General features: G+C 59.5%; 30 protein-coding genes. 18 read left to right on the forward strand and 12 right to left on the reverse strand.

All coding sequences use genetic code 11. The features are described from left to right. Positions 1–64 precede the first annotated feature (64 nt). Together AAEZ03_RS18375 and AAEZ03_RS18380 are read right to left on the reverse strand one after the other, a co-directional pair. Complete coding sequence (locus tag AAEZ03_RS18375; protein ID WP_350580519.1) at positions 65–1,030, reverse strand: FecR domain-containing protein; 966 nt, start codon at positions 1,028–1,030, stop codon at positions 65–67. Further along, a complete protein-coding gene (locus tag AAEZ03_RS18380) occupies positions 1,027–1,515 on the reverse strand; it encodes a sigma-70 family RNA polymerase sigma factor (RefSeq protein ID WP_048368275.1) in 489 nt (162 codons plus the stop codon). Before AAEZ03_RS18380 ends, AAEZ03_RS18375 begins: the two co-directional genes overlap by 4 nt. A 184-nt stretch (positions 1,516–1,699) precedes the next feature. On the opposite strand from AAEZ03_RS18380, the gene AAEZ03_RS18385 reads away from it, so the two are divergent. The 5 genes from AAEZ03_RS18385 (at position 1,700) to AAEZ03_RS18405 (ending at position 6,424) form a co-directional block, all read left to right on the forward strand. Continuing rightward, positions 1,700–2,251, forward strand: coding sequence for an RNA polymerase sigma factor (locus tag AAEZ03_RS18385; RefSeq protein ID WP_350580522.1), 552 nt, complete (start codon positions 1,700–1,702; stop codon positions 2,249–2,251). Further along, positions 2,248–3,237 carry a FecR family protein gene (locus AAEZ03_RS18390; RefSeq protein ID WP_350580525.1) on the forward strand — a complete coding sequence of 330 codons (990 nt, stop codon included), beginning with the start codon at positions 2,248–2,250 and terminating at the stop codon, positions 3,235–3,237. Before AAEZ03_RS18385 ends, AAEZ03_RS18390 begins: the two co-directional genes overlap by 4 nt. 162 nt (positions 3,238–3,399) lie before the next feature. Beyond that, positions 3,400–3,606, forward strand: coding sequence for a type II toxin-antitoxin system RelB family antitoxin (relB, locus tag AAEZ03_RS18395; RefSeq protein WP_350580527.1), 207 nt, complete (start codon positions 3,400–3,402; stop codon positions 3,604–3,606). Continuing rightward, positions 3,596–3,865, forward strand: coding sequence for a type II toxin-antitoxin system RelE/ParE family toxin (locus AAEZ03_RS18400; protein ID WP_350580528.1), 270 nt, complete (start codon positions 3,596–3,598; stop codon positions 3,863–3,865). Before relB ends, AAEZ03_RS18400 begins: the two co-directional genes overlap by 11 nt. A gap of 126 nt (positions 3,866–3,991) precedes the next feature. Beyond that, on the forward strand, positions 3,992–6,424 hold the full coding sequence (locus AAEZ03_RS18405) for a TonB-dependent siderophore receptor (RefSeq protein WP_350580530.1): 2,433 nt from the start codon (positions 3,992–3,994) through the stop codon (positions 6,422–6,424). Positions 6,425–6,526: 102 nt separating this feature from the next. Here the strand turns inward: AAEZ03_RS18405 and AAEZ03_RS18410 are convergent, their stop codons facing one another. Then, on the reverse strand, positions 6,527–7,402 hold the full coding sequence (locus AAEZ03_RS18410) for a helix-turn-helix domain-containing protein (protein ID WP_350580532.1): 876 nt from the start codon (positions 7,400–7,402) through the stop codon (positions 6,527–6,529). A gap of 134 nt (positions 7,403–7,536) precedes the next feature. Between AAEZ03_RS18410 and AAEZ03_RS18415 the strand changes: the two genes are divergently transcribed. Continuing rightward, the gene (locus AAEZ03_RS18415; protein ID WP_350580534.1) at positions 7,537–8,433 is read left to right on the forward strand and encodes a DMT family transporter; all 897 of its coding nucleotides are present in this window, start codon (positions 7,537–7,539) and stop codon (positions 8,431–8,433) included. Positions 8,434–8,547: 114 nt separating this feature from the next. On the opposite strand, the gene AAEZ03_RS18420 is transcribed toward AAEZ03_RS18415, so the two are convergent. Together AAEZ03_RS18420 and AAEZ03_RS18425 are read right to left on the reverse strand one after the other, a co-directional pair. Beyond that, positions 8,548–9,537 (reverse strand): 2-hydroxyacid dehydrogenase, encoded by a 990-nt coding sequence (locus AAEZ03_RS18420; protein ID WP_153390681.1) that lies wholly within the window; start codon positions 9,535–9,537, stop codon positions 8,548–8,550. A gap of 172 nt (positions 9,538–9,709) precedes the next feature. Further along, the gene (locus AAEZ03_RS18425; RefSeq protein WP_048368263.1) at positions 9,710–10,642 is read right to left on the reverse strand and encodes a LysR family transcriptional regulator; all 933 of its coding nucleotides are present in this window, start codon (positions 10,640–10,642) and stop codon (positions 9,710–9,712) included. Positions 10,643–10,860: 218 nt separating this feature from the next. Between AAEZ03_RS18425 and AAEZ03_RS18430 the strand changes: the two genes are divergently transcribed. The 4 genes from AAEZ03_RS18430 (at position 10,861) to AAEZ03_RS18445 (ending at position 15,696) form a co-directional block, all read left to right on the forward strand. Continuing rightward, positions 10,861–12,363, forward strand: coding sequence for an efflux transporter outer membrane subunit (locus tag AAEZ03_RS18430; RefSeq protein WP_350580538.1), 1,503 nt, complete (start codon positions 10,861–10,863; stop codon positions 12,361–12,363). 85 nt (positions 12,364–12,448) lie between these two features. Continuing rightward, positions 12,449–14,635, forward strand: a complete 2,187-nt coding sequence (locus AAEZ03_RS18435; protein WP_350580541.1) for an FUSC family protein — start codon at positions 12,449–12,451, stop codon at positions 14,633–14,635. Continuing rightward, complete coding sequence (locus AAEZ03_RS18440) at positions 14,625–14,825, forward strand: DUF1656 domain-containing protein (RefSeq protein ID WP_048368258.1); 201 nt, start codon at positions 14,625–14,627, stop codon at positions 14,823–14,825. The genes AAEZ03_RS18435 and AAEZ03_RS18440 overlap by 11 nt, the downstream gene beginning before the upstream one ends. Positions 14,826–14,835: 10 nt before the next feature. Beyond that, positions 14,836–15,696: an efflux RND transporter periplasmic adaptor subunit gene (locus AAEZ03_RS18445; protein WP_048368256.1), complete on the forward strand. Its 861-nt coding sequence runs from the start codon at positions 14,836–14,838 to the stop codon at positions 15,694–15,696. Between the two features lie 161 nt (positions 15,697–15,857). Here AAEZ03_RS18445 and AAEZ03_RS18450 read toward each other — a convergent pair whose 3' ends face one another. Together AAEZ03_RS18450 and AAEZ03_RS18455 are read right to left on the reverse strand one after the other, a co-directional pair. Further along, positions 15,858–16,256, reverse strand: coding sequence for a DUF4440 domain-containing protein (locus AAEZ03_RS18450; RefSeq protein WP_350580544.1), 399 nt, complete (start codon positions 16,254–16,256; stop codon positions 15,858–15,860). Between the two features lie 13 nt (positions 16,257–16,269). Beyond that, positions 16,270–17,493 (reverse strand): MFS transporter, encoded by a 1,224-nt coding sequence (locus AAEZ03_RS18455; protein ID WP_350580547.1) that lies wholly within the window; start codon positions 17,491–17,493, stop codon positions 16,270–16,272. A 108-nt stretch (positions 17,494–17,601) separates the two neighbouring features. On the opposite strand from AAEZ03_RS18455, the gene AAEZ03_RS18460 reads away from it, so the two are divergent. The 5 genes from AAEZ03_RS18460 (at position 17,602) to AAEZ03_RS18480 (ending at position 40,689) form a co-directional block, all read left to right on the forward strand. Continuing rightward, the gene (locus AAEZ03_RS18460) at positions 17,602–18,486 is read left to right on the forward strand and encodes a LysR family transcriptional regulator (RefSeq protein WP_350580549.1); all 885 of its coding nucleotides are present in this window, start codon (positions 17,602–17,604) and stop codon (positions 18,484–18,486) included. 727 nt (positions 18,487–19,213) lie between these two features. After that, positions 19,214–35,575 (forward strand): BapA/Bap/LapF family large adhesin, encoded by a 16,362-nt coding sequence (locus tag AAEZ03_RS18465; protein ID WP_350580552.1) that lies wholly within the window; start codon positions 19,214–19,216, stop codon positions 35,573–35,575. 275 nt (positions 35,576–35,850) lie between these two features. Next, complete coding sequence (locus tag AAEZ03_RS18470) at positions 35,851–37,218, forward strand: TolC family outer membrane protein (RefSeq protein WP_278939120.1); 1,368 nt, start codon at positions 35,851–35,853, stop codon at positions 37,216–37,218. Further along, a complete protein-coding gene (locus AAEZ03_RS18475; RefSeq protein WP_350580555.1) occupies positions 37,215–39,410 on the forward strand; it encodes a type I secretion system permease/ATPase in 2,196 nt (731 codons plus the stop codon). Before AAEZ03_RS18470 ends, AAEZ03_RS18475 begins: the two co-directional genes overlap by 4 nt. A 40-nt stretch (positions 39,411–39,450) precedes the next feature. After that, positions 39,451–40,689, forward strand: a complete 1,239-nt coding sequence (locus AAEZ03_RS18480) for a beta-barrel domain-containing protein (RefSeq protein WP_273222276.1) — start codon at positions 39,451–39,453, stop codon at positions 40,687–40,689. A gap of 145 nt (positions 40,690–40,834) precedes the next feature. Here the strand turns inward: AAEZ03_RS18480 and AAEZ03_RS18485 are convergent, their stop codons facing one another. From AAEZ03_RS18485 to yaaA, 4 genes are all read right to left on the reverse strand, one after another. Continuing rightward, positions 40,835–41,035, reverse strand: a complete 201-nt coding sequence (locus AAEZ03_RS18485) for a ribbon-helix-helix protein (RefSeq protein WP_153333476.1) — start codon at positions 41,033–41,035, stop codon at positions 40,835–40,837. 299 nt (positions 41,036–41,334) lie between these two features. Further along, positions 41,335–42,153 carry an SDR family oxidoreductase gene (locus tag AAEZ03_RS18490; RefSeq protein ID WP_350580558.1) on the reverse strand — a complete coding sequence of 273 codons (819 nt, stop codon included), beginning with the start codon at positions 42,151–42,153 and terminating at the stop codon, positions 41,335–41,337. Between the two features lie 10 nt (positions 42,154–42,163). Then, positions 42,164–42,628, reverse strand: coding sequence for a multidrug transporter (locus AAEZ03_RS18495; RefSeq protein WP_262124586.1), 465 nt, complete (start codon positions 42,626–42,628; stop codon positions 42,164–42,166). Between the two features lie 10 nt (positions 42,629–42,638). Next, the gene (gene yaaA / locus AAEZ03_RS18500; RefSeq protein WP_048389799.1) at positions 42,639–43,418 is read right to left on the reverse strand and encodes a peroxide stress protein YaaA; all 780 of its coding nucleotides are present in this window, start codon (positions 43,416–43,418) and stop codon (positions 42,639–42,641) included. A 219-nt stretch (positions 43,419–43,637) separates the two neighbouring features. On the opposite strand from yaaA, the gene AAEZ03_RS18505 reads away from it, so the two are divergent. Further along, the gene (locus AAEZ03_RS18505) at positions 43,638–44,765 is read left to right on the forward strand and encodes a polysaccharide deacetylase family protein (RefSeq protein ID WP_350580561.1); all 1,128 of its coding nucleotides are present in this window, start codon (positions 43,638–43,640) and stop codon (positions 44,763–44,765) included. Between the two features lie 42 nt (positions 44,766–44,807). On the opposite strand, the gene AAEZ03_RS18510 is transcribed toward AAEZ03_RS18505, so the two are convergent. Next, entirely contained in the window at positions 44,808–45,128 is a 321-nt protein-coding gene (locus AAEZ03_RS18510) for a hypothetical protein (protein ID WP_123749661.1), read from the reverse strand. A 478-nt stretch (positions 45,129–45,606) separates the two neighbouring features. On the opposite strand from AAEZ03_RS18510, the gene AAEZ03_RS18515 reads away from it, so the two are divergent. Together AAEZ03_RS18515 and AAEZ03_RS18520 are read left to right on the forward strand one after the other, a co-directional pair. Then, positions 45,607–47,001 carry a PhoH family protein gene (locus AAEZ03_RS18515; RefSeq protein WP_123749662.1) on the forward strand — a complete coding sequence of 465 codons (1,395 nt, stop codon included), beginning with the start codon at positions 45,607–45,609 and terminating at the stop codon, positions 46,999–47,001. A gap of 86 nt (positions 47,002–47,087) precedes the next feature. Next, entirely contained in the window at positions 47,088–47,987 is a 900-nt protein-coding gene (locus AAEZ03_RS18520) for a LysR family transcriptional regulator (RefSeq protein ID WP_350580564.1), read from the forward strand. Positions 47,988–48,199: the final 212 nt, after the last annotated feature.

Below are 48,199 nucleotides of genomic sequence, written 5' to 3' on the forward strand. Positions count from 1 at the left end.
AGCTTGCCTCGCGATCTTTTGATCTTTAAAAAAGATCGCGAGGCAAGCTCGCTCCTACAGGGGGTTACGCACGTGCCTCGACTGTCACCCAGTACCGGGTAAAGCGTCTGACCCGCACCGGCAGGCTGATTTCCAGCAGGCTAAGGATCCGCTCGCTGTCGTCTATCGGGTAAGTGCCGGAGATCAGCAACTCAGCGACTTTGGGGTCGCAATTGAGTTGGCCGCGGCGGTAGCGGCCCAGTTCGGCCAGAAAGTCTTGCAGGCGCATATGTGCGGCCACCAACATGCCGTCAGTCCAGGCGCCGCTGCCAGCGTCCAGCGCCTGCGGAGTGCTCCAGGCCAAGCGGTTAAGGCTCACTTGCTGATGGGCGTTTACCCACAACGGGCTGCCGGTGTGATCGGCCGGTGACAGCGCGACCCGGCCGTCAAACACGGCCAGTTCGGTGCGGTTATTGAATTGACGCAGGTTCAGGCGCGCGGCCTGCGGCTGCAACAGGCCATTGGCGGTGAGCACCTGCATAGGCCGAGGATCTTTAGCGGCAATCAGTTGTATCTCGCCCTCCAGCAGGCGAATCACCCGCTGCTGGGCGTTGAAGTTCACATCTACCGAACTGGCGGTGTTGAGCTGGATCAGGCTGCCGTCTTGTAACTGCACTTTGCGACGCTGGCCGACCGGGCTGCTGTAATCCGCCAGCAGCGGGGTGATCGGCAATTGGTCGCGCAGGCTGTAGGTCAGTGCCGAGCCCGCGCCCAACAACAGCAACAGCTTGAGGGCGTGGCGACGGCTGCTGTTTTTCGGCGCGTTCAACGCGGCGTGGGCCAGGGGCGAGGACAACCCGCGCAAGCGTTGGTTGACCCGCTGAATATGCTCCCAGGCGCGTTGGTGTTCGCTGTGGGCCTTGAGCCAATGCTCCCAGGCTTGCTGGCGCCGGGGGCTGAGCGCGCCGCCCTGCATTTCCACCAGCCAGCTCACCGCTTGCTCGGCGACCCCCGGGGTAATGTCTGGCGGGTTGTTGAAGGCGCCGTTCACAGGGCGAAGTAGCAGCGCAGGGCGGCTTTGTTCAGGTGGCGTTTAACCGTGGCAATTGAAATACCCAGTTGCGCGCCGATCTCGGCATAGCTCAGGCCATCGACCTGTGCCAGCAAAAAGGCACGCTTGACCGGCGAGGGCAGGCCGTCGAGCAATTGATCCAGCTCGGCGAGGGTTTGCAGAATGATGGCTTTGTCTTCTTCAGACGGCACCAGCGTCTCGGGTAGCTCCGCCAGCGCCTGCAAATAGGCGCGCTCCAGCTCCTGGCGACGATAGTGGTTAAACAGCACGCGCTTGGCGACCACGGTCAAAAATGCCCGGGGTTCGGCAATGGTCGGTGTTTCACGGGCGGTCAGCAGCCGCATAAAGGTGTCTTGCGCCAGATCGGCAGCGCCTTGCGGGCAACCCAGCTTGCGCCGCAGCCAGGCGGTGAGCCAGCTGTGGTGGTCCTGATAGAGAACCTCGACGGTGTTTGACGGGGGCAACGACCACTCCAGCTGCGCAGAAGACGCTTTAGAGAACAAGAATTGTTCGCATTGTAGTGGCGAGTGATTGGATTGAGCAATCACCCTGGATAAATGGATTCAGCACAGTCCGTCATCTGCTTTTGCCTATGAGAATATTTATCATTAATATCCGCCTTCTTTTTGACTTCCCGCCTCGACGCCCATGAACCCTCCCGAACTCAAGGATGGACCTGGCAGTGAATCGCGCCATGGACGTGCGCATTTTCTGCAGGTGTTTTTATCCCAGCGACCGCAAATGGAAGCGCTGGTCAGCCGCCGCGTGGGCTGTCGGGCCACGGCCGCCGATCTGGTTCAGGATTTGTTTTTGCGGTTCTGGCGGCGGCCTTTGGTTCAGGTCGAGGAGCTCGGCACTTATTTGCTGCGTTGCGCGGGCAACATCGCCATCGACCATCTGCGCAGCGAAGGCAGCCGCGACCGGCTCAACCAGTATTGGCAGGCCGAGCCTGACGCCCAAGGCTGTGAGCCGCAGGCGGCGCTGGAGGCGGGCAATGATTTGCGCCAGGTCGAGGCGGCGTTGCGCAGCCTGCCGGAGCGCACCCGACATATCTTTTTGCTCAATCGTATCCATGGCCGCACCTATGCCGAGATCGCCAAGGTCACCGGTGTGTCCCAAAGTGCCGTCGAAAAACATATGATGCGCGCCCTAGAGGCCTGCAAGGCCAGCTTGCGAGAGCCGCCAGGGACAGCATCGTGACTCAACATTCGAAGATCCAGGTGACACCCGAGCAGGAGCGCACTGCGCTGCGATGGCTGAGCGTGCTGCATGATCAGCCCGACAGCGGCGACCAGGCCACCTTCAGCCGCTGGCTGCACGCCGATCCGGCCCATGCCGAGGCCTACGCGCAGGCGCAAGTGGTGTGGGAGTTGAGCGAAGTGGCGGGCAACACCTTGGCCAATGAAGAAGCGCTGGTGATGCAACGCTACCTGTCGCAGATGAACGTCAGCCGCCGTCATCGCCTGGCACGCTGGTCCAGTGGCCTGGCCGTAGCAGCCTGCCTGTTGCTGATGGTGGGGGTGTTCGCCGGTTGGCAGCCCATGCGCTGGCTAAATGATCTGGGCGCCGATTACGTCAGCGCGCCGGGGCAAGTGCGAACCCTGACCCTGGCCGATCAATCCGAAGTGACGCTGGGGGCCGACAGCGCAATTGCTGTGAACTTCAGTGGCAACGAGCGGCATGTCGAATTGCGCCGGGGCGTGGCGTTTTTTCACGTCACCCACACCGGCCAGCCCTTTGTGGTGGATGCCGACGGCGGCGAAGCACGGGTGTTGGGCACCGAGTTTGAGGTTCGCTTACAACCCCGCGGCGCGCAGGTCACGGTGTTGTCCGGGCGGGTCGGGGTCAAGGCGGACAAACAGGCGCCGCAGCAGATTCTTACCGCCGATCAACAAGTGGCCTACGCTGCAGGCACGGCAGACACCGTGCACCGCGTCGACAGCCTTGCACAACTGGGCTGGCGCACGGGCTGGCTGACGTACTACAAAACCCCGCTGGCCGATGTCGTGGCCGACCTCAAGCGTTATTACCCCGGGCAAATTGTGCTGCTGAATGCGCAGTTGGGTGAACGGCGTATTAGCGGCAGCTTCCCCAGCCAGGACCCGCAAACAGTGATTAACTCCCTGCAAGGCGTGCTCGGGTTTGAACAGCACAACCTGTTGGGTCGGGTGATTGTTCTGCGCTGATTACCGGACTTTTCTCTCAAGCCAAAGCGGCGTGCCTTGCTTGTGAGCGCCGACAAGCAAGCCTAGCCTGAGTACATCTGGTTCACCCCCTTCATCGGCCCGGCAACGACAGTGAATCAGGTACGGATTAGACTCACGAACATTCACCCGGAGGGCTCCCCCATGAGCGCCAAACATACGCACTGTGTTGCAGAGTCCGATGCTAAAACGTTCGAAACCCAAGAGCAGGCGGCCAGTTATGACCGTTGGTTCCGCGCCAAGGTACAAGCCGCGCTGGATGATCCAGGCCCCGGTGTCCCGCACGATCAAGTAATGGCCGATATGCGGGCGCTTATTGAATTGAAGCGCGACACGCACAGTGTGGATTGAATGGCGGCCCGAGGCTCGGGCTGACCTCATGAAAATTATTGACTACATCGCCGACCATAACTTTGCCGCAGCGGTTGAACTGACCCTGGCCATTGAAGCTGTGACTTCTGCTCTGCCAGAAAACCCTCACCTGTATCGATTTGGCCGGGTGCCCGGCACTCGTGAAATCGTCGTGCGGCCTAATTATCTGGTGATCTACCAAGTAACGGATCAGATCGATATTTTGGCTGTTCTACATGCTCGTCAGAAATACCCTTGAGGGTATGCAGAGGAGATTTAAAATTATTTTTCAACAACAGGTGAGGTAAACCCTGAGCCCATCCGTGTAGTGCTTGAAAATGCGAAAAATTCGTATTCCGTAACAAGTCATACACAGGTCATGAGCATGAAGTCCAGGGCAAGGTCGGCGGCAGGCGGTTCGGTAAAGCAGTGGATGGGCGCGTCTGCGCTGGTAATGGCAGGTCTGGCACTCAGCCCGTTGAGCGTGGCGTTGGCGCAAGACGTTGCGCAGCAGCAACCCGTGGCGCTGTTTGATTTCAATCTGCCGGCCAAGGCGTTGCCCCAGGCATTAAACGATTTCAGCCGCTTGACCGGCCTCAGTGTGGTTTACACCGATGAGGCGCCCTTTGGCCTGCAAGCACCGGCCATTAAAGGTCGCCTGAGTGCAGATCAGGCTTTGCAGCAATTGCTGGCGCATTCGGGCTTCAACGTTCGCCGTATCGACGCCACCACTTACGCCCTTGAGCCGCAGCCGACCGGCGATGCGCTAAATCTGGGGGCGACCAGCATTACCTCACAGATGCAAAACGACACCACCTATCAGCCTCCCGCCACGTCATCGGTGATGCGCGGCACGGGTTCGTCCATGGAAACCCCGCAAACCATCAACGTGGTGCCCGCGCAGGTGATTCGCGATCAGGCGCCGCGCAACCTCGATGACGCCCTGAACAACATCAGCGGCATCACCCAGGGCAATACGCTGGGCAGCACCCAGGACTCGGTGATGAAGCGCGGTTTTGGTGACAACCGCGACGGCTCGATCATGCGCGACGGCATGCCCATCGTGCAGGGGCGGGCGCTGAATGCCACCGCTGAGCGGGTCGAGGTGCTCAAAGGCCCGGCTTCGTTGCTCTACGGGATTCAAGACCCGGGCGGGGTGGTCAACGTGGTCAGCAAAAAACCGTTGCTGGAGCAGTACAACGCCGTGACCGTGCGCGGCTCGAGCTACGGCTCGGGTAAAAACGGCAGCGGTGGCAGCCTGGACAGTACTGGCCCTTTGGGTGATTCGGGGCTGGCTTACCGGATGATCGTCGACCACGAAGACGAAGATTACTGGCGCAACTTTGGCGTGCACCGCGAAACCCTCGTGGCGCCGTCGCTGGCCTGGTATGGCGACAACACTCAAGTGTTGCTGGCCTACGAGCACCGCGAATTCCTCTCGCCGTTTGACCGTGGCACGGCCATCAACCCAAAGACCAACCACCCGCTGGACATCCCGGCCACGCGCCGTCTGGACGAGCCCTTCAACAACATGGAAGGGCGTTCGGACCTGTACCGTCTTGAAGTGGACCATGACCTTAACGACGACTGGAAAGCCCACTTCGGCTACAGCTGGAACCGCGAAACCTACGACGCCAGCCAAGTGCGTGTGACCAAGGTCAACTCGGACGGTACCTTGACCCGCAGCATGGACGGCACCAAAGGCGCCCTCACCACCGACCGCTTTTCTACAGTCAGCCTGCAAGGCAAAGTTCAGGCGGCGGGTATGCAGCATGACCTGGTGTTTGGCCTGGATGACGAATACCGCAAAATCTACCGGGCTGAATTGATCCGCCAAAACAGCAAGTCCACCTTCAGCTACCTCAATCCGGTGTACGGCAATGAAGTGGCGGGTACCACGGTCAGCGCCAAGGACAGTAACCAGACCGACCTGCTGCGCAGCGATTCGTTATTTGCCCAAGACTCCATTCACCTCACCGATCAATGGATTTTGGTGGCCGGTGCGCGTTTCCAGAAGTACGACCAATTGGCGGGTAAAGCCATCCCGTTCAAAGCCAGTACGGATACCAACGGGGTTAAATGGATTCCGCGTGCAGGGCTGGTGTACCGCTACACCGATGAGTTGTCGTTCTACGGCAGCTACACCGAATCGTTCAAGCCCAACTCCAGCATCGCCCCGCTGGATGGCGGCGTGGTACTCGACTCGGCCATTGCTCCTGAGCAGTCCAAGTCGTGGGAGTTGGGCGCCAAGCTGGACATTCCGGGACGCATTACCGGCACAGTGGCGCTGTACGACATTAAAAAACGCAACGTACTGGTGTCGACGACCGTGGGCGCAGACACCGTTTACTCCACGGCGGGCCAGGTTCGCTCACGCGGCCTGGAACTGGACGTCACCGGCCAGTTGAGTGACAACTGGAGCCTGATCGGCAGCTACGCCTACACCGACGCGGAAGTGACCAAAGACAACACCTACCAAGGCATGCGCTTGCAGAACGTGGCCAAAAACAGTGGCTCGGTGTCGGCAGTGTATGACTTCGGCAACATCATTGGCGGTGACAAACTGCGGGTCGGCGCGGGTGCCCGTTATGTGGGCGAACGGGCGGGCGATGCCCTGAACGACTTCGACCTGCCGTCGTACACCGTGGCCGATGCGTTCGCCACCTACGACACCCGTATCGAAGGGCAAAAGGTCAAATTCCAGTTCAACATCAAAAACCTGTTTGACCGCACCTACTACACCTCGGCGGCCAGCCGTACCTTCGTCTCGATCGGAGACTCGCGCCAGTTCACCCTGTCCAGCACCCTGGAGTTTTAAACCTGCAGGCTATGGCTTTGGGTGGGAGCGGGCTTGCTCGCGATGCAGACGACGCGGATATCCGGGCAGAGACCCAATCGCGAGCAAGCCCGCTCCCACAGGTTATGGGATGAAAGCCGCCCGGTACTCCCCCGGCGTGGCGCCCATGCTTTGCTTGAACCGATTGGTGAAATGGCTGGCGCTGGCAAAGCCGCAGGCCAGGGCGATGTCGCCCAGCGCCAGTGAGCTGTTGCGCATTAGCTCACGCGCGCGGGCCATGCGTCGGGCCAGCACGTACTGATGCGGCGGCACACCGAAGCTTTCGCGGAACATGCGCGCAAAGTGGTAGGGCGACAGCGCGCATTGCGCCGCCAGTTGCCCGATGCTGAGCGGCTCGGCCAATGAATGCTCAATGCTCTCAACCAACTGGCGACGCTGATGGGCGGCCAATCCGCCCTTGAGTTGCAGACCGTCGCGCATGCCCACCTGATTGAGCAACGCATGGTCGAGCAGGGTGCTGGCCAGGCTGCTGGTCAGCAGGCGTTCGCCCGGCTCGCTCCAGTTCAGTTTGATCAACTGATGAAAGCGCAGGCTTTGTTGCTCGTCTTCCTGAAAGGTGATTTCGCGCAGTTGCAGGCTGCGCGGTTCGCGGTCGAGCAGGGTGATACAACCCAGGGCAAATTGTTCCTGGCTGATATACACGTGCGCCAGGCGAATTTCGCCATTGATGATCCACGACGATTGATGTTCGGCAGGCAGTACGCAGAGCTTGCCCGGCGAGCCTTTGCTGCCAGGTTTTTCCCGACGAAAAGTGCCCGTGCCGCCCGAGATGTAACACGACAAGGTGTGATGCGTCGGCGCCTCATAGCAGCGCGCGTCGTGATGGTTGCTCCACAACGCCGCCGCCATGCCGTCACCCAATTCGGCGCTGTGCTCCAGCCGCGCATTGGGCGAGCTGCCCATGGCTTGAAAAACGTGCAGGGTGTGCAGTGTGTGCATGGTCAATTCTCCAACGCCTTGCATCCTACTCCGTCACGGGCCGCCTGCCAGCCCCGGGCAAATAAAAGCGCAAGAATCTGCAAGTGCCGCACACCCCGGGGCCACACACTGCAAGCCATTGACGGGAGTGCGCCATGAATCTGTTTTTGTATGTGTTAACGGTTTTGATCTGGGGCACCACGTGGATCGCCCTCAAACTGCAATTGGGCGTTGTCGCCATTCCGGTGTCGATCGTTTATCGCTTTGGGCTGGCGGCGCTGGTGTTGTTTGCCGTGTTGTTGCTCAGTCGCAAGTTGCAAGTGATGAACAAGCGCGGTCACTTGATCTGCCTGGCTCAGGGGTTGTGCCTGTTTTGCGTGAATTTCATGTGTTTTTTGACCGCCAGTCAGTGGGTGCCGACGGGGTTGATTGCGGTGGTGTTCTCCACGGCTACCTTGTGGAACGCCTTGAATGCGCGGGTTTTCTTCAAACAGAAAATCGCCCGTAACGTGATTGCCGGCGGAGCATTGGGTTTGCTCGGTCTGGCGCTGCTGTTCTGGCCTGAATTAAGCGGGCACACCGCGACCCCACAAACCTTGCTGGGGCTGGGCCTGGCGCTGATCGGCACGATGTGTTTTTCGGCGGGCAACATGCTCTCCAGCCTGCAACAAAAAGCCGGGCTCAAACCGCTGACCACCAATGCCTGGGGCATGTTGTATGGCGCGAGCATGCTGGCGGTGTACTGCGCGTTTAACGGCATCCCGTTCGACATGGAATGGAACACGCGCTACATCGGCTCGCTGTTGTACCTGGTGATTCCGGGTTCGGTGATTGGCTTTACCGCGTACCTGACCCTGGTCGGGCGTATGGGCCCGGAGCGCGCGGCGTATTGCACGGTGCTGTTCCCGCTGGTGGCGCTGAACGTGTCGGCATTTGTCGAAGGCTACCAGTGGACAGCCTCCGCGCTGGCCGGGCTGGTTCTGGTGATGCTGGGCAATGTGCTGGTGTTTCGCAAACCCAAGCCCGTGCCTATGACAGCCAAACTGGCCTGAAAAAGCACTGTAGCCGCTGCCGAAGGCTGCGATGGGTTGCGCAGCGACCCTGCTGTTGAAGGTCCTTCGGCCCTTATCGCAGCCTGCGGCAGCGGCTACTGGTTTTGGCTGTGTTTAGCCTTTGAATACCTGCGGGTTGACCAGATCTTGCGGGCGTTCGCCGAGCAAGGCGCTACGCAGGTTGGCCAGCGCACGGTTGGCCATGGCTTCGCGGGTTTCTTCTGTGGCCGAGCCGATGTGCGGCAAGGTCACGGCGTTTTTCAGGGCAAACAACGGTGACTCGGCCAGCGGCTCTTTCTCGTACACGTCCAAGCCGGCACCGCGGATGGTGTTGTTTTGCAGGGCGTGAACCAGCGCCGCTTCGTCCACCACCGGGCCACGCGAGATGTTCACCAGAATCGCGCTTTTCTTCATCAGGTTCAGTTCGCGCTCGCTGATCAAGTGCTTGGTTTTTTCGCTCAGTGGCACCACCAGGCAGACGAAGTCAGCCTCGGCCAGCAACTGATCCAGCGTGCGGAACTGTGCGCCCAACTCTTGCTCAAGTTCAGTCTTGCGGCTGTTGCCGCTGTACAGAATCGGCATGCCGAAACCCAGGCGGCCACGACGGGCAACGGCGGCCCCGATATTGCCCATGCCGACGATACCCAGGGTTTTGCCATGCACATCGGTGCCGAACAAGGCTGGCCCAACGCTGGCTTTCCATTCACCGGCCTTGGTCCAGGCGTCCAGCTCTGCCACGCGGCGCGCGGCGCTCATGATCAAGGCAAAACCCAGGTCGGCGGTGCTTTCGGTCAGCACGTCCGGGGTGTTGGTGAGCATCAGCCCGCGCTCGTTGAAGTAATCGACGTCGTAATTGTCGTAACCCACCGACACGCTGGACACCACTTCAAGGTTCTTGGCGTTTTCCAGCTGCTTGCGACCCAGCTTGCGGCCAACGCCGATCAAACCATGGGCGTGGGGCAAGGCTTCCTCAAACTGAGCATTGATATCGCCCAGTTTGGGATCAGGCACGATGACGTTGAAATCCTCTCGCAGGCGCTCGACCATTGCTGGCGTGACGCGGCTGAAGGCAAGTACGGTTTTCTTGGTATTAGAAAGACTCATCGGTACAAGGCTCGTCGGCTGTCGGGAATGTAAGCACGCTAACATTCCCGCTGAAATTGTGCAGCCCTGATTAGCTTTTGTGGGAGCGGGCTTGCTCGCGATAGGGGCGCTGAGCGTATCCAGAAAGACCGCATTGCTTGCATCGCGAGCAAGCCCGCTCCCACCGTTCGCCTTAGCTGTACGTAGCCAGCTCTACCTGATGCGCGGTGAGTATTTCGGGCAGCGTGCCGCGCAGGAACTCAACCCAGGTTTTGATCTTCGCATCCAGGTATTGGCGCGACGGGTAGATGGCGTACAGGTTGAGCTCTTGCGAACGGTACTGGGGCAATATCCTCACCAGGGTGCCGTTGCGCAGGCCTTCGATGGCGGAGTACAGCGGCAATACGCCAACGCCCATGCCGCTGATGATCGCGTTGCGCATGGCATCGGCCGAGTTGACCAAAAACGGCGACGAATTGATCAACACCATTTCCTGGCCTTCGGGGCCTTCAAACACCCACTTGTCCAGGGCAATCACCGGGCTGACCAGGCGCAGGCAGGCGTGGTTGAGCAAGTCGCTGGGTTTGAGCGCTTTGCCGTTGGCCTTCACGTAGTCGGGAGAGGCGCAGACGATGCTGTAGGTGATGCCCAGGCGCTGGGACACAAACCCCGAGTCCGGCAGTTCGGTGGCCAGCACGATCGAAATGTCGTAGCCCTCGTTGAGCAAATCTGGCACACGGTTGGCCAGGGTCAGGTCGAAGGTGACGTCCGGGTGAGTCTTGCGGTAGCGGGCAATGGCGTCGATCACGAAGTGATGGCCAATGCCGGTCATGGTGTGCACTTTCAGTTGCCCGGCCGGGCGCGAATGCGCATCGCTGGCCTCGGCTTCAGCTTCTTCGACATACGCCAGAATTTGCTCGCAACGCAGCAAGTAACGCTTGCCGGCTTCGGTCAGGGCAATGCGGCGCGTGGTGCGGTTGAGCAAGCGGGTTTGCAGGTGAGCCTCAAGGTTGGAGACCGCGCGCGAGACGTTAGCGGTGGTGGTGTCCAGCATGGCGGCCGCGGCGGTAAAGCTACCGGCTTCGGCCACACAACTGAAGGCGCGCATGTTTTGCAAAGTGTCCATGAAGTGCTCTCAGGGCGGTATAGGGGACAGCAACAAAGGAGACAGCGACAAATTGTGACATGAAGTTTCAGGATTTACTGAGCGGATCTCATGCGACTTACGGATTATTCTGTGAACGGTAATAAAGAATCACAGTTATGCCAGCTTATCGTTGCCCCTGCCAAGCCATAGACTTATCTATCTCGAAAAACCTCCCCTCATGTCAGGAATTTGCAGCAGTGCAGCGTCGCATCAGCAGAGAGCTTAAAGCCCTCAGTGTTCTGGCTTTATCGTTGGCATTAAATGGCTGTATCGGTTTCGGCGGCATTGCCCCCAAGGGCGAAATGCTCAATGCCAATACCCTGGCCACTGACGAGGCGATTAAAAGCGCCGCGCAAGACGCAAACTGGCCCACAGCCCAATGGTGGCGCGCTTATGGCGACCCGCAATTGGACAATTGGATCAGCCTGGCTGTACAGGGTAGCCCGACCTTGGCAATCGCCGCCGCCCGTGTGCGGCAGGCCAAAGCCATGGCCGGTGTGGCCGAGTCTGCCGAGTCCCTGCAAGTCAATGGGACGGCGGCGCTCAAACGACATGGCTGGCCGTCGGACCAGTTCTATGGCCCCGGTGGTCTGGACAGCGCCAATACGTGGGACAACAACGCCCAGTTAGGCTTCAGTTTTGCCCTGGACCTGTGGGGCCGCGAGAGCAATACCACCGAGCAAGCGGTGGACATGGCCCACATGAGCGTGGCCGAGGCGCGCCAGGCGCAACTGGAGTTGCAGAACAATGTGATCCGCACTTACATCCAGTTGTCGCTGCACTACGCGCAACTGGACATTGTTGAATCGACCCTGCACCAGCAAGAGCAGATCCGCGACCTGGCGCAACGACGCCTGGACGGCGGCATCGGCACCCATTTTGAAGTCAGTCAGGCTGAGGCGCCGCTACCGGAAACCCATCGCCAGATCGACGCACTGGAAGAAGAAATCGCCCTGACGCGTAACCAACTGGCTGCGTTGGCCGGTAAAGGCCCGGGCGAGGGCGCACGCCTCAAACGCCCGACCCTGGCGTTGAACACGGTGCTCAAACTGCCATCGACGTTACCTGCGCAGTTGCTGGGCCAGCGCCCGGACGTGGTTGCCAGCCGTTGGGAAGTGGCCGCGCAAGCCCGGGGCATCGACGTTGCCCACGCCAATTTCTACCCGAACGTGGATTTGGTCGGCAGCCTTGGTTTTATGGCCACAGGCGGCACCGCGCTGGGTTTTTTGACGGCGCAAAAAATGAGCTACAACGTCGGCCCGGCAATCTCCTTGCCGATCTTTGATGGCGGCCGCTTGCGTTCAGAGTTGGGCGCGGCATCGGGCGGTTATGACCTGGCGGTGGCCCGGTATAACCAGACCCTGGTCAACGCGCTCAAAGGCATCTCTGACCAATTGATCAAGCGCGAGTCCATGGACAAGCAGCAAGTGTTCGCGGCCGAGTCGGTGGCAGCGGCGCAGAAAACCTATGACATCGCCATGATCGCCTACCAGCGCGGCCTCACTGACTACCTCAATGTGCTCAACGCGCAGACCTTGCTGTTCCATCAGCAAGAAGTCCAGCAGCAAGTCGAGGCGGCGCGCTTGAGTGCCCACGCCGAATTGGTGACAGCATTGGGCGGCGGCCTCGAAGCGGGCAGCGACGTCCCCAAAGACGACCGTTATGCGCCGAACAAACCCAAGTTGACGCTACCTCTGTAGGAGCGAGCTTGCTCGCGATCTTTTGACGTTGAAATTCGCGAGCAAGCTCGCTCCTACAGGTTAAATGCGATTTCTGGAGATGTAGATGAACCACTTGCCCGCCCCGGTACGCTGGCTGTATTCGCTGGAATGGCGCCGAGGCTTTTTTGACTGGGCACGCAGCGATGGCGTGACCTGGGTGCATATTTTTAAAGTGTTGATTGCCGCATTTCTGACCCTGTGGTTGGCCATGCGTCTGGAGTTGCCACAACCGCGCACCGCGATGATCACCGTGTTTATCGTGATGCAGCCGCAAAGCGGCCAAGTGTTCGCCAAAAGCTTTTACCGGTTTCTAGGCACCCTGACCGGTTCGGCAGTGATGGTGGCGTTGATCGCCTTGTTTGCGCAAAACACCGTGCTGTTTCTCGGTTCGCTGGCAATTTGGGTGGGTATCTGCTCGGCCGGTGCGGCGCGTTGCCGTAACTTCCGCGCCTATGGCTTCGTCCTGGCCGGTTACACCGCCGCCATGGTGGGCCTGCCCGCCCTGGCGCACCCGGACGGGGCGTTTATGGCCGCCGTATGGCGGGTGCTGGAAATCTCGCTGGGCATTTTGTGCTCAACCGTGGTCAGTGCCGCGATCCTGCCGAAAACCGCCGGGGCAGCGATGCATGACGCGCTGTACAAGCGCTTTGGTGTGTTTGCCGGATTTGTCGCTGAAGGCCTGCGCGGCCAGTCGACCCAAGAAGCCTATGAAGCCAGCAACGTGCGCTTTATCGGCGAGAGCGTGGGCCTGGAAGGCATGCGCAGCGTGACGGTTTTCGAAGACCCGCACATGCGTCGGCGCAGCGGCCGTTTGAGCCGCCTCAACAGCGAATTCATGGCCGTGACCACGCGCTTCAACGCCTTGCATCAACTGCTGGCGCGGTTGCGCTCTCGGGGCGTGGGCTCGGTGATTTCGGTGGTCGAGCCCGAGATGGAATTGCTCGCGCAGTTGCTGGAGGCCTATTCGGGCCGCTCCCTGACCGACAAAGACGCCGTGGTGCTGGCCGAACAATTGGCCGAGTTCAAGACCCGCCTGCCGGCCCAGGTCCGCGCACTGCGGGTGAGATTTCTCGAAAACCAGCCCAGCGACACCGAGTTTCTCGATTTCAACACCGCCTTCGAACTGCTGTTCCGCTTTGTCGATGATTTGCACAACTACGCGCTGACCCATGCGTCGCTGGCCGATCACACCCACGAACGCGAGCGTTGGGACCAACCCTTTATCTCGCAAACCAACTGGTGGTCGGCGGCCGCTTCCGGGATCCGCGCGGCCTTTATCCTGGTGGTGCTGGGCACTTACTGGGTGCTGACGGCCTGGCCGAGCGGGGCGATGATGACCCTGATTGCCGCCGCCACCGTCGGCTTGTCAGCGGCCACGCCCAACCCCAAACGCATGGCCTTTCAAATGGCCTGCGGGACTTTTATCGGCGCGATAGTGGGCTTTGTCGAAATGTTCTTTGTGCTGCCGCACATCGACGGTTTCCCGCTGCTGTGCCTGGTCTTGACCCCGGTGATCGTGTTCGGCTCGTTCCTCACCTCGCGGGCCAATTACGTGGGTGTCGGGCTTGGCTTGCTGATCTTTTTCAGCACCGGTTCGGTGCCTGACAACCTGACGATCTACAACCCGTACCAGTTCATCAACGACTACATCGCCATGGTCATGGGCATGCTGGTGTGCGCAGCGGCCGGGGCAATCATTCTGCCGCCCAACAGCCACTGGTTATGGAGCCGTCTGGAGCAAGACCTGCGTGAACAAGTGGTGTACGCCATCAGCGCCAAGTTGCGCGGTTTGAGCTCCAGCCTCGAAAGCCGTACCCGCGACCTGATGCACCAGGCGTATGGCCTGGCTGCCGGTCAGCCCAAAGTGCAACGCGAACTGCTGCGCTGGATGTTTGTGGTGCTGGAAGTGGGTCACGCGATCATTGAGCTGCGTAAAGAACAGGCGATTTTGCCGATCCACCCGGCATACGCCGAGTCGCAGCCTTGGCGCCAAGCCATCCGCGTGATGGGCCGTTCGCTGGTGCGTTTGTTTATCGCCCCCAGCGAAAACAACCTAGAGCGCGCGCTGATTGCGGTCGATCACGCCATCAGCCGGGTGCAGGCCGCCGACGAACCCTTCGCGCGCAATTTCGACACCTCGGCGTTGGTCCGGGTGCAAAGCTACCTGCACTTTATTCGTACCTCCCTGCTCGACCCGCAATCGCCGCTGGCTCATTTTGCCCAGCCGCAAGGACTTGAACATGCCTCGTGAAATCGCCTTCCACGGCGTCTACATGCCCACTATGACCCTGATGTTTTTTATCGCGGCGGGGTTGGCATGGGGCTTTGACCGACTGTTTTCCGGTTACGACCTGTACCGCTTCTTCTGGCACCCGGCGCTGCTGCGCCTGAGCCTGTTCATTTGTCTTTTTGGCGCCATGGCGCTCACTGTTTACCGTTGAGACTGATCCGATGAAAAAGTTCTTCAGCCTGCTTGCCACCTTGCTGGTTCTGGCCCTTGCGATATGGATCGGCCGCACCCTCTGGGAGCATTACATGAACACCCCGTGGACCCGCGACGGGCGGGTCCGCGCCGACATCATCAACGTGGCCGCAGACGTCAACGGCTACGTGGTCAACGTGCCGGTCAAAGACAACCAGTTGGTGAAAAAGGGCGATGTGCTGCTGGAAATCGACCCGGAGCACTACGAAATTGCCGTCAAACAAGCCGAGTCGCTGGTGGCTTCACGCAAGGCCACCTGGGAGATGCGCAAGCAGAACGCCCGCCGCCGGGCCGACATGGACAATCTGGTGATCTCCCGCGAAAACCGTGACGACGCCGGTAACATTGCCGATTCAGCCCTGGCTGATTACCAGCACGCACAGGCGCAACTGGACGCGGCCAAGCTCAACCTTAAACGCACCAAAGTCGTGGCCACCGTTGATGGCTACGTGACCAACCTCAACGTCCACCCGGGTGACTACGCACGGGTCGGCGATCCGAAAATGGCCGTGATCGATAAAGATTCGTTCTGGGTCTACGGCTTCTTCGAAGAAACCAAACTGCCGCACATTCGCGTTGGCGACACCGCAGAACTGCAAATGATGAGCGGCGAAGTGTTGAAAGGCCACGTAGAAAGCATCTCGCGCGGTATCTACGACCGCGACAACCCCGAGAGCCGCGAACTGGTGGCGGACGTCAATCCGACATTCAACTGGGTGCGTCTGGCTCAGCGTGTGCCGGTGCGCATCCACATCGACGAAATCCCGGACGGTTTCCTGCTGGCGGCGGGCACCACCTGCACCGTGATTGTTGATCAAACCGATAAATAAGCTGCACAACTGTGGGAGCGGGCTTGCTCGCGATTGGATCAATAAGGTGTAACGGGGAGACCGAGTTGACGGCATCGCGAGCAAGCCCGCTCCCACATGTTCTACTTGACTCCGGACGGCGGTCCTGCGGCCCGCATCGCAGCCTCGTCCCTCGTCAGCGGCTACAGGTTTGTGGCGAACGTCTCATGCAAATGACGCCACAGCACCTTGCCACTGGTGTCGCGCTCAAACACCACAGTGGCCCGGCGGTCGGTGCGGGTGCCGTTGTGTTCCTCTTGCAGCTCCCGGTAGCTGACCACCGCGCCTTCTGCGTGCAAAGCGATGCCCAGGAATTCGCTGAGGGTTATTTTCAACCCCGGGCGGGCCCCGCGCAGTTGCTCAAACAGCGTTTCGACACCGTTGGCATCCAGCACTTTGCCGGTCGGGGTGATCATCGAAAACTGTGCTGAGAAGCGGGCGAGCAGCACCGGCAACACGCCCGGTTCCAGGCCAGAAAACCAGCCTTCAATCTCAACGTGGGTTTCGGTTACAAGGTCGAAGTAGCTTGAATAATCAGTCATCACGGTTTCCAGGTCAGGGCGCCAGCAAGGCCAGCACGTGGGGTGTATTGAGGCGTAACACGGGGATAAGCGGCGCCAGGGTTAATACGCAACCGATGGCAAAGCATAGGGCAAAGGCGTGGGGCGTCGAGGCGATTGTGCTCAAGGCGGCGAACAACGCCATCATCAGCGCCGGGCCGAGCAAAAAACTCAACTGACGGTTGATATTCCACAGCGCGCTGGCGTGCCCCATGCGTTCGGGCCTGACGTCGATAAACGCGGTGTTTTGCGCGGTACTGCTGCACAGGCTGCCGCCAAACCCCATCAGTGCGTACAGGGGGATCGCCAGCCACAGATGTGAACTGTCCACTTGAATCAACAAACCAATGCCCAGCGCTTGCGCACCCATACCCAGCAGCATCAAGGGTTTGGGCCCCAGTTGGTTGAATTGATAACGGCTCACCATAATGCCCAGCGCCGACGCCAGCGCCCACGGCAGCATCAAGGCGCCGGTCTGCGCAGGGCTCAAGCCCAGTTGATGCAAATACAAAATACTCACCAGTTGGGTGCCGATAAAAATCCCCGCCACACACAGGTACATCAGCATGGCGACGCGCAGCAGCGGGCTTTTCAGCAAACCGCCCATGCTGCGGGCGCCGGTTGCCAGGCTGTTGAGGTTGAGTGCCGGGCGTTCGGTGGGGCGTGGTTCGGCTTTGATCCATACACCCGCCAGCACCAGGGCCAGTAATGCCAGCGGCAGGTTGGCGTAGAACACCCCGCGCCATGACCCGTACTCCACCACCCAACCCCCCAGTGCCGGTGACAATGCCGGTACCAGCAGCGCGACCATTAGAATCACCGATGTCAGGCGCGCCCGCTCACGCACCGGAAAATGCCGGTAGACCATGGCCTGGCCGACCGGGATCAACAACCCGCCTCCCAGGCCCTGGAGCAAACGCCAGCCGATCAGCGCCTCGATTGAACCGGCTTGGGCGACACACCACGACGCGACACTGAACACCAGCAGCGAGGCGAGAATCAGGCGTTTCTCGCCAAACACCGAGGCCAGCCACACGCTGGGCAAAATGATCAACGTGAGGCCGAGCATGTAGGCATTGCCGATCCAGGCCAGTTGATTGACCGAGGCGTGCAGCATCTGGCCGATCTGCGGGTAGGCAATCGATGCGGCGAACATGTTGACCAGGTCCAGTGCAAAGCCGAGCACATAGATCAGCGCGAGTTTGTTGCGATAAGCCATGTGGGGCTCCTTGAAAGAGCCTGCACAGTAAGTCGCTTTTTCCTTTAGAGAAACGGCCTGCGCCCTGCTAGATTGTCAGAAATATTTTGACAGTCAGCGGGTTTAACCATGGTCAGCCTCGATCGATTCGACACCTTCAAAGCCGTGGTCGAAGCCGGCTCATTGACCGCAGCCGCTGACTTGCTGGGCCAGACCCGCGCTGTGGTCAGCTTCAACATCAAACGCCTGGAGGCTGAACTCGGGGTGACGTTGCTCATCCGCAACACTCGGCGGCTGGCGCTGACCGAGGCGGGCGAACGTTTTTATGTACGCTGCCTGAGCATGCTCGAAGAAGCGCGGCTGGCGATTGACGAGGCGCGCAGTGAACACACCGAACTCAAGGGCACGCTGCGCATCACTACCACGGTGGAGTACGCGTTGGCCAAAGTGGTGCCTGCGCTGGAGCTGTTTCGCGCCCGACACCCTGAACTGAACGTGCATCTATCGACCTCTTCGACCCATGCAGACCTGATCTCAGAGCGTTTTGACGTCGCCCTGCGGCTGGGCCGCGTGCTCGACTCCAGCCATCGCGCCGTGCAGTTGCGCACCTTTGAGATTCTGCCGGTGGCCTCGCCGGGCTTTGTTGCCAGCCTGGCGCCGATCAACAGCGTACAAGCCCTTGAACAAGCACCTTGGCTTGAACATGGGCGGGTCGGTGAGTTGAGCATTATCGAGTTGAGCAGCGGCAGCGTCCGGCCTTATCAACCCAACCCGGCCAATGCGCGGATCAAGGCCGACAATTCATCGGTGCTGCAGGCGTTTGCCTTGACCGGGCAGGGCGTGGCGATTTTGCCGGACTGGCTGATTGAGGACGATTTGCAGGCCGGCAGGTTGGTGCATCTGCTGCCCGGCTGGCAACTCACGCGTCAAGGCATCTATGCGTTGTACCCCGACACCCGTCATCTGCCCCTGAAAGTTCGCGTGTTTATTGATTTTATGAAGACTCACGGATAACGCGGTACATTCATACTAAAGTTATAACTCCATTGTTTTTATATTTTTTTATAAAAAAATAAAGAAGTATGAATAACGCATTGAGTGTGTGTTCCGTTATCACGCGCTGTGCGTTTTATTATCATGCTGTGTGCGTTGGTGTGACATGGATTGTCAGTGGCGGGTGATTGAATACGCGTTGAATGTGCGTGCACTCATCGGGTGCAAAAGAGAGAATTAGCCTGTTTTGAAATTGTCGGCTGTATGGCTAGTATTGTCCCTGCATTGCCAGAGCTGTATCGGCATAGAACTTGGAAGTCGTCCACCTGACGGTTTTAATTATTACGCGTTGTCTGGGTGTGTTCACCATGGTTAACGAATGGATTCGTAGAGCGTATGTCCAGCTGCTGTCAATCGAGAACCTGCCTTCTCGTGGCCAGCCCGGCCCGGCACAAAGCCCGGTCGCCCGCGTTTGCCCTGTAGTTTCCCTTCGTATTTCACAGACCTTTTCAGCCTTGGACTCAGCGTTTCATCGCCCGCTGGCGGTGTTTGGCAGTGGCAGAGCAAGGCGTTTGAATGGACGTGACGAAACAGGCGTGGGCTGAAGCCTGAACACCAAGTAGTCGTTCAATAGCACGACCCCATTATCGAATAACGGTTGTTAATTGCGCCGCCGGGGATACTTGCGCCCTGCATTTAGTGCAGTGGCGAGTCCCTTTATTTATCGGATGAATAAAGTAGGTGTGAGATGAAGAATATTGTGATTGTTGACAAGGCATCAGGGGCTAAATCGGAACAGGCGTTGGGTTCGCTCAGCCTTAAAGGCACGAGCATTGTAAAACTGCCCTTCGGCCAGGAGAGTGTTCAGTCTTATCAACAGTCCGGCAATAATCTGGTTATTACACTCAAGTCCGGTGAGACCGTTACGATCCAGAACTTCTTTGTGACGGGCAGCGACGGAGCCACTAACCAACTGGTGCTGGAGGGCAGCAATGGAACGCTGCTCCTGGGTCAGTATTCTTCACCTTACTCCGGCTTTACTTTCACCCAGATTTCCAGCCTTGACGATCTGACACTGGCTGCGGCCGGCGGCAGTGCAGACATCCCTAATTGGGTCCTGTGGGGGCTTGGCCTTCTGGCGGTGGGTGGCGCGGCGGCTGCGTTGAGCGGTGGCGGCGGTGGCGGCGGCCATCATGGCGGTGATGGCGATACCACCGCGCCCGGTGCCCCAACCGGTATTTCGGTGAGCAACGACGGCCTGAGCGTCATCGGCAAGGGCGAGGCCGGTTCCAAAGTGACGGTCAAGGATGCGGCCGGTAACGTGGTCGGCACCGGCACGGTCGGGGCTGATGGCAATTTCAAGGTGCCTTTGGACTCCTCCAAGACCAACGGCGAAAAACTCGATGTGACCTTGACTGACCCGTCAGGCAACCAGTCGCCGGCCGGTAGCGTGGTGGCGCCAGACACCACCGCTCCAGAAACCCCGACCGGCCTCACGGTCAGCCCGGATGGCCAAACCATCAGCGGCAAGGGCGAGCCTGGCTCGACGGTGACGGTTAAAGATTCTGCGGGCAATGTGATCGGCTCGGGCACCGTAGGGGCTGATGGCAACTTCGACATTACCCTCGGCACCCCGCAAAACAACGGCCAAAACCTCGACGTCACTTTGACCGACCCGGCGGGCAACCAGTCGCCGGTAGGCAGCGTGGTGGCGCCTGACACCACCGCTCCTGATGCACCCACCAGTCTGTTTTTGGCCACAGACGGTGTGACATTCAGCGGTAAAGGTGAGCCGGGTTCCCACGTTACGGTCAAGGACTCCGCCAACAATGTGGTGGGCAGTGGCACTGTCGGTGCCGACGGCAATTTCTTGATCACACTGACCTCACCGCAAAGCGTGGGTCAGCAGTTGAACACCACGCTGACTGACGCGGCTCAGAACGAATCGTTGCCAGGCAAATTTATTGTGACTGACACCGATTTGGGCTCAGGAGGCCAACCGCTCGCGGCCACTGACTTGGTCGTCAGCCAGAACGGCCTTTCGATCAGCGGCAAGGGGCAGGCCAATAACCAGATTACGGTCAAGGATGCGGCGGGCAATATTATCGGCAGCGGAACGGTGGATGCCGATGGCAATTTCAACCTGTCCTTCGACACGGCCCTGATCAGTGGCGCCAGCGTGGATGTCACATTGACTGACAGCAAAGGCCAGGTATCGCCAGTCAGCAGCGTTGTGTACACCGACACCACCGCGCCTGATGCGCCAACCAATCTGGCTGTAAGTCCCGATGGCCTGACCCTCACCGGTAAAGGTGAAGCGGGCAGCACGGTTATCGTTAAAAACGCGGCCGGGGAGCAAGTCGGTACGGCGGTCGTGGGGGCTGATGGCAGTTTCGAAGTCACCCTCGATGCAGCCCAAGGTAATGGCACCACCCTTGAAGTTACCCTGACTGACAAGGCCGGAAATATTTCGACAGCCACCCCGGTGGTGGTCGGTGAAGCGGTTGCGCCTGAGGCGCCAACCGGTCTGGTTGTCAGCGCTGACGGCCTGTCGGTAACCGGCAAAGGCGAGCCGGGCTCCACCGTGACGATCAAAGACTCTGCGGGCAATGTGATCGGTACCGGCACTGTTGGAAATGACGGTAACTTTGACGTCACCCTCGGCACCGCACAAACCAACGGCGAAACCCTGGGCGTGACCCTGACCAGCCCTGGTGGCCTGACCTCGCCATCGATCAGCGTAGTTGCAGGCGACACCACCGCACCTGAAGCGCCAACTAATTTGGCCGTTAGCGACGATGGTCTGGCGCTGACGGGCAAAGGCGAGCCGGGTTCCACCGTCACTATCAAAGATCCAGCGGGCAACGTGATTGGCACGGGGACAGTCGGTGCAGATGGCACCTTCTCGATCACCCTCGAAACAGCACAAACCAACGGCGAAACCTTGGGCGTCACCCTGACTGACAAGGCGGGTAACGTATCTCAAGCTGGCAGCGTGGTAGCAGGCGACACCACGGCACCCGATGCTCCAACTAATATCGCAGTCAGCGCCGATGGCCTGACTCTCACCGGTAAAGGTGAAGCGGGCAGCACGGTTATTGTTAAAAACGCAGCCGGTGAGCAAGTCGGTACGGCGGTCGTGGGGGCTGATGGCAGCTTCGAAGTCACCCTCGATGCAACCCAAGGTAATGGCACCACCCTTGAAGTTACCTTGACTGACAAGGCCGGCAACGTATCGACAGCCACGCCAGTAGTTGTGGGTGAGGCTGTAGCACCTGAGGCGCCAACCGGTCTGGTTGTTAGCGCCGATGGCCTGTCAGTGACGGGTAAAGGCGAGGTTGGCAGCACCGTAATCGTCAAAGATGCGGCTGGCTTGCCAATCGGCACCGGGGTTGTCGGTGCTGATGGCAGCTTCGAAATAACGCTCGATAAAGCACAAACCAACGGCGAAACACTGAGCGTCACATTGACCAATGCCGGTGGCCTGACTTCGCCATCGATCAGCGTGATTGCAGGCGACACCACCGCACCTGAAGCACCGACCAACCTGGCTGTGAGCGACGATGGTCTGGCGCTCACGGGTAAAGGCGAGCCGGGTTCCACCGTCACTATCAAAGATCCAGCTGGCAATGTGATCGGCACTGGGACAGTCGGTGAAGACGGCAGCTTTTCGATCACCCTCGACAAAGCACAAACCAACGGCGAAACCTTGGGCGTCACTCTGACCGACAAGGCTGGCAACGTTTCTCAGGCTGGCAGCGTGGTAGCGGGCGACACCACTGCCCCTGATGCCCCGACCGGCTTGGGGGTTAGTCCAGATGGCCTGACCCTGAGCGGTAAAGGCGAAGTGGGCAGCACTGTCACCGTGAAGGATGCGGCAGGTAATGTGATCGGCTCCGGCTCTGTGGGCGCCGACGGCAGCTTCGAAATCACTCTCGACCCAGCACAAACCAATGGCGAAACACTGGCTGTCACTCAAACCGATGCGGCAGGCAATATCTCTGCGGGTGGCAGCGTGGTTGCAGGCGATACCACCGCGCCAGCGGCTCCAACTGAGCTGGCGGTAAGCCCTGATGGCCTGACCCTCACCGGTAAAGGCGAAATCGGCAGCACCGTTATCGTCAAAGACGCGGCAGGCTTGGAGATCGGCAACGGCGTTGTGGATGCGGATGGCAATTTCTCCATCATTCTCGACAAAGCACAAACCAACGGCGAAACCCTGGGCGTCACCCTGACCGATAAAGCGGGCAACATCTCGCAAGTCGGTAGCGTGGTAGCTGGCGACACCACCGCACCCGATGCGCCAACCAATATCGCTGTGAGTGCGGACGGCCTGACGCTCACCGGTAAAGGTGAAGCGGGCAGCACGGTTATTGTTAAAAACGCGTCCGGGGAGCAAGTCGGTACGGCGGTCGTGGGGGCTGATGGTAGTTTCGAAGTCACCCTGGATGCTGCTCAAGGCAATGGCACCACTCTTGAAGTAACCCTTACTGACAAGGCAGGCAATATCTCGACGGCTACCCCGGTGGTAGTCGGTGAAGCGGTTGCGCCTGAGGCGCCTACCGGTCTGGTTGTCAGCGCAGATGGTCTGACAGTGACGGGTAAAGGCGAGGTTGGCAGCACCGTAATAGTCAAAGATGCGGCTGGCTTGCCAATCGGCACCGGGGTTGTCGGTGCTGATGGCAGCTTCGAAATAACGCTCGACAAAGCGCAAACCAACGGCGAGACATTGGGTGTCACATTGACCAATGCCGGTGGCCTGACTTCGCCATCGATCAGCGTGATCGCAGACGACACCACCGCTCCTGACGCACCGACCAATCTGGCTGTGAGCGACGATGGTTTGGCGCTCACGGGTAAAGGTGAGGCGGGCAGCACGGTTATCGTCAAAGACGCGGCTGGCTTGCAAATCGGCAACGGTGTTGTGGACGCTGACGGCAATTTCTCGATCATCCTCGACAGCGCGCAAACCAACGGCCAAACCCTTAACGTCACCCTGACCGACAAAGCGGGCAACGTTTCTCAAGCTGGCAGCGTGGTTGCAGGCGACACCACTGCCCCTGATGCCCCAACCGGTCTGGGTGTTAGCGCAGATGGCCTGACCCTGACCGGTAAAGGCGAAGTGGGCAGCACCGTCACCGTGAAGGATGCAGCAGGTAATGTGATCGGCTCCGGTCCTGTGGGTGCTGACGGCAGCTTCGAAATCACTCTGGCGCCAGCACAAACCAACGGTGAAACATTGGCGGTCACCCAGACCGATGCGGCTGGCAATGTCTCTGCGGGCGGCAGTGTGGTTGCAGGTGACACTACAGCGCCTGAAGCACCAACCGGTTTGGCGGTAAGCGCAGATGGCCTGACCCTCACCGGTAAAGGCGAAATCGGCAGTACCGTTATTGTCAAAGATGCGGAAGGCTTACAAATTGGCGCTGGGGTTGTAGGGGCTGATGGCAGCTTCGAAATCATCCTGGATGCTGCTCAAACCAACGGCGAAACCCTCAACGTCACCCTGACCGACAAAGCGGGCAACATCTCGCAAGTTGGCAGCGTGGTTGCCGGCGACACCACTGCACCTGAAGCACCAACCGGCGTGGTCCTCAGCGCCGATGGCTTGACCCTGACGGGTAAAGGCGAAGTGGGCAGCACTGTTACCGTCAAAAACGCCGAGGGCGCGGTGATTGGTTCCGGGCCTGTCGGGGCTGATGGCAGTTTCGAAATCACCCTGGATGCGGCGCAGACCAATGGCCAAACCCTGGACGTCACCCTGACCGATAAGGCGGGCAACATCTCGGCAGCCACGCCTGTAATTGCGGGCGATACAACGGCACCTGCCACGCCAACGGATTTGGCGGTCAGCGCTGATGGCCTGACCCTGACCGGTAAAGGTGAAATCAACAGCACGGTCATCGTGAAAAACGCAGCCGGTGGGCAAATCGGCGTCGGGGTTGTGGACGCTGATGGCAATTTCTCGATCACCCTGGACAGCGCGCAAACCAACGGTGAAACCCTCAACGTTACTCTGACCGACGCGGCGGGCAACGTTTCGCAAGTTGGCAGCGTGGAGGCGGGCGACACCACGGCTCCTGATGCGCCGACCAATATCGCGGTGAGCGCGGACGGCCTGACCCTCACCGGTAAAGGCGAGGCGGGCAGCACGGTCACCGTTAAAAACGCGGCCGGTGACCCCGTGGGTTCGGCGGTTGTTGGCGCTGACGGCAGTTTTGAAGTCACCCTAGACACCGCGCAAGGTAATGGCACCGTCCTGGAAGTCACCTTGACCGACAAGGCTGGCAACGTGTCTGACCCGACGCCTGTGCTGGTCGGTGATGCGGTAGCACCTGAGGCGCCAACCGGTCTGGTGGTGAGCGCAGATGGTCTGAAAGTGACCGGTAAAGGCGAGATTGGCAGCACCGTGACGGTGAAAGGCCCGGCGGGCAACGTGATTGGCACCGGGGTTGTTGATGCTGACGGTAATTTCTCGGTCGCTCTGGGCACCGCGCAAACCAATGGCGAAACCTTGGGCGTCACCTTGACCAATGCTGGCGGTCTGACTTCGCCCTCGATCAACGTGGTGGCGGGCGACACAACTGCACCAGATGCCCCGACTGACCTGGTGGTGAGCGCGGATGGGCTGGCGCTCACCGGTAAAGGCGAAGCGGGCAGCACGGTCACGGTGAAAGACGCGGCGGGCGCGGTGATCGGCACCGGGCCGGTAGCAGCTGACGGCAGCTTCACCATCGTCCTCGATACGGCTCAAACCAATGGCGAAACCCTTAACGTCACGCTGACTGACAAGGCCGGCAACATCTCGGCGGTCACGCCAGTGATTGCAGGCGACACGACCGCACCTGATGCGCCTACAGAGCTTGCGGTGAGCGTTGATGGCCTGACGCTGAGCGGTAAAGGCGAAATCGGCAGCACGGTGACGGTTAAAGACGCAGCGGGCGCGGTGATTGGCTCTGGGCCTGTGGGCGCTGATGGCAGTTTCGAAATCACCCTGGACACGGCTCAAACCAACGGCGAGACCCTCAACGTTACGCTGACCGACAAGGCGGGCAACGTTTCGCAAATCACGCCTGTGATTGCAGGCGATACCACCGCACCTGATGCTCCGACAGAGCTTAAAGTGAGCGCAGATGGTCTGTCCCTGACCGGTAAAGGCGAAGCGGGCAGCACCGTCACGGTCAAAGATGCGGTGGGCGCGGTGCTCGGCACCGGGCCGGTAGCGGCTGACGGCAGCTTCACCATCACCCTCGACAGTGCGCAAAAAAATGGCGAGACCCTTAACGTCACCCTGACCGACAAAGCCGGCAATGTGTCGGTTGCCGCCCCGGTTGTTGCGGGCGATACCACCGCACCTGATGCCCCCACCAACATTGCCGTGAGCGCGGATGGTCTGACGCTCACCGGTAAAGGTGAAGTCGGCAGCACAGTCACTGTCAAAGACTCGGCCGGTCTGTCGGTAGGCACGGGCGTGGTGGGGGCTGATGGCAGTTTTGAAGTCATCCTTAAAGACGCGCAGGGCAATGGCGCCATCCTTGATGTCACCTTGATCGACAAGGCAGGCAACATCTCGCCGATTACCCCAGTGGTGGTCGGTATCGCCGTAGCGCCTGATGCGCCAACCGATCTGGCAGTGAGTGTCGATGGTCTGACAGTGACCGGTAAAGGCGAGATTGGCAGCACCGTTACGGTGAAAGGCCCGGCGGGCAACGTGATTGGCACCGGGGTTGTCGATGCTGACGGTAATTTCTCGGTCATCCTAGACACCGCGCAAACCAACGGCGAAACCTTGGGTGTGACCTTGACCAATGCCGGTGGCTTGACCTCGCCATCGATCAGCGTGGTGGCGGGCGATACCACGGCGCCTGATGCCCCGACTGACCTAGTGGTGAGCGCGGATGGTCTGGCGCTGACGGGTAAAGGCGAGGCGGGCAGCACGGTCACCATCAAAGACGCGGCGGGCACAGTGATTGGTACCGGTCCTGTCGGGGCTGACGGCAGCTTCACCATCACCCTCGATACGGCGCAAAAAAATGGCGAAACCCTCAACGTCACCCTGACCGACAAGGCGGGTAACATCTCGGCGGTCACGCCAGTGATTGCAGGCGACACCACTGCACCTGATGCACCGACTGAGCTTGCGGTGAGCGTTGATGGCCTGACGCTGAGCGGTAAAGGTGAAGTCGGCAGCACGGTCACTGTTAAAGACGCAGCGGGCGCAGTGATTGGTTCCGGGCCGGTAGAGGCTGACGGCACCTTCACCATCGCGCTCGACACGGCACAAACCAATGGCGAAACCCTGAACGTCACCCTGACCGATAAGGCAGGCAATGTTTCGGCAGTCACGCCAGTGATCGCGGGCGACACCACCGCACCTGATGTCCCGACAGAGCTTAAAGTGAGCGTTGATGGCCTGACGCTGAGCGGTAAAGGCGAAGTTGGCAGCACAGTGACGGTCAAAGACGCCGCGGGCGTGGTCATTGGCAGCGGGCCTGTGGGCGCTGATGGCAGTTTTGAAATCACCCTCGATGCTGCGCAAACCAATGGTGAAACCCTGAATGTCACCCTGACCGACAAAGCGGGCAACGTGTCGGCGGTCACGCCAGTGATCGCGGGCGATACCACGGCACCTGATGCACCGACAGAGCTTGCGGTGAGCGTTGATGGTCTGTCCCTGAGCGGTAAAGGTGAAGTCGGCAGCACGGTCACTGTTAAAGACGCAACGGGCGCAGTGATTGGTTCCGGGCCTGTAGAGGCTGACGGAACCTTCACCATCGCGCTCGACACTGCACAAACCAATGGCGAAACCCTCAACGTCACCCTGACCGACAAGGCGGGCAACGTCTCGGCAGTCACGCCAGTACTCGCGGGCGATACCACCGCACCTGATGCCCCAACAGAGCTTGCAGTGAGCGTTGATGGCCTGACGCTGACCGGTAAAGGCGAAGTTGGCAGCACAGTGACGGTCAAAGACGCCGCGGGCGTGGTCATTGGCAGCGGGCCTGTGGGCGCTGATGGCAGTTTCGAAATAGCCCTCGATGCCGCGCAAATTAATGGCGAAACTCTCAATGTCACCCTGACCGACAAGGCGGGCAACGTCTCGGCAGTCACGCCTGTGAATGCGGGCGACACCACCGCACCTGATGCCCCGACAGAGCTTGCAGTGAGCGTTGATGGCCTGACGCTGACCGGTAAAGGCGAAATCGGCAGCACGGTGACGGTCAAAGATGCAGCGGGCGCAGTGATTGGCAGCGGGCCTGTGGGGGCTGATGGCAGCTTTGAAATCACCCTCGATACTGCGCAAGCCAATGGCGAAACCCTCAACGTTACCCTGACCGACAAGGCAGGCAACATCTCGGCGGTCACGCCAGTGATCGCTGGCGACACCACCGCACCTGATGCCCCGACAGAGCTTAAAGTGAGCATTGATGGCCTGACCCTCACCGGTAAAGGCGAAGCGGGCAGCACCGTGACGGTCAAAGATGCGTTGGGCGAGGTGATCGGCACCGGGCCGGTTGCGGCTGACGGCAGCTTCACCATCACCCTCGACAGCGCGCAAAAGAATGGCGAGGCCCTCAACGTCACCCTGACCGACAAGGCGGGCAATGTGTCGGTGGTCACGCCAGTGATTGCGGGCGACACCACAGCGCCTGATGCACCGACCAACCTGGCGGTGAGCGGCAATGGTCTGATCCTCACCGGTAAGGGCGAAGTCGGCAGCATCGTGATCGTCAAAGACGCTGCGGGCGTGCAAGTCGGTACGGGCGTCGTCGGCGCGGGCGGCAATTTTGAGGTGGCTCTTGACCCGGGCCAAAGCAATGGCTCTACGCTTCAAGTCACCCTGACCGACAAGGCCGGCAACATTTCGACCGCCAGCCCTGTGGTTGTCGGTGATGCCGTCGCACCGGATGCGCCAACTGATCTGAGCGTGAGCGTTGATGGTCTGGTACTGGATGGCAAAGGCGAGCCGGGTGCCATCGTCACTGTCAAAACGGCAGCGGGCGCGGTGATCGGCAGCGGGGTCGTAGGCCTTGACGGTAACTTCAGCGTGGCGCTGGACACCGCTCAAACCAACGGCGAAACCCTGGGCGTCACACTGAGCAGCGTCGGTGGTTTGACCTCACCTTCCGTCAGTGTGGTGGCGGGCGATACAACGGCGCCTGATGCCCCGACAGAACTGGCCGTCAGCGTTGATGGCCTGACCTTGAATGGTAAAGGTGAGCCGGGCTCAACCGTCACCGTTAAAAATGCCGCAGGCGCTGTGATCGGCAGCGGACCTGTGGCGCTGGATGGCTCCTTTGCCATCACCCTCAACACCGCACAAACCAATGGCGAAACCCTCAACGTCACCCTGACTGACAAGGCCGGTAACGTGTCGGCGTCTGCCCCAGTGACAGCGGGCGACACCACGGCACCTGCAGCCCCGACCGAGCTCAAAGTCAGCGCAGATGGCCTGACCCTGGACGGTAAAGGTGAGGCGGGCAGCACGGTGACCGTTAAAAACGCCTTGGGTGTGCAAATCGGCACGGGTGTCGTCAGCGCTGACGGTACTTTTGCCGTCACCCTCAACACGGCGCAGAAAAATGGCGAGACCCTCAGCGTTACCCTGACCGACAAGGCGGGCAACGTCTCGACGGCGACCCCGGTGATTGCGGGTGACACCACAGCACCCGACGCGCCGACTGAGCTTAAAGTGAGCCTCGATGGCCTGGAACTGACCGGTAAAGGTGAAGCGGGCAGCGTAGTCACCGTGAAAAATGCGGCGGGCGTGCAAGTCGGCACCGGCATTGTTGGTCCTGACGGCTCGTTCACCGCGATCCTCGATACCCCGCAGAAAAATGGCGAGACCCTTAACGTTACCCTCACCGACAAGGCAGGCAACGTGTCGGCGGTCGCCCCTGTGGTAGCCGGTGACACGACGGCTCCGGGTGCGCCGACTGAGCTTAAAGTGAGCGTTGATGGCCTGACCTTGAGCGGTAAAGGCGAAGTCGGAAGCACCGTGACGGTCAAAGACGCTGCGGGCGCATTGATAGGCAGCGGGCCTGTGGGCGCTGATGGCAGTTTCGAAATCACCCTCGATGCTGCGCAGACCAATGGCGAAACCCTGAACATCACCCTGACCGACAAGGCAGGCAACGTATCGGCAGTCACGCCGGTGATTGCGGGCGACACCACGGCACCGGCAGCCCCAACCGAGCTTAAAGTCAGCGTTGATGGTCTGGAGCTGACGGGCAAAGGCGAAGCGGGCAGTGTCGTCACCGTGAAAAACGCCGCGGGCGTGCAAATCGGCACGGCTATCGTTGGGCCTGACGGTTCGTTTACCGCGATCCTCGATACCCCGCAGAAAAACGGCGAAACCCTCAACGTCACCTTGACCGATAAGGCGGGCAACGTGTCGGCGGTCACGCCAGTGATTGCGGGCGACACCACGGCACCGGCGGCGCCGACGGACCTTAAAGTGAGTGTCGATGGCCTGGCGCTGACGGGCAAAGGTGAAGCGGGCAGCACGGTCACCGTGAAAAACGCCCTGGGTGTGCAGGTCGGCACCGGCACCGTTGGTCCGGATGGCTCGTTTACTGCCGTCCTTGATACCCCCCAGAAAAATGGCGAAACCCTCAATGTCACCTTGACCGATAAGTCGGGCAACGTGTCGGCAGCCACGCCAGTGATTGCCGGTGACACCACCGCACCAGCGGCGCCGACTGAGCTTAAAGTGAGTGTCGATGGCCTGGCGCTGACGGGTAAAGGCGAAGCGGGCAGCATCGTCATCGTGAAAAACGCCGCGGGTGTGCAAATCGGCACCGGTATCGTTGGCGCTGATGGCTCGTTTACCGCCGTCCTTGATACCCCGCAGAAAAATGGCGAAACCCTCAACGTCACCTTGACCGATAAGTCGGGCAACGTGTCGGCGGTCACTCCGGTGATTGCGGGTGACACCACGGCACCAGCGGCGCCGACTGAGCTTAAAGTCAGTGTCGATGGTCTGGCGCTGACCGGTAAAGGTGAAGCGGGCAGCACCGTCATTGTGAAAAACGCCCTGGGTGTGCAAGTCGGTACCGGCACCGTGGGGGCTGATGGTTCGCTGACTGCGACCCTTAGCCCGGCACAAAAAAATGGCGAAAGCCTCAACGTCACCCTCACCGACAAGGCAGGCAACGTCTCGCTGCCGACCCCGGTTGTGGCGGGCGACACCACGGCACCGGCGGCACCGACCGAGCTTAAAGTCAGCCTGGATGGGTTGTTGCTGACCGGCAAAGGCGAGGCGGGCAGTACGGTCATCGTAAAAAATGCCGCAGGCCAGCAAATCAGTACCGTTGTGGTGGGGATAGATGGCTCGTTTGCCGCCGTCCTCACGCCAGCGCAAAAAAATGGCGAGACCCTCAACGTCACCTTGACCGACAAGGCGGGCAACGTGTCGGTAGTCACCCCGGTTGTGGCGGGCGACACCACGGCACCGGCAGCACCGACTGAGCTTAAAGTCAGCGCTGATGGTCTGGCGCTGACCGGTAAGGGCGAAGCGGGCAGCACCGTCACCGTGAAAAACGCGGCGGGCGTGGCCATTGGTAGCGGTGTTGTCGGGGCGGATGGTTCGTTCAGTGCGACGCTCGATACGCCGCAAAAAAATGGCGAGCTGCTTAACGTCACTCTGACCGACAAAGCCGGTAACGTTTCACTGCCAACCCCTGTGTTGGCGGGTGATACCACGGCGCCGGCGGCGCCAACCAACCTGTCTGTGAGCGTCGATGGTCTGGTGCTTAACGGTAAAGGCGAGCCGGGCTCAACGGTAACGGTCAAAAATGCGGCGGGTGTGGTAATCGGTGGCGGCGTTGTCGGGCTGGATGGCTCGTTTGCGGCGGTCCTCACGCTGCCACAAAAAAATGGCGAAACCCTCAGCGTCACCCAGACCGATGTGGCGGGCAACGTGTCGGTGGCGGCACCGGTGGTGGCGGGCGATACCACGGCACCGGCCGCGCCGACCGATCTGGCAGTGAGCCTCAATGGTCTGGCCCTCACCGGTAAAGGCGAAGTGGGCAGCATCGTCACGGTGAAAAACGCCGCAGGCGTGCAGATTGGCACTGGCATCGTTGGGCTGGATGGCTCGTTTAGCGCCGTGCTCACCTCGCCACAAAAAAATGGCGAAACCCTCAACGTTACCCTGACCGACAAGGCGGGCAACGTGTCTGTGGCCACGCCAGTGATTGCGGGTGACACCACGGCACCGGCGGCGCCGACTGAACTTAAAGTCAGCCTCGATGGCCTGGCGCTGACGGGTAAAGGTGAAGCAGGCAGCATCGTCACCGTGAAAAACGCCGCAGGTGCGCAAGTGGGCACCGGTGTTGTCGGGGTTGATGGCTCGTTTACCGCGGTCCTGAACCCTCCACAGAAAAATGGCGAAAACCTCAACGTGACCCTGACCGACAAGGCAGGCAACGTGTCGGTGGCGGGTGATGTGACGGCGGGTGATACCACGGCACCGGCGGCACCGACTGAGCTTAAAGTCAGCCTGGATGGTTTGCTGCTGACGGGTAAAGGCGAGGCAGGCAGCACGGTCATCGTGAAAAACGCCGCAGGCCAGCAAATCAGTACCGTTGTGATCGGGATCGACGGCAACTTTGCCGCTGTCCTCGCAACACCGCAGAAAAATGGTGAGACCCTCAACGTCACCCTCACCGACAAGGCGGGCAATGTGTCCTTGCCGGGTACTGTGACGGCGGGCGACACCACGGCGCCTGCGGCTCCGAACACCCTGGCTGTGAGCGCCGATGGTCTGTCACTCACGGGTAAAGGCGAAGCGGGCAGCACGGTCGTGGTGAAAAACGCCGCAGGTACACAAGTCGGCACCGGTGTCGTCGCGGCGGATGGCTCGTTTACTGCGACCCTCAGCCCTGCACAAAAGAATGGCGAAAGCCTCAACGTCACCCTGACGGACAAGGCAGGCAACGTCTCGCTGCCGACTCCGGTTGTGGCGGGTGACACCACCGCACCGGCTGCTCCGACAGACCTTAAAGTCAGCGTCGATGGCTTGTTGCTGACGGGTAAAGGCGAGGCGGGTAGCACAGTCATCGTGAAAAACGCGGCAGGCCAGCAAATCAGTACCGTTGTGGTTGGCATCGACGGCAACTTTGCCGCCGTCCTCTTAACACCGCAAAAAAATGGCGAGACCCTCAACGTCACCCTCACCGACAAGGCGGGCAACGTCTCTGTGGCCGCGCCAGTGGTTGCCGGGGACACCACTGCACCAGTGGCGCCAACCAACCTGGTCGTCAGCGTCAATGGTCTGACCCTGACGGGTAAAGGCGAGGCGGGCAGTACCGTCACCGTGAAAAACGCGGCGGGCGTGGCCGTGGGCAGCGGCACTGTTGGCGCTGACGGTTCGTTTACCGCGACCCTCAGCCCTGCACAAAAGAATGGTGAAAGCCTCAACGTCACCCTCACCGACAAGGCAGGCAACGTCTCGTTGCCGACGCCTGTGCTGGCGGGTGATACCACGGCACCGCAGGCGCCGACTGAGCTTAAAGTCAGCCTCGATGGTTTGACGCTCACCGGTAAAGGCGAAGTGGGCAGCATCGTTACCGTGAAAAACGCGGCCGGTGTGCAAATCGGTACCGGCCTTGTCGGGGCTAATGGTTCGTTTACAGCGCTGTTGGTTGGGCCGCATAAAAACGGTGAAAGCCTCACCGTCACCCTGACCGACAAGGCTGGCAACGTTTCGGTGCCTGCGCCAGTGCTTGCAGGCGACACCACGCCACCGGCCATTGCGACCGACCTTGCATTGAACGCAGATGGCGTGACGTTCAGCGGCAAGGGTGAAGCGGGTAGCCAGGTGACAGTTAAAGACTACCTGGGGCAGACCATCGGTACGGGCACCGTCAACGGTCAGGGTAACTTCACGGTGATCCTGAATCAGCCACGCAGCACCGGTGAAACCCTCAACGTCACCCTCAAGGATGGCGCGCAGAACGTCTCTCTGCCGGCAACCTACCTGGCGCTTGACCCCGGCCTGCCGGGGACCTTGACGCCCAAAGCCTTCAACGACCTGACAACGGCTGAGATGGTGATCAAGCCGGTGACGACCAACACCGGGTTGAAGGACATGACGGTCAATACGCTGGCCAGCGTAGGCGGAATTATCATTGGCGGTGTCGTCAAAGATACGCAGCTCTTTACTGTTGCCAGTGGTACGACCGGAACCTTGAACTTGAGTTCGGGTTCTGCTGACTTCCTGAAATTGCTGGGGGGCGGGGTTAAGGCGACGCTTGAGGTGAGTGACGGCAAGGGCGGATGGCTGCCGGTACAGCAGGGTTCCCTGGGGAGCGGTTTACTCGATTTGCTAGGGATATTCGGGTCCAGTGGCAGCGGGAAAGTTACAGGCCTGTCTGCTGGAAATTATCGCTTCACGTTCGAGCTTGATCTGGCGGTGGTCAAGGTGTTGTCCAGTGCAACGGCCAAGCTGAGTGTCACCGAGCAAAGCTTCATCGATTTCACGGCTGACGCCGGGCCAGCGGTAAAAGGCAACGTGATCACCGATCTGGGCTTTGATGGCAAAATCGACGTTACGGGCACGGCCGGGCCTGCGAAGGTTCAGGTTATGGTCGACGGCAAGCTTGTCGATGCGGACATCCCGACCGGGCCTGGGACCGTGTTGCAGGGCCAATATGGTCAACTGACGATCTTTGCCAACGGCAATTACTCGTACGTGGCAAATGGCAATGCGGCCAATCTTGGCAAGGTTGATTCGTTTGAGTATCACCTGGTCAATGCGGCGGGTTCCTCAACAGCCAACCTGTATGTGCGCATTGACAGTGCAGACTCCAATTTCACGTGGAGCACGACCGACCCTTCGGCATCCGGCGTTATTGTTCCGGTTGCTAATGATGACGTGGGTTCTACAGCAATCCAGTTGTTGCCGGAAGTCGGGCCGCAGGTTGCGTTGCCGGGCTTTAGCTATGATTTGACAGGCTTTCTCACTGGCTCAGGAGGCAAGTCGGGGGAGAGCATCACGATTGCTGCCAATACCAAGGGCGATCTAGCAGTTACTGCGACATTCTCATCGGGAGCGCAGGGGCTGGGTGGCACAACCTTGACCCTGGAAAAATTCATCAACGGGGCGTGGGCTGCAGTACCACAACAGAGCTTCTCAGCGATTTCCCATACCTTTAAAGACCTGGGTGAGGGCACTTATCGGGTAACCGCGTCGACCTCTGTCTTGCTCTCACTGGGCAGTAAAGTGACCATCGACCAAAAACTTACGCCCACTTACCTGGACAAGTTTGTTGTGGGCACGGTCACTCCGGCCACCGGCAATGTGCTGTCCAGTACCTTGACCGGCCCCGACAAGTTGGGCTCTGTGCTCACGGTAATAAGTGTGCTGGACAAGGGTGTGTTCGTGAATGCCGGGGGCGATGGCAAGGTGGTTGCGGGGGCATACGGAACGTTGACCCTGTTCGCCGATGGTAAATACACCTACGCGCCGAATGCCGGCCTGACGGCGAGCAACGTGGGGCAGGTGGATCACTTCACCTACAAACTCACCTCGCCGACAGGCAATTCCGACACGGCTGAGCTGTACATCCGTCTCGACTCTCCAGACCGTCCTCAGGTCTGGGACGATGCCAACCCGGGCGCACCGGCCAAGACCGCTACATCGTTCGCCGCGCTGGCCGTGGAGGAACATGTCGCCGCCGTCGACCACGTGGCTGCAACCGAGGGGCATGCCACGGGTGAACACGGGGATCATGCGGTGGTTGCCGACACCGACTTCACCCATGTCGACAACGTTGCCGGCACCGATGGGCTGCTGTGGGAAGGGGGCGATGCTGCGATCAATCTGGCGAGCCTGATTGGCAAGGTCAGCGGCATCGATGCCATCGACCTCAACCACGTCAGCGCTGTTGACCTGACACTGAGCCTCGAAGACCTGGTGTCCATCACCGGGCCTGAAGGGGACCGGTTGGTGATTCAGGGCGATGACCACGACAGTGTGCATTTGACCGGTAATTGGTCATCCGGAGTGGCTCAGGTTGAGAACGGTCTTGAATACGTGATCTACACTAGCGAGGAAGATAAAACCCACCAACTGTGGGTGCAGAACGGAATCAGCGTGGTTTAACCCACAACGTTTGCGCCGGGCCTTCAAAGGCCCGGTTTTGTGTACTAACGGTATTGCAATGATGGATCGTTGCGGGCTGCGAGTAACGATCCATTGTTGCGTGCACACCTGAGCCAAGGCGTGCATGTGATACCCCAATGCTGTTTCGCTGAGTGCGCCTTTATTGCAGGCCAACACTCATCTGGGGGCTGGATTTGAGGCATAGAACGCTGGTTAAACAGTTGTCGGTTGTGGTTTGTGCCGTTGCGTTAACCCCGCTATTACTTGAACGGGTCATGGCCAAATCGATGTATGACGACGCCGAAAGCGTCAGTACTATCAGCCCGAGTCAATTGGGCACGAATTTACCGGGAGGGCCAATGGGCGTCAGTGCGCCGGTCCCCCCGCAACGCGTCATACCGGGCACCCTCGACCTGACCCGCGCGGTACAAATGGTCGTGGCGTGGCACCCGGCTATCGCCGAGTCGATCGGCAAGCTGTATCAGCAACAACAGAACGTGACCATTGCCCGTTCCGGTTACTACCCGCAAATCAGCGGCGGGTTGCGCTCGGGCTACGACAGTGGCTTGAACGGCAGCGGCGAAAGCCAGGCGTTTACCTTGTCGATGTCACAGATGCTCTATGACTTCGGCAAGGTGTCGAGCACTGTCGACAGCGCCCTTGCCCGCGTCAACGGCAGTCAGGCGGCGGTGTTGCTGGCGGTCGATCAGGTGACCCGGGAAACCTCGTTCTCGGTGATTGAGTTACAGCGCGCGCAAACCTTGCAGAGGCTGGCCCGCGAGCAAGTGGATGGCCTGGCGGCGATTGCCGACTTGGCGCAAAAACGCAGCGACATGGGCGCCAGTACGCGTTCTGACTTGATTCAGGCGCGCTCACGGGTCGAAGCGGCAATGGCAACGCAACTGCAATTCACGGCGCAATTGAACCGCTGGCGCGGGGCATTGAGCAGCTTGCTTGGCTCACAGGCGCCGGTCAGCGTCACGCCGGGGTTTCCGGATAGCCTGGAGCACTCTTGCCAAGGCGTGGTGCCCGATGAAGCCGTCACCCCTTCGTTGTTGATCGCCCAGGCGCAGCAGGTCGATGCGGTGGCGCAAATCGCCAATGCCCGGGCTGAAGCGCTGCCCACGTTGTCCCTGGATCCGGAACTGACCCAGTACCTGGACAGCAACGACAACAACGTTCAAAACGGCCGCGACAGAACACGCTACGGGGTGTTTCTGAACGTGAAAATGCCGATCTATCAGGGCGGCGCGATCAACGCCCGCAAAGCCTCTGCCGAACAAGCCCTGCGCACAGCGCAGTACGCAAACGACGCTGCACGGCTTTCAGTGCGCCAAGGGCTGCTGGAGGCGCGGGATCAAATCTCCAGCCTCACCCAACGCCTTTCGACTCTGGATTTTCGTGAGCGCAGCATCTCTGAAACCCGCGACCTGTATCGCCAGCAATACCTGGAGCTGGGGACCCGGCCGCTGCTTGATTTACTCAATGCCGAGCAGGAAATCCACCAGGCGCGCATGGACCGTGAAAACACCGCGTCCGACCTGCGCCGCCTGAAGATTGATTGCCTCTACAACACCGGCGGATTGCGCACAGCCTTCCATCTGGATAACAGCTCGATCCAAGGCGTGGAGATCCGACCATGAACGATACCGTGATGCTTGAGGCCGACACGCAAGCTGCCGAACAACCCGCTGAGACGGCACCTGATCACTCCGCTCCGCTGGATTATGAAGTGTGGCTGGACGCGGTCCTGCTCGTTGCCCGGCACTACCGGCTGGAGTGTTCCGCGCAAAGCGTACGCCTCGCCGTGCAATGGACCGAAGGCAAGACCGTCGAGGAGGTGGTGCGGCTGATGGCGCGCCAGGCGGGGCTTAACTGTGTGATTGTCGACTTCACCGCGACCACCCTTATGCAGCGGCAAATGCCGTTGGTGCTGCAGTTTGATGATGGTCAGGTCGGTGTCTTGCAAACCTTGGGCGACGATGACGATTTGGGCATCACCTACAGCGGTGACGCGGGCCTGCAAAGCCGTATCTCGCGTCAGGAACTGATCGCCCACGCCAGCAAAATCGTGGTGCTGCGCCCCATGCGCGCGGTGCGCGATGCGCGCATCGATGACTATATAAAAACCTACGAGAAGGACTGGTTCCGAAACATCGTGCTGAGGGACTTGCGCCCGTACAGCTACGTGATGCTGGCGTCGCTGGTCACCAGCGTGCTCGGGCTGGCCGGGGTGCTGTTCTCGATGCAGGTGTATGACCGGGTGATTCCGGCCGAGTCGATGCCCACCTTGTACGTTTTGTTTGGCGGCGTGGTGCTGGCGCTGGTGTTCGATTTGATGATGCGCCTGACCCGGGTGCGCATTACTGACATGCTCGGCAAACGCGCCGACTTGCGCGTGTCTGATCTGGTGTTCGGCCACGCCATCCGCCTGCGCAACAGCGTGCGGCCCAAGTCCACCGGCTCGTTTATTTCGCAGATCAAAGAACTGGAACAGGTGCGCGACCTGATCACCTCCAGCACCGCCACGGCGTTGGCAGATTTACCGTTCTTTTTGCTGTTTTTGGTGATCTTCTGGTTTATCGCCGGGCCCTTGGTGGCGATCCCCATCCTCGCGGTGGTATTGATGGTGGTGCCGGGCCTGATGTCACAAAAGAAACTGGCACGCATGGCCAATGAGTCGATGCGCGAAAGCTCGTTGCGCAGCGCCATGCTGGTAGAGACGATCCAGGGGCTGGACGATATCAAGTCGCTGCAAGCCGAGCAGCGCTTCCAGCAGCAGTGGAACCACTACAACGCCAGTTGTGCCGACGCCAACCTGCGGTTGCGCATGCTGACCAACTCGTTGGTGTCCTGGAGCAACACGGTCCAGGGTTCGGTGTTTGCCGTGGTCGTGGTGTTCGGTGCGCCGATGGTCATGGCCAGTGACATGACCACCGGTAGCCTGGTGGCCGCGTCGATTCTGTCGTCCCGCATGATGGCGCCAATGGCGCAACTCACCCACGTACTGACGCGCTGGCAGCAAGCCAAAGTTGCCCTGCAAAGCCTCAACCAGATCATGCAGTTGCCGGTGGATCATGCCGATGGCAGCAAGCGGGTGCATTTGCCCGTGGTGCGCGGCGATTACGCGCTCAATCAGGCGGCGTTCCAGTACTCCAGCGATTCTCCTGCACCCGCGTTGACTGTGGAGGACCTGAAGATCCAGCCGGGTGAACGTATCGCCGTGCTGGGGCGCAATGGTGCGGGCAAATCGACATTGCTTCAGGCCCTGGCCGGGATGCTCGATCTGAAGGAGGGCAGCATCAGCCTGGACGGCGTTGCCCTCGGGCACATTGACCCGGCGGACGTGCGTCGCGACGTCGGGCTGCTCACGCAAAACTCCCGGCTGTTTCACGGCACCTTGCGCGACAACCTCATCCTCGGTGCGCCCCACGCCACCGATAGCGAAATCCTTAACGCGCTGGCGCTCACTGGCGCCGCAGAGTTCGTCAGCAAATTTGCCGATGGCATGGACCACTTGATCCTTGAGGGCGGCTTGGGGCTTTCGGGCGGGCAGCGCCAGGCTTTGTTGCTGTCACGTCTGTTTATTCGACAGCCGCATATCGTCCTGCTGGACGAACCCACGGCGTCTTTGGATGAAGCGAGCGAGCGCAACCTGATCCAGAACCTGGACAAATGGGCCGGTCATCGCACCCTGATCATTGCCACCCACCGCATGAGCGTCTTGAGCCTGGTCAACCGGATCATTGTCGTGGACAACGGGCGGATCGTCGTCGATGACAGCAAAGACAACGCCATAGCACGACTGTCCAAACCACAGAAAACCGCGCAATGAACCCGCAGCCACGGATAGCGTCGCGCTCAAGGACCTTCACATGAACAATAAAACGTCCCACGGACCAAAAGGGCCGAAGAAAATCCCGCTGCTGGCCAGCGAAGACGACAGCACCCGGCCGTATCACGATGGCGTCGATGACAGCACCGTGGTGCGGGCGACACGGGTGGTCGGCTACGTGTGCCTCATGCTGATCGCATTTGGCGTGTGGGCTTACTTTTTTGAAGTCGACGAAGTGTCGAACGGCACCGGCAAAGTCATTCCGACCTCCCGCGAGCAGATTATTCAGTCACTGGAAGGCGGGATCGTCACCGAATTGAACGTCAGCGAGGGCGATATCGTGGCGAGCGGGCAAACCCTGGCCAAGCTCGACCCGACCAAAAGTGAATCCAACTTCGATGAAAGTGCGGCCAAGTACCGGGCAGCCCTGGCCAGCGTGGTGCGCTTGCAGGCCGAGGTGAACAACAAGCCGCTGGTGTTCCCCGATGAATTGCAGGGCTACCCGGCCTTGATCCGTGCCGAAACCGACTTGTACACCACGCGGCGCAAGGGCCTGGATGAATCGCTGGCGGGAGTGCGCTCTTCGTTGGCGCTGGTGCGCAGCGAGCTTGAAATTACCGAAAACCTGGCCAAGGTCGGCGCGGCCAGCAACGTCGAAGTGCTGCGCCTGAAGCGTCAGAAGGCAGAGCTGGAGTTAAAACTGACCCAGGCGCGCTCTGAATACATGGTGCACGCCGGAGAGGAGATGGCCAAAGCCAACGCCGACGTCGAGACCCTGTCGTCGGTAATGCGCGGGCGCTCCGACTCCGTGACCCGCCTGACCTTGCGCTCGCCGGTCCGCGGCATCGTCAAAGACATCGAGGTAACGACCATCGGCGGCGTCATCCCGCCCAACGGCCGCCTGATGCAAATCGTGCCGATGGATGAACAGCTACTCATCGAAGCGCGCATCTCGCCACGGGACATCGCCTTTATCCACCCGGACCAGGTGGCCAAGGTCAAAATCACCGCCTACGACTACTCGATCTACGGCGGGATGGACGGCAAAGTCGTGACCATCTCCCCGGACACGATTCAGGACGAAGCCAAACCCGAGGTCTTCTACTACCGCGTGTTTATCCGTACCGATGCCGATGTGTTGAAGAACAAGGCCGGGAAAACGTTCTCGATCGTGCCGGGGATGATCGCCTCGGTTGATATCAAGACCGGGCGAAAAACCGTGCTCGACTACTTGATCAAGCCAATGAATCGCGCGCGCGAGGCGCTGCGTGAGCGGTAGGGAATCGTACTGTGACCACGGGTGCCCCAATGATATGGGGCATTCCTGGTTTAACCGGTAAAACAGTCTTTTAAATAGGGAATACTATTAGCCCGTGTAAAGAGTATTAATGAGTTAATGCTAAAGTATTAGTCCTATTTATATATTAAGCATGGGTTGACGAATCTAATTTTTCTCGATTGCTCGGCAAGTTAATCGTTTTGTTCTCATACTGATGAAGGTGGTCTCTTATTAGCTTTCTGATGACTTGCGAGATGGTCAGGTCTGTTTCTTCAGACAAGATCTCCAGCTTTTGCTTGGTCGAAGAGTCAATAAGAATGGTAAGACGCGTTGTTTTATCAGGCATTTTCTGACTCCTTGTGTCGTACGCGGTATCGACTGCCGCGTGCAGCAATATGAATACTGATCGAGACTGAACATAGTCTATTGGCGATTTAATATCACCTCTGAAGTGTCGATTCAAACAATTTTGTTTTATTGAATAAGCCGTCAATAAAGAACTTTTCAGCTGTGCGTGATGGGGCGAGGGCGCTGTTTAATTGGGTGTTTAACGTGGGTTTAAAACGCGGGCCAGCCGTCATAGGGCTTCATGCTCTTTCGATATAAGCCCTATTAACTCCGGTGCTTTGATGTGTTGGCCGACTTTTAGCGATTCAAGCCAAATCGCTTCATCAGAATTTTTTGCAGCAGCCCGCTCGGCACCAGCGCGGCGAGCAGCGGCAGAGCGCGGCTGCCATTACCGTACCTCAGCAGGTGGGGTGGTTTTGGGCGGTCTACGGCGTTAAGTACGGCTGTGGCGAACGCGGTGGCGGGGGTGGGGTTGTCTTGCGAAGCTTTGGCCCGTGCACGAATGCCTTCACGCATCGGCCACCATGGGGAGTTTTCGCTGATCAAGTGCTCAGCCTGATCGCTGGCATTTTTCGCAAACTGGGTGTTGATGGCGCCCGGCTGGACTTCCAGAACGCGTATACCGAATGGCGCCAACTCCATGCGCAAGGCGTCGCTCAGTGCATGGACCGCTGCTTTCGAGGCGCAGTACGCCCCGGCGAACGGGGTGACGAGTACGCCGGACACGCTGCCGATGTTCACCACCAGCCCTTGCTTGCGACGCAGTTGAGTAAACAACGCGCGGGTGACGCCGACCACTGAAAACACATTGGTTTCAAATTGCTGCTGCAGGCCTTCAACACCCCCGTCGAGCACCGGGCCCATGGCGCCGTAGCCGGCGTTGTTGATCAACACGTCCAGGCCATCGGTCTCCTGGCTCAGACGCTCAGCCAGTTGCGCCAGGGCTGCCGGATCATTGACGTCCAGTTGCAGGGCGATAAATCCGGCGGCGGCCAAGTGCTCGACATCGTGCGGTTTGCGGGCGCTGGCCCACACTTCGTGGCCCGCCGCCTTGAAAGCATCGGCCATGGCGCGGCCGATGCCGCTGGAGCACCCGGTAATCAAAACACGGCGCATCGAAATATCCTTAATTGGAGAAGCTGCCTTGCAGGCGCTCAGCGCGAAATTCCAGGCTTGGCGCGCGATACCCGGTGCGCAGCGGCGGCATTGGCAAACAGTCTTTCCACGAGGCGCCCGCTTGCAACTCACCGGGGCCACGATAATGCGGGGCCGTGTACTGGTTGTCAGCGAGGTTGACCGTGTCACCCGGCGCGTACGCCGCGATCCGCCAGGACAACTCGCTCAACGGCACGTCATTGCTGTTGGTCAGGGTTAACTGCAGCGGGCGATCTGCGGGGCATTGTGCCGGGTCGTAGACAATGCGCAGATCCAGCCGGGCCAATTGATCGGCCTCCCGGCTGTCTTGCCAGGCCACGCAGGCAGCCACTATTGCCAATCCGACCAGCGCTGCCAGCGACACCGGAAACGCCTTGCGCGGGTAGCGCAGCAACAGTACGAGCCAGGCAATGATGAGTAAAACGCCGACAAACATGGCTACGCCTCTACTCGGGAGCTTCGTCGCGCAAGAAAACCAGCAGATCGGGCTTTGACTGTTCAGCGCTGTAACGATAGCCCTGAGCGTCAAACTGCTTGAGATCGGCCGGGTTGTTAATGCGTTCCTTGATCACAAAACGGCTCATCATGCCGCGCGCTTTTTTAGCGTAGAAGCTGATGATTTTGTGCTGACCGTTTTTCAGGTCCTTGAATTCAGTATTGATGATGCGGGCGTTCAGGGCTGACTTTTTTACCGCCGAGAAGTACTCGTTGGAGGCCAGATTCAGCAACACGTCATCGCCTTGCTCGGCCAGCGCCTCATTCAGCCATTCGCTGATACGGGTGCCCCAGAACGCGTACAAATCCTTGCCCCTGGCATTGGCCAGTTTGGTGCCCATTTCCAGGCGGTACGGTTGCATCAAGTCCAGCGGGCGCAGCAAGCCGTAAAGCCCGGAGAGCATGCGCAGATGCGTTTGAGCGTAGTCGAAATCGGCCTCGCTGAAGTCCACCGCATTCAAGCCGGTATACACATCGCCTTTAAACGCCAGCAGCGCCTGTTTAGCGTTGTCAGGGGTGAACTCCGGGGTCCAGCTGCCGAAACGGGCGGCGTTAAGGCCCGAGAGTTTGTCGGACAAATGCATCAGCTCGCCAATCTGTTGCGGGCTTAGTGTGCGCAGTTGTTCGATCAACTCCTGGGAGTGATCCAGGTATTGCGGCAAGGTGAAACGCGCAGTGGCTGGCGGCGTCTCGTAGTCGAGGGTTTTAGCGGGTGAAATCACCATCAGCATGAGGTCGTCTCCTGTTAGCGTCCGGACGATTCTAGGGGGTTGAGCGGTTTGACTCCACCTATGGTGGTGATAGGCCCTGAAAAACAAGGCGCTGTAGTCGCTGACGAGGCACGAAGGCTGCGTTAAGGGGCAGATCAAAAGATCGCGAGGCAAGCTCGCTCCTACGGGGGAATGGGTTAGCGGTTATAGTGCTGGCAGTTTTTAGACGGAGATGGCTCTGTGCGCATTGCTCTTTTTTTGTCGGCCTGGCTGGTGTGTCTGGGGGCAGTGGCGGCGCCCAATGATCCGGCGACGCTGGATCGCACGACCTGGCCAGAGCCATTGAGCAGCCCGGCCCTGTTCGATGTCGCCTCGCGTGCCGAGATCCTGACGTTCGCCCACGCCCTGCTGGTCAGCGAAGGGCTGGATGAGAACGGCCTTAAAGAGCGCCTGGGCCTCAAGGTCATCAATATGGATGCGATTGATAAAGTCCGTCAGCGCCTGTGGCAACGCCTGTTGGCCAATTACAACTTTGCCCAGCAAAGCTGTGATCAGGATGCTTCGTTCTGTTATTACGTCGAAGACATGGCCAGCCTGCGTGAACAGGCGGGCAAGTTCGAAGTGGCCGATGATTCCTTCTACGTGAAATGGGCCGAACCGAGTGCAGAGTTTCACCGCCGCTACCTGTATGAACAGTTGCGCCTGGCCGCGCTGTCGCCACAAATCAGCAGCGAAATCGCGCTGCTGGGCGATCAGGAGTTCAATGGCGAGGACATGCACGACCGGCTGTTCATGCTGACCTTCGACAGCGGCCCGACGGTCATCGGCGGCACCACCGACTGGCTTACTGACTATCTGCGCAAACAGTCCATGAGCGCGACGTTTTTTGTCTTGGGCAACAGCTTGAAAGCTCGACTCGACAAAAGCTCCGAGCAGGCCCTGAGGGCGCTGTACAAAGGTCAATGTGTAGGCGTGCAAGGGTGGGAATATCGGGCCCACAGTCATTGGCAAAACTGGCAGGACTCGGTGCTGCGCAGTACCGCGCTGGTGAAACAGGTGTTGCCGCAACACTACGTGCCGCTGTTCCGGCCGCCTTACGGCCAGCGCAGGGCTGATAGCGGGGCGTTTTTTGACTCCCAGGGCTTGCAGGTGGCGTTGTGGAACATTGACTCGCAAGACCTGGCCGGCAGCCTTACGGCCGAGCAGTCGGCACACCGCGTATTGACCTTGATGCTGTTGTGGCGCCATGGCCTGATTGCCTTCCATGACACCCAGGACAAAGTCCGCAGCGCATTGCCCTGGCTACTCAAGGCCACTGTGCAGAGCGGGTTGGGCTGGGAGGAGTGCGAGGCTTTGGGGGCTCAGTAATCAGTGCGCCCGCCCGATTGGACGAGCGCTTTGTTGTAACCCTTACAAAAGGCGCAAGGCCAGTTCTGAGCCTGCGCGAAGATATTCCACTTGTGACACCACGGCATCTTTGACGATGGCTTCGCCGGTGTCGGTCAGTTGGGCTTTTTTTGCATCAATGACCGACAGCTGTAGCAGTTGCATGGCGACGTCCATGGCTTTTTGGAAAGCGGTGATGTTGTTGTGCTGGCCAAACTCATTGATGACCGCCGCCATGCGTTCGTCAGCGTTGTCGCGCAGCTGGCGGTATTCAGTCACAGACACGCTGCCGTCCTGGTAAATCTCGAGCAGCATTTGCTCCAGGGTTTTGGAAATAGGGGTCATACGGATTCCTTTGGCATAAAAAATGTGAGCGCAGGCCTTAATGAACCGGTGCGTCACGAAGCTTAGTGCTGCCAAAGAGAAAGACGGGTAGGGGGCATCCCGGCGTTTTGTAAGAGCCGTCCGGCCTTGTGGGGAGAGATTTCGAGGCGGTATTTTCGGCGCGCCGAAGCAGGCGAATACTGGATTAAATGCCGCAGGTTGTGTCAGGTAACTACTGAGCCTAGTAGCAATTTTGCAGGTCGCCAAGGCTATTCGTCAGTCAGAAAAATAAAACTGCCAAACAGTAAAAATACTTTTTTTTGTCACATGATTTGGAGTATTACCAAGACAGACCGCCGAAACCTGCAACACAGGTGGCGTCTTCCAAGACCCATCGGGCAGGGCATTCATCTGACAGAAACAGATGAATTCGACAGTCACTCGAGGCGCAGCACTGTTGCGGTATTGCGTCGAATGGCTCCCACAAAGGTGACCGAGTATGGATGATCACGGACGCACTCCTTCTTCCAACCAGCCAATCCTTTATGTACTCGATACCAATGTTCTGATTCACGATCCAAATGCTTTGCTCAACTTCGAGGAACACCACGTCGCTATCCCGATGACGGTGCTTGAAGAGCTCGACAAACTCAAAACCGGCAAGCTATTGGTGGCAGCGGAGTGTCGCCAGGCAATTCGTTTGATCGATCAGACCCTGGGCGTGGCTTCGCCAGAAGACGTTGAAAAGGGCGTGCCGATCCAGCGAGGCAAAAGCGGGCCCAAGGGCTTTCTGTCAATCCTGATGAACAAGCGCAGAGAGCCTAATGCGCTGCTCCCCGAAAACCTCAACGACAACATCATCATCAATCAACTGATTGACCTGCACGCCCGTGAACCGAACCTGCACGTGGTGCTGGTGACCAAAGACATCAACATGCGGCTCAAGGCTCGCGCCTGTGGGGTCGAGTCCGAGGACTACAGCACTGACCAACTGGTTGACGACGTGTCGATGCTGTCACGCGGCTACCACACCATGACCGGTTCGTTCTGGGACCGCGTGAGCAAGGTCGAAACCCGTCAAGGGCACGGCCGCACCTGGCATCAGGTGCAAATGAACGAAAACCTGCCATCGGTGCACATCAACGAATTCATCATTGATGAGCAAGGGTTTGTGGGCTGGATCAAAGAGGTGCGCAAGGACCACCTGCTGATTCTCGACATGCACCAGGAACCGTTGCTGCACCAGGAAGCCTGGGGCTTGAAACCGCGGGATATTTACCAGGGGCTGGCGCTGTTCGCCTTGCTCGATCCGGATATTCATCTGGTTAACCTGTCGGGTGCGGCGGGTTCGGGCAAAACCATTCTGGCGCTGGCGGCCGCCATTGAACAAACCATGGTCAGCAAGCGCTACCGGCGCATTATCTGTACCCGCAGCGTGCAAGGGCTGGATCAGGAAATCGGCTTCCTGCCGGGCACCGAGGCCGAGAAGATGGAGCCGTGGCTGGGGGCCATCACCGACAACCTTGAAGCCCTGCACATGGATGACGAAAACACCCACGGCAGCGTGGATTACATCCTCAGCAAAGTGCCTTTGCAGTTCAAATCGCTTAACTACATCCGGGGGCGTAGTTTCCAGCAAAGCCTGATCTTGATTGACGAGTGCCAGAACCTCACGCCGCACCAGATGAAAACCATCATCACCCGGGCGGGCGCGGGCTCTAAAGTGGTGTGCCTGGGCAACCTGGCGCAGATCGATACGCCTTACCTGTCGGCCACCAGTTCGGGGCTGACCTACCTGACGGAGCGTTTCAAAGACTTCCCCAACGGTGTGCACATCGCCCTGCAAGGCGTCCCTCGTTCGATCCTGGCCGAGTACGCAGAGTCGCATCTCTAACACTTCTGACATAACCTTGATCCGGGCGGCCTAGAGCCGCCCGGTTTCGTTGTGGCGCCAGCCATGTTTAATCAGGAGCTGCCAAGGTGTTACTGCGCACTATCGATTTGAATCTGCTGGTGGTGCTCGATGCGCTGCTCACGGAAAAGCACGTGACCCGCACCGGTGTGCGTTTGCACTTGAGCCAGCCGGCCATCAGCCATTCGCTGAGCAAGCTGCGGTTATTGCTCAATGACCCGCTGCTGATTCGGCAGGGCAACGAAGTGGTGCTCAGTACGCTGGCGCAAAACATTCAGGCGCCGCTCAAGGTGATTTTGGGGCAGATCGAAACCTTGCTCGGTCAGTCGGTCGACTTTGTGCCGGGGGAATCGCAACGCACATTCCGCGTGGCGATGTCCGATTACGGCGCGGCCATCGTGTTGCCCAAGTTGGTGGAGCAATTGCGCGAGCTGGCGCCCGGCATCTCGCTGGTGGTGGTCCAGGACAGCCGCCTGGGCATGCTCGAACAACTCGAACACGGCAAGATAGACCTCGCGCTGGGTGTTTTTGCCACGCTGCCCGAGTTCCTCTGCAGCGAGGTGTTGTTCGAAGAAACCTTTACCTGCCTGCTCAACCGCAACGTCCTGCCCGAGAATGGCGTGCTGGACCTCGATACCTATCTGCAACGGCCCCACGTGCTGGTGTCGATGGACGGCAACACCCAGGGCGAAGTCGACAACGTATTGCGCGCCCAGGGCTTGCAGCGCCATGTCGCGGTGAACGTGCCTCATTGGAGCGCAGCCCCAAGCGTCATTGGCGATACGGACCTGATTCTGACGGTTGCCACCCGCACCCTGGGCAGCCTGCCATTGGCCGATTCACTGGTCAGATTGCCGCCGCCGTTGAACGTGGCGCCGTTTAACTACGTGCAAGTCTGGCATCAGCGTTTCAGTGACGATCCGGGGCATCGCTGGCTGCGGGGTGTGCTTCGCCAAATTTCACTGTAGGAGCTTGTCTCGCGATCTTTTAAAAAATCAAAAGATCGCGAGGCAAGCTCGCTCCTATCAAACACAAAATAAGTGATTGATTCTAAAGGCCCTGTAGGAGCGAGCTTGCTCGCGATCTGTTGATCCTGATCTGGTTTTTGATCTTGATCTAAGAGGCCCCGTTAAACCACGCTGGCCGAACGCAGGTTTTGCGCAGTGGGTAACCCGGCAGG

The sequence above is a fragment of the Pseudomonas sp. HY2-MNA-CIBAN-0224 genome, assembly GCF_040310285.1.
GTDB lineage: Bacteria > Pseudomonadota > Gammaproteobacteria > Pseudomonadales > Pseudomonadaceae > Aquipseudomonas > Aquipseudomonas helleri.

Bases quoted from the DNA above. Each gene is read 5' to 3' on its own strand.
- AAEZ03_RS18385 (WP_350580522.1), top strand. From the start codon at position 1,700: ATGAACCCTCCCGAACTCAAGGATGGACCTGGCAGTGAATCGCGCCAT.
- relB (WP_350580527.1), top strand. From the start codon at position 3,400: ATGAGCGCCAAACATACGCACTGTGTTGCAGAGTCCGATGCTAAAACG.
- AAEZ03_RS18405 (WP_350580530.1), top strand. From the start codon at position 3,992: ATGAAGTCCAGGGCAAGGTCGGCGGCAGGCGGTTCGGTAAAGCAGTGG.
- AAEZ03_RS18410 (WP_350580532.1), bottom strand. From the start codon at position 7,402: ATGCACACACTGCACACCCTGCACGTTTTTCAAGCCATGGGCAGCTCG.
- AAEZ03_RS18415 (WP_350580534.1), top strand. From the start codon at position 7,537: ATGAATCTGTTTTTGTATGTGTTAACGGTTTTGATCTGGGGCACCACG.
- AAEZ03_RS18420 (WP_153390681.1), bottom strand. From the start codon at position 9,537: ATGAGTCTTTCTAATACCAAGAAAACCGTACTTGCCTTCAGCCGCGTC.
- AAEZ03_RS18425 (WP_048368263.1), bottom strand. From the start codon at position 10,642: ATGGACACTTTGCAAAACATGCGCGCCTTCAGTTGTGTGGCCGAAGCC.
- AAEZ03_RS18435 (WP_350580541.1), top strand. From the start codon at position 12,449: ATGAACCACTTGCCCGCCCCGGTACGCTGGCTGTATTCGCTGGAATGG.
- AAEZ03_RS18440 (WP_048368258.1), top strand. From the start codon at position 14,625: ATGCCTCGTGAAATCGCCTTCCACGGCGTCTACATGCCCACTATGACC.
- AAEZ03_RS18445 (WP_048368256.1), top strand. From the start codon at position 14,836: ATGAAAAAGTTCTTCAGCCTGCTTGCCACCTTGCTGGTTCTGGCCCTT.
- AAEZ03_RS18450 (WP_350580544.1), bottom strand. From the start codon at position 16,256: ATGACTGATTATTCAAGCTACTTCGACCTTGTAACCGAAACCCACGTT.
- AAEZ03_RS18455 (WP_350580547.1), bottom strand. From the start codon at position 17,493: ATGGCTTATCGCAACAAACTCGCGCTGATCTATGTGCTCGGCTTTGCA.
- AAEZ03_RS18460 (WP_350580549.1), top strand. From the start codon at position 17,602: ATGGTCAGCCTCGATCGATTCGACACCTTCAAAGCCGTGGTCGAAGCC.
- AAEZ03_RS18465 (WP_350580552.1), top strand. From the start codon at position 19,214: ATGAAGAATATTGTGATTGTTGACAAGGCATCAGGGGCTAAATCGGAA.
- AAEZ03_RS18470 (WP_278939120.1), top strand. From the start codon at position 35,851: ATGGCCAAATCGATGTATGACGACGCCGAAAGCGTCAGTACTATCAGC.
- AAEZ03_RS18475 (WP_350580555.1), top strand. From the start codon at position 37,215: ATGAACGATACCGTGATGCTTGAGGCCGACACGCAAGCTGCCGAACAA.
- AAEZ03_RS18480 (WP_273222276.1), top strand. From the start codon at position 39,451: ATGAACAATAAAACGTCCCACGGACCAAAAGGGCCGAAGAAAATCCCG.
- AAEZ03_RS18485 (WP_153333476.1), bottom strand. From the start codon at position 41,035: ATGCCTGATAAAACAACGCGTCTTACCATTCTTATTGACTCTTCGACC.
- AAEZ03_RS18490 (WP_350580558.1), bottom strand. From the start codon at position 42,153: ATGCGCCGTGTTTTGATTACCGGGTGCTCCAGCGGCATCGGCCGCGCC.
- AAEZ03_RS18495 (WP_262124586.1), bottom strand. From the start codon at position 42,628: ATGTTTGTCGGCGTTTTACTCATCATTGCCTGGCTCGTACTGTTGCTG.
- yaaA (WP_048389799.1), bottom strand. From the start codon at position 43,418: ATGCTGATGGTGATTTCACCCGCTAAAACCCTCGACTACGAGACGCCG.
- AAEZ03_RS18510 (WP_123749661.1), bottom strand. From the start codon at position 45,128: ATGACCCCTATTTCCAAAACCCTGGAGCAAATGCTGCTCGAGATTTAC.
- AAEZ03_RS18515 (WP_123749662.1), top strand. From the start codon at position 45,607: ATGGATGATCACGGACGCACTCCTTCTTCCAACCAGCCAATCCTTTAT.